Here is a 55,538-nt window from a genome sequence, read left to right as displayed (position 1 = left end):
CACACCTGCTGCTGACTACACAGCTCAGCCCTGATTTGAGCAACGTCCATCAGGAACTGATGATGATCTCGGCCTATTTCGTGCCGGGACAACAAGGTCTGACTTACCTCACCGGCCTTTCTGACAAAGGCGTGTCAGTGAGCCTGCTGACCAACGCCCTTGAAGCCACAGACGTACCGGCTGTACATGGCGGCTATGCCCCCTATCGCAAGGCGCTGCTCGCCCACGGGGTCAAACTGTTCGAACTGCGTCGCCAACCGGGCGACCCGAGCAATACCAGAGGGAGCGGGCCACGGTTCCTGCGCACCAAGACCCTCAGGGGTGGCTCCGAATCCAGCCTGCACAGCAAGGCAATGATTTTTGATCGGCAGAAAATTTTTGTCGGCTCGTTCAACTTCGACCCGCGTTCGGTGTTGTGGAACACCGAAGTAGGCGTGCTGGTGGACAGCCCCGAATTGACCGAGAAGCTGCGCGAACTGGCGCTACAAGGCATGGCGCCTGCACTCAGTTATGAGGTCAGACTGGAGAACGATCAGGTAGTCTGGGTGACCGAGGACAACGGCAAAATGCACACGCTGTACAAGGAGCCGGGCGACTGGTGGCGCCGACTGAACGCGTGGTTCAGCAGCGCCGTGGGGCTTGAGCGGATGCTCTAGACCGCAACCGGCCGCACACCGAAGGCGCGAGGACGCCGGGCCAGAATCACCAACCCCAGCGCACCCGCCGCCATCAGTAACGGCAAGGCCTGGCCGCTGATCCATTGGCTCCCGGCGCCCGCCGCCAGCGGCCCCAACAGACACCCAATCCCCCACAACTGCGCCACATGAGCGTTGGCTCGCACCAGCGCGTCGTCTCTATAGCGTTCGCCGATCAAAATCAGCGACAGGGTGAACAGTCCGCCCGCGCTGGCACCGAACAGGACCCATAACGGCCAGATCGCAAGGGTGTGAACCAGCAACGGTATTGCCAGACTCGACAGCATCAGCGCCAGTGCGCAGCCCAAAAACAGCCCTCGCCGGGAAATCTTGTCCGCCAGCGCCCCAATAGGGAGTTGCAGTAGCGCATCGCCCACCACAACCGTACTGACCATCATCAGCGCTACTTCCGGGGTGAAGCCCTGTTGCAGGCAATAAACCGGCAGCAACGTCAGAATCATCGCCTCGAAACCTGCAAACAGCGCGATCGCCCACGCAATGGCAGGCAGTTGCTGACAAAAGCTCCCCAGATCGCGAAAGGTGACATGGCCCGACTCGGCACTGGGTGCGCCGGTACGCCCCAACAGCAGGAAAGGTGAAGTGGCCAGCAGCGCAGTGCCGACCCAGAAGCCGTAATCGTGCTCAGTACCCAGAGCACCCAGCAACAACGGACCGCCTAGCTGGCTCAAGGCATAACTGCTGCCGTACAGCGCCACCAACTTGCCCCGCAGGCGCTCGACCACCAGTTGGTTGATCCAGCTTTCACCGAGGATGAAGACGATGGTCAGGATCATGCCGAGCATTAGCCGCAGCACCAGCCAGATCCAGTAGTGGGGTAGCAGGGCCAAAAGCCCCACCGAAATCGAGCCACCCCACAGACACAGGCGCATCAGGTTCGCAGTGCCGAACATCGACGCCAGACGGCTGGCCAACCCGGCGCCACACAGCACGCCGATGGCGGGCATGGCGGCCATCACGCCAATCGCAAACGCCCCATAACCCCAGGCTTCGAGGCGCAACGACACCAGCGGCATGCTCACGCCCAGCGCCAGACCGACGCTCAGCACGGACGACAGCACCGCGAAATAAGTACCCCAACGCATCACCACGCTCCTGTGGCTCAAGGAGAAGAGACAAAACAGCCGGGCTTTTGGGAAAAGCCCGGCTGATCGGCATTTGCTTTTGACTCTGCCCGAAGGGCGTAGGAGCGCAGCTTGCTACGCCTTTCGGGCAGAAGCGGGGTCAAGATGATCCAGGCTTACAACTTGATCCAGGTCGCCTTCAGTTCGGTGTACTTGTCGAACGCATGCAACGATTTGTCACGACCGTTACCCGATTGCTTGAAGCCACCGAACGGAGCTGTCATGTCGCCGCCGTCATACTGGTTCACCCACACGCTGCCTGCGCGCAGTGCACGGGCGGTAAGGTGAGCTTTGGACAGGTCCGAAGTCCACACCGCCGCCGCCAGGCCATATGGCGTGTCGTTGGCGATTTGAACGGCTTCTTCGGCGGTGTCGAAGGTGAGCACAGACAGCACAGGGCCGAAGATTTCTTCCTGAGCGATCTTCATGGCATTGGTCACGCCATCGAAAATCGTCGGTTCGACGTAGGTGCCACCCGTCTCTTGCAGAATGCGCTTGCCGCCTACGACCAGCTTGGCGCCATCGGTGTGACCCGCTTCGATGTACGACAGCACGGTGTTCATCTGCTGCGTATCCACCAACGCACCCACGGTGGTCGCCGGGTCCAGCGGGTTGCCCGGTTTCCAGGCTTTAAGCGCCTCGATCACCATCGGCAGAAATTTATCCTTGATCGAACGCTCCACGAGCAAGCGCGAACCTGCGGTGCAGACCTCGCCCTGGTTGAAGGCAATGGCGCTGGCAGCGGATTCAGCAGCGGCTTGCAGGTCCGGGGCGTCGGCAAAAACGATGTTCGGGCTCTTGCCACCGGCTTCCAGCCAGATGCGCTTCATGTTCGATTCACCTGAATACACCAGCAGTTGCTTGGCGATCTTGGTCGAGCCAGTGAATACGGCCGTATCGACATCCATGTGCAGCGCCAGCGCCTTGCCAACGGTATGACCGTAGCCAGGAAGCACGTTGAGTACGCCCGCTGGAATGCCCGCCTGAACGGCCAGTTGTGCGACACGGATGGCGGTCAGTGGCGATTTTTCGGACGGTTTGAGGATGACGGAGTTACCGCTGGACAGCGCAGGGCCAAGTTTCCAGCACGCCATCAACAGCGGGAAGTTCCACGGCACGATGGCCGCGACCACGCCGACGGGCTCGCGGGTCACCAGACCCAACTGGTCGTGAGGCGTGGCCGCTACTTCGTCGTACAGCTTGTCGATGGCCTCGCCACTCCAGCTCAAGGCATTGGCCGAGCCAGGAATGTCGATGCCGTAGGAATCGCTGATCGGTTTACCCATGTCGAGGGTTTCGAGCAACGCGAGCTCTTCTACATTTTCTTTGATCAGAGCCGCAAAACGCAGCATCGCGGCCTTGCGCTTGGCAGGCGCCAGACGAGACCACGCGCCAGAATTGAACGTGGCGCGAGCGCTGTCCACTGCGCGCTGAGCGTCAGCAGCATCGCAACTGGCCACTTTGGCGAGGAAGCGGCCGTCCACCGGGCTGATGCAATCGAACGTGGCGCCGGATGCGGCGTCGGTGTATTCACCGTTGATGAAGGCACGGCCTTCGATCTTCAAAGCCTGGGCGCGTTTTTCCCAGTCAGCATGAGTCAGGGTGGTCATGAAACGTCCTCCTCTTATGAAATATGCGCGCCCTCGCGCTCATGAACCGTGCTACAGGACATCGCCTGACGTACTGCCGGTCGGCCAAAGGCATCCGTCACCCTAAACCAGCGCCGACACAATTTCCAATATATTGGACAAAAAGACGAAAAACGACGTTTTATCGTGCATTTTATTCAACAGCGCCGTTCAATAGCGGACCGACGAGACGCGGCACTCTCCCCCGCCCTCGCTATCCAACCACCATCAGCCAGCGCGATTCAGGAGCCAGGGACATGAGCATCGAAAGCATCGTCGACTTCAGTGAAGCCAGCACAGACGCAGAGCGTTTCAAGCCTGCCGCAGAAAAGATTCTCAAAGGTGACCCCGAGCAGACGATCTACAACCACTACAACAGCCCTTGCGGCCAGATGAACGCGGGCGTCTGGGAAGGCGAAGTCGGGCAGTGGAAGGTCAACTACACCGAGCACGAATACTGCGAAATCGTTCAGGGCGTGTCGGTGATTCGGGATGAGAGTGGACAGGCAAAAACCCTGCGGGCGGGTGATCGTTTCGTGATCCCGGCAGGATTCAAGGGAACGTGGGAAGTGTTGGAGGCGTGCCGCAAGATCTACGTGGTGTTCGAGCAGAAAGCCTGACAAATTGGGGTGCGCGCCAGTCGGCACTCTGCTGTATGACGCGCCGCCTCCGCCACCAAGGCGGCTCCCTCAAAGATCGCGCCGAATCCAATTCTCGTGTTAAACGATGAACCTGTGGGAGCCGCCTTGGTGGCGACGGCGGTTGACTTGCCACCATAGAATCTCCCAAAACGCGCCTATCAGCATCCTCAAATCGCGCCCACAAAAAAGCCCGCATCGCTGCGGGCTTTTTCGTCAGTCGGAAAAATCAATTACTTGATTTTGCCTTCTTTGTAGATCACGTGCTTACGAACAACCGGATCGTATTTCTTGATCTCGATTTTGTCCGGAGTGGTGCGCTTGTTCTTGTCAGTGGTGTAGAAGTGACCAGTGCCAGCGCTCGAAATCAAACGGATCAGTTCACGCATGATGCTCTCCTTAAACCTTTGCGCCGTCGCGGCGGATTTCGGCCAGAACGACATCAATGCCGCGCTTGTCGATGATGCGCATGCCTTTGGCAGATACGCGCAGACGTACGAAGCGTTTCTCGCTCTCAACCCAGAAGCGGTGATGCTGCAGGTTTGGCAGGAAACGACGACGGGTTTTGTTGTTTGCGTGGGAAATGTTATTCCCGGTTACCGGACCCTTACCGGTAACTTGACAGACTCTCGACATGCCTCAGCCCTCTAAAACCACATGCCCAACCCGGCATGGGTTGGCCGCTTAATCTCTCAGTCATTTGGCGCCAGGCGCCGCGTTTCTTCAGGGGTCTTACCGGCCACACCGACGGTGAAGGCAGCGGGCCCCTAGAAAAGAGCGCTGCTTTATACCAGAAAGCCTTTGGAGCAACAACAGAAACGACGAATTACCTGAAAGAAAATCAGGCTTTTGCGGCTGACAGGGCCGTCGCTACAGGGCGCGAGGGGAAATATACCACTCGTCGCGCCGGATCGATTGTCCTGTGCCGACGCATGGTCTAGGGTAAGCCTCTTGCCAGACTGCACCGGCAGATGGGCCATCTTAGAAAGGAAAATCGCCATGCGCCTAGCCGCTTTACCCCTTTTGCTCGCCTCTCTGTCCATGCCGCTGATGGCTCAGGCCGCGACCAGCCTGAGCGTTTGCACCGAATCCAGCCCCGAAGGCTTTGACGTTGTGCAGTACAACTCGCTGACCACCACCAATGCGTCGGCCGACGTACTGATGAACCGCCTGGTGGATTACGACGCCCAGACCGGCAAGCTCGTCCCTAGTCTGGCAGAAAGCTGGAGCGTCTGGCCTGACGGCCTGACCTATGACTTCAAATTGCGCAGCGGGGTGAAATTCCATCACACCGACTACTTCACGCCGACCCGCGACTTCAACTCGGCGGACGTGGTGTTCAGTTTCCAGCGCATGCTCGACCCCGCCAATCCATGGAACAAGGTCGCCGTTCAGGGTTTCCCCCACGCCCAGTCAATGCAGTGGCCTTCGCTGATCAAGAAAATCGAAGCCCCGGACGCCAACACCGTACGCATCACCCTGGATCACCCTGACGCGACGTTTCTGGCCACCCTGAGCATGGGCTTCGCCTCTATTTATTCGGCGGAGTACACCGCGCAGTTGATGAAAGCGGGCACGCCCGAGAAGCTGAACGCCGAACCCATCGGCACCGGGCCGTTCATCTTCAAGCGTTTTCAGAAAGACTCCGTGGTGCGTTATACCGCCAACCCGGATTACTTCGCGGGCAAACCGGCTGTCGATACGCTGATCTACGCGATCACCCCCGACGCTAACGTGCGCCTGCAACGGATCAAACAGAACGAATGCCAGATTGCCCTCTCGCCCAAGCCGCTGGATGTCACCGAGGCCAGCAAGGATCCGAACCTCAAAGTCGAAAAGACTGACGCATTCATGACCGCATTTCTGGCGATCAATAGCCAGCATCCTCCGCTGGATAAATCGGAAGTGCGTCAGGCGATCAACCTCGCCTTCGACAAGGACACTTACCTCAAAGCGGTGTTTGAAGGCTCTGCGCGCGCCGCCAACGGACCATACCCGCCGAACACCTGGGGTTACGCCAGCGACCTGCCGGGCTACAAGCATGACGTGGTCAGAGCCAAGGAACTGTTGGCCAAGGCCGGGTTGAAGGACGGTTTCAAAACCACGATCTGGACGCGTCCGTCCGGCAGCCTGCTGAACCCGAACCCCAGCGCAGGCGCGCAGCTGCTACAGAACGATCTCGCCGCCGTGGGCATCAAGGCAGAGATCAAGGTGATTGAATGGGGCGAGCTGATTCGTCGCGCCAAAACCGGCGAGCATGACTTGCTGTTCATGGGCTGGGCGGGTGACAACGGCGATCCGGATAACTTCCTGACGCCACAATTTTCCTGCGCGGCGGTCAAATCCGGCACCAACTTCGCGCGCTATTGCGACGAGGGTCTGGACAAGCTGATCAGCCAAGGCAAGGCCGTGACCGATCAGGGACAGCGCAGCAAGCTCTACCATCAGGCTCAGGAGCAGATCCAGAAACAGGCCTTGTGGTTGCCGCTGGCGCACCCGACTGCGTTCGCGCTAACCCGCAAGAACATTCTGGATTACAACGTCAGCCCGTTTGGACGGCAGGATTTTTCGAAGGTAGTGGTGAAGTAGTGGGGTCATCCCTGTAGATGTTGTGTTGCCGGTCACACTTTCATCGTGGGAGCCGGCTTGCTGGCGAATGCGGTTTGTCTGTCGACTCATCCGTAGCTGACACCCTGTCTTCGCCAGCAAGCCGGCTCCCACAAGAGCTACGTTTAATCGGGGCATTGTCTCTGCGGCACGGGTATTTTGCCCCCTTCACATCAACCCCTGCTCCACCATCGACAACGGATCACCATCCCCGATGATGACGTGATCCAACACCCTCACATCGACAATGGCCAACGCCTCTTTCAGAATTTTGGTCAACTCGATGTCCGCTTCGCTTGGCTCGGTCACGCCTGACGGATGGTTGTGACAGAGAATGATGCCCGCCGCGTTGTGCGCCAGTGCTCGCTTGACTACCTGTCGCGGATGGACGTGAGCCACGTTGATCGAGCCGTGAAACAACGATTCGAACGCCTGGACCCTGTTCTTGCTGTCCAGAAACAGGCACCCGAACACTTCGTGTGGCTCATGTCGAAGCATGGCCTTGAGGTAACTGCGCACCTGAGCCGGGCTTTTCAATGCAGAACCGCGTCGCAGCCCCTCCCCCAAATGCCGCCGGGCCATCTCCATGACCGCCTGAAGCTGCGCATATTTGGCAGGCCCAAGCCCCAGCTCGTTGCTGAACACGGCCAGATTGGCCTCCAGCAATGCACGCAGACTCCCGAACTGATTCAACAGGTGCCGCGCCAGGTCCACTGCACTTTTCCCGGACACCCCCGTGCGCAGGAAAATCGCCAGCAACTCGGCATCGGAAAGACTCGCCGCCCCGCGCTCAAGCAGCTTTTCCCGTGGACGCTCTGCCGCTGGCCAATCGCGAATACTCATAGCACCTCCCTGTCAGTGGGCGCCGCTGTTCCCATGCGGTCGCTGTGCTATCTTAGCCATCTTTTTTACGCGTCAATCGGGGCCTGATCGGCCACAAGATTGCCGCGTGTAACTCGACCAAAAGGCAGGCCTATGCAGCGGCTGTATCGGAAACGCATCGTTCTCGGCGTCGGCGGCGGCATCGCTGCCTACAAGAGCGCCGAACTGGTCCGCCGGTTGCGCGATCACGGAGCCGAAGTACGCGTCGTCATGACCAAGGGCGGTGCCGAATTCATTACCCCTCTGACCATGCAAGCGCTGTCCGGCCACCCGGTTCATCTGGATCTTCTGGATCCCGCCGCCGAAGCGGCCATGGGTCACATTGAGCTGGCCAAATGGGCGGACATGGTGCTGATCGCCCCCGCCACCGCCGACCTGATCGCACGCCTGGCCCAAGGCATCGCCAATGACCTGCTGACCACCGTGGTGCTGGCCACCGATGCCATCGTCGCGGTCGCTCCGGCGATGAACCAGGCGATGTGGCGCGATGCGTCCGTGCAAGCCAACCTGCAAACCCTGGAGTCCCGAGACTTCCGCATGTTTGGCCCGGCCAGTGGTAGCCAGGCCTGTGGCGACGTGGGCTATGGCCGGATGCTCGAACCCAACGATCTGGCGCAATCCGCTGCCGATTGCTTCCAGCGCCTGAGCCTGACCGGCAAACACGTGCTGATTACCGCAGGGCCAACGCAGGAAAACATCGATCCGGTACGCTACATCACCAACCACAGCTCCGGGAAAATGGGCTTTGCCCTCGCCGAAGCTGCCGCCGAAGCGGGCGCACGCGTCACGCTGATCACGGGCCCCGTCAATTTGCAGACCCCGGATCGCGTGTCACGCATCGACGTGGTCAGCGCAAGAGACATGCTCGCGGCCTGCGAAGCCGCCATGCCCTGCGACCTGTTCATCGCGTCGGCAGCGGTCGCCGACTACCGCCCGGAAGTCGTTGCACCACAAAAATTGAAGAAAGACCCCACGACGGGTGATGGCCTGCTGCTGCAAATGGTCCGTAATCCGGACATTCTGGCCACCATCGCCCAACGTGAGGATCGCCCGTTCAGTGTCGGTTTCGCCGCCGAAACCGAACACCTGCTCGACTACGCCGCACGCAAGCTCAAGGACAAGAACCTTGATCTGATCATCGCCAACGATGTCGCCAACCCAAGCATTGGCTTCAACAGCGAAGAAAACGCATGCAGTGTGATCGACCGAGCGTTGCAAGAAACGCTCTTCGCCCAGACCAGCAAGGCCAAGATTGCCCGCCAGCTGGTGACTTTTATCGCCGATCGTTTGAACCAGGTTTAATCACGTATGCACGCTCTACAAGCCAAAATCCTCGACCCACGCATTGGTGGCGAATTTCCGCTCCCGGCCTACGCCACCACTGGCTCTGCCGGCTTGGACCTGCGCGCCATGCTCAAAGAGGACACGGTACTGGAACCCGGTCAGACCCTCTTGATTCCCACCGGTCTGTCGATATACATCGCAGACCCAAGCCTTGCCGCATTGATTCTGCCGCGCTCGGGACTGGGCCATAAGCACGGCATCGTGCTGGGCAATCTGGTGGGCCTGATCGACTCGGATTATCAGGGCGAATTGATGGTGTCTTGCTGGAACCGTGGCCAGACCGCGTTCAAGATTTCCGTGGGTGAGCGCGTCGCCCAGTTGGTATTGGTTCCGGTCGTTCAGGCGCACTTCGAAGTGGTGCAGGAGTTCGACGAGAGCCAGCGCGGCGCGGGCGGCTTCGGTCATTCCGGCAGCCATTGAGTCGATGAGGGTCGACTTGGCGCGCCAACTGAACCGCTCTGGCACGATGCTATAAACATAAAACGCCCCAGGCAGTACGAGAAGGGAGAGTCAAGTTTGAAAGGCATCAAGCGCACAGCCAAGGCGACCCCTCGCCCGGAAACGACTGACGCAACGGTCAAGGACTCCAATCTGAGCCTGGCAAGCCCCGGCCTTCTTCCCTCCCTCATTGGCTTGCTGGCCGCAGGCGTTCTGGTCTGGCTCGGTCTGCTTAGCCAGCCGCAGGAAAAAGATCAGTTGGCTCAGGCCTGGGGCACCGCTCAAGCGGGCGCCATCGGCAAGGCGCTGCATCAGATCAATGCAGGCACTCAGGCCGCCGCACTGGACCCCGCGCTGTCCCAAGCCTTGCAAAGCAATGATCCCGCGGCTATCGCAGCCGCTCAGAACCAGTTGAACCATCGCGACAGCGTTGTCGGTGCACGGGTGAGTCCGCTGGGCTTCAACACGCCGGACAATCAATCTGCGCTGCCGATCAGTTTCGCCACACTCGACATGCTCAGCAAAGCCGGAAAAGGCGAAACCCCAGCGCCGGAAGCCCGGAAAGTCGGCGACAACTGGTTGATCTACAGCGTCGCACCTATACGTCCGACCGCTGACGGACCGATTACTGGCACCCTGCTGCTGGCGTTCAAACTGCAACGCCTGACCAACGCGCTGCCTGACGCCCCCGCTGATGTCGGCCAGATCGTGCTCAGTCAGCAATTCGGCGATGCCACTGCACAGAGCTTTCTGACTCGGGGTCAGGCCGATGGCGGCCGTGCGGTGGATTTCCCGACGGGCTTTGCGAACTGGAAGCTGACGTTCACTCCCGGCCCTGCGCTGCAATCATCCCCGCCTTCCTTGATGCTGGCCCTGGCCGCGCTGGTGGCGCTGGGCAGTCTGCTGTTGGGACTGTATTTGAACGAGAGCACGCTCAAGCGCCGGGTGAAAGCCGACGCCCGGCAACTGGAGCAACTGCTGCAAGAACTCTCAGGCGGCAAAGCCGTCAAAGCTTTCGGCTTGAGCATGCCCGCCCTCAATGGGCTGGCCCAGAGCCTGGCGACGTTCTCGCTGCGCAATTCACCCGCATCGCCGGTCCCGACGCCCAGCAATGGCGCGGCAGCCGCAGCCCCCGGTGCCACGGGCAGCAAAGCCGTATTTTCGTCGGTCGATGACACCGAACTGACCAATCCGCTGTTTCAGGACACCGACATTCTCGACATCGACCTGCTCGATGAATCACAGGAATTCCAGAAGTCGGAGCAATTACACACAATGAGCAGTACCGTTTCCTACGCTCCCGAATTTCCAGACTCGATCTTCCGCGCCTATGACATTCGCGGCATCGTGGGCGAAACCCTGAGCGGCGAAACCGCCTACTGGATTGGCCGTGCTGTCGGCGCTCAAAGCCTGGCCCAAGGCGAGCCGAACGTCTGCGTGGGCCGCGACGGGCGTCTCTCCGGACCGGAACTGATCGCGCAACTGGTCAAGGGCCTTTACGACAGCGGCTGCAACGTCAGCGACGTCGGCCTCGTTCCTACCCCGGCCCTCTATTACGCCGCCAACGTCCTGCAGGGTCGCACTGGCGTAATGCTGACCGGCAGCCATAACCCCAAGGACTACAACGGCTTCAAGATCGTCATCGCGGGCGATACGCTCGCCAATGAGCAGATCCAAGCCCTGCACGACCGCATCAAGCGCAACCACTTGCCCGCAGGCAAGGGCAGCGTCAGCAAGGTCGACATTCTCGAACTCTACTCGGGGCAGATCACCAATGACGTGGTACTGGCCCGACGCCTGAAAGTGGTAGTCGATTGCGGCAACGGCGCGGCGGGTGTCATCGCTCCACACTTGCTGGCCGCGCTGAACTGTGAGGTCATCCCGCTGTTCTGCGAGGTGGATGGCAACTTCCCGAACCATCACCCGGACCCCGGAAAGCTGGAGAACCTTCAGGACCTGATCGCCAAGGTCAAAGAGACCGGCGCCGACGTGGGCCTGGCATTCGACGGTGATGGCGATCGCGTAGGTGTCGTCACCAACGCGGGAAGCGTCGTATACCCCGATCGGTTGCTGATGCTGTTCGCTCGCGATGTGATCAAGCGCAATCCGGGGGCCGACATTATCTTTGACGTGAAATGCACACGCCGTCTGATCCCGCTGATTCAGGAATACGGCGGGCGCCCGGTGATGTGGAAAACCGGCCATTCGCTGATCAAGAAGAAGATGAGAGAAAGCGGTGCGCTGCTGGCTGGAGAAATGAGCGGCCACATCTTCTTCAAGGAACGCTGGTTCGGCTTCGACGACGGTATTTACAGCGCTGCGCGCCTGCTGGAGATCCTCAGCCAGGAATCCCTCAGCGCTGAAGAGCTGTTCCAGACGTTCCCGAATGACCTATCGACTCCGGAGATCAACATCAAGGTCACGGAAACCAGCAAATTCAGCATCATCGAAGCGCTGGAGCGTGATGCGCAGTGGGGCAATGCCAATCTGACGAGCATCGACGGCGTGCGTGTCGATTATCCGAAGGGCTGGGGTCTGGTTCGTGCTTCCAATACCACGCCGGTGCTGGTATTACGCTTCGAAGCCGAGACCGAGGACGAGTTGCAGCGGATCAAGGACGTTTTCCATACCCAGCTGAAAAACGTAGCACCGGATCTAGAACTTCCTTTTTGATCAACCTTTTCTGAGTGGAGCCCAAATGACCCTCGAACGCGATGCCGCATCCAACGCCGCCAAAGTCCTTTCCGAAGCGCTGCCTTACATCCGACGCTTCGTCGGCAAGACGCTGGTGATCAAGTACGGCGGCAACGCCATGGAAAGCGAAGAGCTGAAAACCGGCTTCGCGCGCGACATCGTGCTGATGAAGGCAGTGGGCATCAACCCGGTCGTGGTTCATGGCGGCGGCCCGCAAATCGGCGACCTGCTCAAGCGCCTGTCCATCGAAAGCCACTTCATCGACGGCATGCGCGTGACTGACGCACAGACCATGGACGTCGTGGAAATGGTGCTGGGCGGCCAGGTCAACAAGGACATCGTCAACCTGATCAACCGTCACGGCGGCAACGCCATCGGCCTGACCGGTAAAGACGCTCAACTGATCCGCGCGAAGAAAATGAACGTCACCCGCCAGACGCCAGACATGACCAAGCCGGAAATCATCGACATCGGCCACGTAGGCGAAGTTGTGGGCATTAACACCGACCTGCTGAACATGCTGGTCAAAGGCGATTTCATTCCGGTGATCGCGCCGATTGGCGTGGGTGCTGACGGTGAGTCCTACAACATCAACGCTGATTTGGTGGCGGGCAAAGTCGCAGAAGCCCTCAAGGCCGAGAAGCTGATGCTGCTGACCAACATCGCAGGCCTGATGGACAAAGAAGGCAAGGTATTGACCGGCCTGACCACCGAGCAAGTGAACGGCCTGATCGCCGACGGCACCATCTACGGCGGCATGCTGCCGAAGATCCGTTGCGCGCTGGAAGCGGTGCAAGGCGGCGTGACCACTTCGCACATCATCGACGGTCGCGTACCGAATGCCGTGCTGCTGGAAATCTTCACCGACACCGGCGTTGGCACCCTGATCAGCAACCGCAAGCGTCACTGATCAGAGCGGTCTCGCGCTATTTCCGGTGGGAGCCGGCTTGCTGGCGAAAGCGGTCTATCCGCTACGAATGAGTTGGCTGACACGCCGCATTCGCCAGCAAGCCTGCTCCCACAGGAATGGTGTATCTGCAAGCGTTACTGCGACAACAACTGCTGCAACCGCGCACGATCCTGAGTGAAGTCGGCGTCCGCCTGCTGTCGGTTCGTCTGGTAGCGGAGGATATCGACCTTGAGGTTCTGTTGCTGGTCTTGCAGGTCGCTCATCTGATCGATCAATCCCTGCGGCACCGGATGTCCGGCGCGCTCCTGATCTGCGGCCTGGCTTTGCAGCGAAGCTTGCTGGTTCGCCAGCCCCTGAATATTGCTATGCGCGACCGAGATGAGCGCGTCGATTTCCGCCAGCTTGCGTGTTCGCGCGCGGTCGACATCGCTCACACTGCTGTACAGGTGCAATAACTGCGCGTCGGCGTCCGATTGAACCTTGGCCGCTTGGGCAGCCGCTTGCGCCTCGCGCGCCTCGCGCGCCTGATCGGCAGTCGGCGCAGGCGGGACCACTTGAATGACCCGCCCGCGCTGGTTCAGGACCTCATAACCTTTGCCCGCATACTCGGGTGGCACGCCCTGACGATCCAGCACCGTGACACCACGACTGTCGACGTAGCGATAGAACACGATGCCCGGGCCGTCATCGGCGTGAACGCCCGGGACGCACCCCATGCCCAGCGACAACCATAGACCTGCTGTGCACAGCTTTTTGAGCATAAAAACCAGACCCTCTGAAGAATCAGACGCCGTACTGAGCCCGGTACGCTTCCACAGCCGGCAAATGCTGCTTGAGTTGTGGATCGTCGGCCAGGAATTCCAGCACCTGATTCAACGACACAATGCTCACCACCGGAATACCGAAGTCGCGCTCGACTTCCTGGATCGCCGACAGCTCGCCGTTTCCGCGCTCCTGGCGGTTCAATGCGATCAACACACCGGCCGCATTCGCGCCCTGAGCCTTGATGATCTGCATGACTTCGCGAATCGCAGTGCCTGCGGTGATCACGTCATCGATGATCAAGACGTTACCGGTCAACGGCGCGCCCACCAGGCTGCCGCCTTCGCCGTGATCCTTGGCTTCCTTACGGTTGAAACACCACGGCAAATCGAGCTGGTGCTGATCGGCCAAGGCCACGGCCGTCGCGGCCGCCAGAGGAATACCCTTGTACGCAGGCCCGAACAACACGTCGAAGGACATACCGCTTTCAACGACCGCAGCCGCATAGAACTTGCCCAGTTGGGCAAGTGCCGAACCGCTGTTGAAAAGACCGGCATTGAAGAAGTAAGGGCTGGTGCGTCCCGACTTCAGAGTGAACTCACCGAAGCGCAAAACACCACGATCGATGGCAAAACGAATGAAATCACGTTGATACTGCTGCATGAAAAAAGCCCCGAATACCACGGATTTAGCTAATTAGGTAGACCTCGGGTATCATACACGCACGTGATTTTTGGGGCCATTTATGCGGATCATCAGTGTGAACGTTAATGGTATTCAGGCTGCAGTCGAGCGTGGTTTGCTCAGTTGGCTGCAAGCCCAGAATGCCGACGTCATCTGCCTTCAGGACACCCGCGCCTCCGCCTTTGAATTAGACGACCCAGCCTACCAGCTGGACGGCTACTTCCTGTATGCCTGCGATGCTGAAGTTCCTGCCCAGGGCGGCGTGGCGCTTTACTCGCGGCTGCAACCGAAGGCGGTGATCAACGGTCTGGGCTTTGAAACAGCCGACCGTTACGGGCGTTACCTGCAGGCCGATTTCGACAAAGTCAGTATTGCAACTTTGCTGCTTCCTTCCGGCATGAACGGCGATGAAGACTTGAACCAGAAGTTCAAGCTCATGGACGACTTCGGCAAGTACCTGGACAAGCAGCGTCGCAAACGTCGTGAGTACATTTATTGTGGCTCACTGTACGTTGCGCAGCAGAAACTGGACATCAAGAACTGGCGCGACAGCCAGCAATCCCCGGGTTTTCTGGCGCCAGAACGCGCCTGGATGGACGAGATTGTCGGCAACATGGGCTATGTCGACGCCCTGCGCGAAGTCAGCCGTGAAGGCGACCAGTACAGCTGGTGGCCGGATAACGAACAGGCCGAGATGCTGAATCTGGGCTGGCGCTTCGATTATCAACTGCTAACCCCGGGCCTGCGCCGCTTCGTACGCAGCGCACGCTTGCCACGCCAGCCGCGCTTCTCGCAGCACGCGCCGCTGATCGTGGACTACGACTGGACGTTGACCATCTGACGCCCTGCTCGCTCAAAAGAAAGCCGACGTGAAGTCGGCTTTTGTTTGTCTGGCGTTTGTAATGACGCCGATGATCCTTGTGGGAGCCGGCTTGCTGGCGAAAGCGGTGTGTCAGTCAGCATAGCTATTGCTGATCCACTGCCTTCGCCAGCAAGCCGGCTCCCACAGAGGATTTGCATTCTGCCAAAGAGACGCATACGCCCGCCTACTTGATCAACCGCCAGGTAAACGGATACCGGTAGGCAACCCCGTCGTTGGCCTTGATCCCGGCAATGATCGTCAGCACCAGCGCGCCCACGCCCACCAGCATCAAAAGCGGGAAGCCGATCACGATGACCATCAGCAGGAAGCAGATCATCGCCGCAATGGCGACGGTGATCTGAAAGTTGAGTGCTTCCTTGCCCTGCGCATCGATGAACGGGTCGGTTTCCTTCTTCAACTGCCAGACAATCAGGGGCCCCAACAGATTACCGAAAGGGAAGATCAACCCGAAAAACGCCGCAAAGTGGCACAACATTGCCCACTGACGGACTTCTTTGCTCGGCGTGGGTAACGGCGTCTGATCGATCATCATGCTTTCCCTGTATTGATGGCGGTGCAACGGTTCGGGCGTGCAGCGCTCAGTCGGCGAGCGCAGCTTTCTGCAGTTGGAAAATCTCGGTCATGCCTTTTTGCGCCAGTGCCAGCATGGCGTTCAGCTCTTCAGGCTGGAACGGCGCACCTTCGGCAGTGCCTTGAACTTCGATGAAGCCGCCTGCGCTGGTCATGACCACGTTCAGGTCGGTCTCGGCAGCGGAGTCTTCCAGGTAATCCAGATCCAGCACCGGCTCGCCCTGATACATGCCGACCGAAACGGCCGCGATCATTTGCTTCAGCGGATCACCGGCTTTCAGACCGCCGCGCTTTTTGATCGCTTTCAACGCATCGGCCAGCGCAACCATGGAGCCGGTAATCGACGCCGTGCGAGTACCGCCGTCGGCCTGAATCACGTCACAGTCGACGTACAGGGTGATATCGCCCAGCTTGGACATGTCCAGTGCGGCGCGCAGCGAACGGCCGATCAGACGCTGGATTTCCAGGGTGCGGCCGCCCTGCTTGCCCTTGCTCGCTTCACGCTGGTTACGCTCACCGGTCGAGCGCGGCAGCATGCCGTATTCGGCAGTAAGCCAGCCTTGACCCTGGCCTTTGAGGAAGCGAGGAACGCCATTTTCGACGCTGACGGTGCAGATCACCTTGGTGTCGCCGAACTCGACCAGCACAGAACCCTCGGCGTGCTTGGTGTAGTTGCGGGTGATGCGGATCGAGCGGAGCTGATCGGCAGCGCGACCACTTGGACGTTTCATCTGGGATACCTGTACTGAGACGGAAAACTGACCTGCATTATAGAGGTGCAAGCCTGCGCTTGGGGCATCTAATCGCCCTGCAATGATCACCTGAGCCGGTCGGACCTTAAAAACACGCACTGCCCGGCAGCAAAATCACGGTACCGAACATCTTCTGCGACAACGCCACATTTGGGCGCACACCTCGCTCTGCGCTACAATCTTGCGCCTTTATAGCCTGTCGTCTCTTCACGACCCCATCGGGCAGCGATTGCCCCTTGCAAGGCTGACTCTGACTTTTATAGAGGTACTTCCCATGGTGCACAGCATGACGGCGTTCGCCCGTGCCGAACGAGCGGGCTCACAAGGCACGCTGAGCTGGGAATTACGCTCGGTCAACCATCGTTACCTAGAACCGCACCTGCGCTTGCCCGAGTCCTTTCGCGATCTGGAAGGCGCTGTACGCGAAGCGCTGCGTCAAGGGCTGTCGCGGGGCAAAGTCGAATGCACCCTGCGGTTTACCGAAGAGAACGCAGGCAAGCCGCTTCAAATCGACCGCGAACGCGCCAGCCAACTGGTGGCCGCGGCCGAGACCGTTGCGGGCCTGATCAAACAGCCTGCTGCGCTGAATCCGCTGGAGGTGCTCGCATGGCCGGGTGTGCTGGTCGGCGACGCAACCGATCCGCAGGCGCTGAATGCCGACGCGCTGGCCCTGTTCAACGAAGCGCTGGACGAACTGAAGGCCGGCCGTGCACGCGAAGGCGAAGACCTGGCGAAACTTCTCGACGAACGGCTTTCCTCCATCAAGACCGAAGTGGCTACCCTGCGCACCCTCGTGCCGCAGATGCTGGCCGCGCAGCGTCAGAAAATCCTCGATCGCTTCACCGACATGAAAGCCGAGCTCGACCCGCAGCGACTGGAACAGGAAATGGTCCTGCTGGCGCAGAAAAGCGACGTTGCCGAAGAACTCGACCGCCTGAGCACGCACGTGACCGAGGTCCGCCGCGTGCTCAAGGCCGGTGGCCAGGCAGGACGACGTCTGGATTTTCTGATGCAGGAGCTCAACCGCGAAGCGAACACACTAGGCTCCAAAGCCTTCGATCCTCGCAGCACTCAGGCTGCGGTCAACCTGAAAGTGTTGATCGAGCAGATGCGCGAACAAGTGCAGAACATTGAGTAAGGCCAGACCCGACATGACCCATAGCACCGGCACGTTGTATATCGTTTCCGCCCCCTCGGGCGCGGGCAAGACCAGCCTGGTCAAAGCCCTGATCGATGCGCAGCCGCAAATCCGCGTCTCCATTTCCCACACCACCCGCGCCATGCGCCCCGGTGAAGTGGACGGCGTGAACTATCACTTCGTCGACCGCGCCGAATTCGTGCGAATGATCGAGCACGGCGACTTTCTCGAACAGGCCGAAGTCTTCGGCAATCTGTACGGCACCTCGCAGAGCCGTCTGCAGCAGACCCTGGATGAAGGTCACGACCTGATTCTGGAAATCGACTGGCAGGGCGCCGAGCAAGTGCGCAAGCTGATGCCCCACGCCCGCTCGATTTTCATCCTGCCGCCAACCCAGCAGGCCTTGCGTCAACGCCTGACCAACCGCGGGCAGGACAGCGACGAGATCATCGAAGGTCGCATGCGCGAAGCGGTCAGCGAAATGAGCCATTACGTCGAATACGACTACATCGTGATCAACGATGATTTCGCCACGGCGCTGGAAGACCTCAAAGCGATCTTCCGCACCAACCTGCTGAGTCAGGAACATCAGCAGCAGCGTCATGCCGAGCTGCTGGCCCGACTGCTGGCCTAACGCACACCCGTAGCAGTCCGGCTTGCCGGCGGTAGCGATTTTGAGGACGCCACCGCCGGCAAGCCGGACTGCTACAAAATCAGCGCTTCCATAAAGGCTGGTGTTTTTTTAAACTACCGAGTCCGCTCGCCCAATCCGGGCACCGCGCATACCGCATTTGCTACTGAGGAATACCCATGGCCCGCGTGACCGTTGAAGACTGCCTGGAACATGTAGATAACCGCTTTGAGCTGGTCATGCTCGCCACCAAGCGTTCGCGTCAACTGGCGACCGGCGGCAAAGAGCCAAAGCTGGCCTGGGAAAACGACAAGCCTACCGTTGTTGCCCTGCGTGAAATCGCAGCGGGCCTGATGGACTACTCCGTCATTGCAGAAGCTGAAATCGTTGAAGATGAACCACTGTTCGCTGCGTTCGAGGACGAGTCCAACGAGGCCGTCTAAGCCTATGCCCGGTCGACGTAGCAAGGCGCAGGGTCACAATCTTCGGCAAGGAGTCGCATCTTGCCGAGCATAGACGCCCTCGCCGATCGCCTCTCGACCTACCTCGGCGCCGATCAGGTCAATCTGGTTCGCCGAGCGTACTTCTACGCCGAACAAGCCCACGACGGCCAACGCCGTCGTAGCGGTGAAGCCTACGTCACGCACCCGCTGGCGGTGGCTAATATCCTTGCCGACATGCACATGGACCATCAGAGCCTGATGGCTGCGATGCTGCATGACGTGATCGAAGACACCGGCATCGCCAAAGAAGCACTCTGTGCGCAATTTGGTGAAACCGTGGCCGAACTGGTCGACGGGGTCAGCAAACTGACCCAGATGAACTTCGAGACCAAGGCCGAAGCTCAAGCCGAAAACTTCCAGAAGATGGCCATGGCCATGGCGCGCGACATTCGCGTGATCCTGGTCAAGCTCGCCGACCGCCTGCACAACATGCGCACGCTGGAAGTGCTCTCCGGCGAAAAACGCCGCCGCATCGCCAAGGAAACCCTCGAAATCTACGCCCCCATCGCCAATCGCCTTGGCATGCACAGCGTGCGTATCGAATTCGAAGACCTGGGTTTCAAGGCCATGTACCCCATGCGTTCCTCGCGCATTGGGCAGGCGGTCAAACGCGCGCGCGGCAACCGCAAGGAACTGGTCAACAAGATCGAAGAGTCGCTGGCCCACTGCCTCGCCGTCGATGGCATTGAAGGCGACGTCAGCGGACGCCAGAAGCACCTGTACGGCATCTACAAGAAGATGCGCGGCAAGCGTCGGGCCTTCAACGAGATCATGGACGTCTATGCGTTCCGGATCATCGTAGACAAGGTCGATACCTGTTACCGCGTACTCGGCGCTGTACATAATTTGTACAAACCGCTGCCCGGCCGGTTCAAGGATTACATCGCGATCCCCAAGGCCAACGGCTATCAGTCGCTGCACACGACACTGTTCGGCATGCACGGCGTGCCTATCGAAATCCAGATCCGCACTCGCGAAATGGAAGAGATGGCCAACAACGGTATCGCGGCGCACTGGTTGTACAAGTCGTCCGGCGACGAACAGCCCAAAGGCACCCACGCTCGCGCCCGTCAGTGGGTCAAAGGCGTGCTGGAAATGCAGCAACGTGCGGGTAACTCGCTGGAATTCATCGAGAGCGTGAAGATCGACCTGTTCCCGGACGAGGTCTATGTGTTCACGCCCAAAGGCCGGATCATGGAGCTGCCCAAAGGCTCCACGGCGGTCGACTTCGCTTATGCCGTACACACCGACGTGGGCAATAGCTGCATTGCCTGCCGAATCAATCGTCGCCTGGCGCCACTGTCCGAACCGCTGCAAAGTGGCTCGACAGTCGAAATCGTCAGCGCGCCGGGCGCTCGCCCGAACCCAGCCTGGCTCAACTTCGTGGTCACCGGCAAGGCACGGACCCACATCCGTCATGCCCTCAAACTGCAACGCCGCTCGGAATCCATCAGTTTGGGCGAGCGACTGCTGAACAAAGTGCTGAACGGCTTCGACAGCAGCCTGGAAAAAATCCCCCACGAGCGTCTGCAAGCGATCCTCACCGAGTACCGGGTCGAGGTCATCGAAGACCTCCTCGAAGACATCGGGCTGGGTAATCGCATGGCCTACGTTGTGGCCCGCCGTCTCCTGGCCAGCGAAACCGAAGAACTGCCGAACGCCGAAGGGCCGCTGGCGATTCGCGGGACCGAAGGCTTGGTACTCAGCTACGCCAAGTGTTGCACGCCGATTCCGGGCGACCCGATTGTCGGCCACCTTTCAGCGGGCAAAGGCATGGTCGTGCACCTGGACAACTGTCGCAACATCAGTGAAATCCGCCACAACCCGGAAAAGTGCATCCAGCTTTCCTGGGCCAAGGACGTCACCGGCGAATTCAATGTCGAGCTGCGCGTGGAACTGGAGCATCAGCGCGGGCTGATCGCACTGCTGGCCAGCAGCGTCAACGCCGCCGACGGCAACATCGAGAAAATCAGCATGGACGAGCGCGATGGTCGTATCAGCGTGGTCCAACTGGTGGTCAGCGTGCACGACCGCGTGCATCTGGCCCGCGTGATCAAGAAACTGCGCGCCCTGACCGGGGTGATCCGCATCACCCGCATGCGCGCGTAGCCAACCGCCAACAGGAGTTTTTCATGAGCAAGACCGTTATCTCCAGCGACAAAGCCCCTGCCGCCATCGGCACGTACTCCCAGGCGATCAAAGCTGGCAATACCGTCTACATGTCCGGCCAGATTCCACTGGACCCGAAAACCATGGAGCTGGTCGAAGGCTTCGAAGCCCAGACCGTTCAGGTCTTCGAAAACCTCAAGGCTGTTGCTGAGGCCGCAGGCGGTTCGTTCAAGGACATCGTCAAGCTGAACATCTTCCTGACCGACCTGAGCCACTTCGCCAAGGTCAACGAAATCATGGGCAAATACTTCGAACAGCCTTATCCGGCTCGCGCAGCCATCGGCGTAGCCGCTCTGCCACGCGGCGCGCAGGTCGAAATGGACGCCGTGCTGGTCATCGAGTAAAACCCCTCGCGGAGCGCATGTGCGCTCCGCCCCCTCAGAACAAAGGAAGGACTCCGCCATGCCCATGCGCGTCGCGTTCGCCCTCTCGCTGTTGGCCGCGCTGCTGAGCGGTTGTGCCAGCCACTCCAACAAAACGCCTGACGGCGTCTGGATCAACCAGGCAGCCATCGACGCTGCGGCTGAAGGCGGCAACTTGCGCCAGTCGCTGCTGGCGTACGGCCCAACGCTGGAGTGGAACATCAACACGGCGGCCGGGCAGGCCACGTCTTATAACGGTTTCGAGCTGACCGATGGCAAGATCGCCAAGGACCCGAATGGCGCCTGGAAGGTCAACGTTTACGGCAGCGCATCGGACGAGTTGAAACTCAAGAGCGACGAACTGGTACAAAGCGCCAGCGATTCCGGCCCCGAGCAACACTTCCGCATGCCGAAAGAACCTGCACAGGCCGGTGCGCAGCCGGGCAGCAGCTTCGAGCGCGCGCTATACACCGCGTACCTGGGCGGTAAATGGACCATCGTCAATGGCGAAGGCCAAGGCAGCGTAGTCGAGTTCGAACCCGATGGCAGCGTGAGCGGCTTGCCGGGCAACGATCGTTACGCCCTGTGTCTGGCAGGCGATTGCGCGGCCATGAGCGGCGAATACGACAGCATGTGGCTGGAAAGAAACGAGCGCGGCAACCCTTGGGTTTTTGTGCGTCAAGGCAAGCAACTGGAGATTTTCCAGGCCGTGAACAACGCACAACCGACCGAAATGCCGGACCTGCGTCCGGGCGAGCGGCATTGGGTGTTAGAGAAGAACTGACACTTGGCAAACATGCAGCCTGTGGGAGTGAGCTCGCTCACGAAAGAATTGGATCAGTCACATTGGCGGTGTCTGAAACAGCGCCTTCGTGAGCGAGCTCACTCCCACAGACATATCCCAATACGCTGATCAATCCGGGCTGCTGCCCAACATCGCCTCATACCCCTCTTTATACGTCGCATACCGTGGCACCCAGCCCAGCGCTTTCGCCCGGGTATTGCTGCAACGCTTGCTTCCCGCACGCCTGACGCTGTTCTCGTCCGACCATTGCGTCACGCCCAACCGCTGCCGCATCCAGTCGACCACCTCGGCCAGTGGCACGGGCGCGTCATCCACACCCAGATAACACTCTTCCAGCGCCACACCCTTCGCGTCCGCTTGCAGCAAAAACGCCAACAGGCCTGCCGCGTCGTCGGCGTGAATCCGGTTGCCATATAAAGGTGGCTCGACCGCAACGCTGTACCCTTGCCGCACTCGATTCATCAGATCGCTGCGCCCCGGTCCATAAATGCCCGTCAGCCTGACAATGCTGGCGGGCCAACCACTTTCGAGCGCGACCCGTTCTGCCTCGCGCATGACCTGCCCCGAGAAACCGGATCCCTCGGCGGGTGAAGTCTCGTCAATCCATTCACCCTCCTGCTGTCCGTAAACGCTGCTGCTGGACACGAAGAAAATCCGTCTGGGCCTTTGCCCGCTGCGCTCGATCCAGCCCAGTACATGGCGCAAACCTTGTACATACGCCGCGCGATATCCTGCTTCGTCACGCTCGGTCGGCGTGGCGCAATACACCAGATAGTCGATGCGCCCTTCTGGCCACTGGTCAGGCATGCGCGCATCGAACAAGTCACCACTGACGCCGCGCACCCCGCGTGGCAGCTTGGCGATATTTCTGCGCAAGCCATACACCGTCCAGCCTTGAGGCTGGATTTGTGCGGCCAGCCTCCCGCCAATGTCGCCACATCCTGCAATCAAAACGGATGGCGCTGTCATGACCAATCTCCACATGAAAAGTAGGCTCGCCCCCATGAAACAAGGGCGCCAAGCGACCATCGGGACGCGTTTATGTTAAAAAAAGATACTCTATTACTTTTGTTAACAAGAATTACTTGCAATAATGTCGGCCCTTTGTTCTTCTCCGCTCGCCTCGCGCAGCGTGACGCATTCAGAACGAAATACCTTTTTCATATCAGGTCGGGCCAGCATGACACGTACTCAATCCCCCGCTTCGTCTATCACGTCTTCAGGCCTGCCGCGTGCAGGGCGCGCTATCGCAGCGCTGCTGTTCAGCCTGATGCTGGCCCCTGTCGCGCTCGCTGACTCTTCCGCTCCAGCACAAGCGTCGGCCGTGCAGTCTGCCGCTCCGGCACCCGCCACACCAGTGGACACCAATGCCGCGCCAGCCGTTCAGGATCCCGCTGCACCCGCGCCGACTGAATCGCTGGAAGCCGCTGCCGAAGACAACAGCCTGGGCATGTCCCACGACTTGTCGCCTTGGGGCATGTACAAGAACGCAGACATTATCGTTAAAGCGGTCATGATCGGCCTCGCTGTTGCATCGATCATCACCTGGACCATCTGGATCGCCAAAGGCCTTGAGTTGCTGGGCGCCAAGCGTCGCCTGAAAGGCGAAATCGCTGCCCTTAAACGCGCTCGCACACTGGACGAGGCCGCTGCGGGTGCCAAGAAAGAAGGCACGCTGGCCAACCTGCTGGTTCACGACGCCATGGAAGAAATGCACCTGTCGGCCAACAGCCGCGAGCGCGAGGGCATCAAGGAACGCGTCAGCTTCCGACTGGAGCGTCTGGTCGCAGCCTGCGGTCGCAACATGAGCATGGGCACCGGCGTTCTCGCCACCATCGGTTCAACCGCCCCGTTCGTGGGTCTGTTCGGCACCGTGTGGGGCATCATGAACAGCTTCATCGGCATCGCCAAAACCCAGACCACCAACCTCGCTGTCGTAGCACCCGGTATCGCCGAGGCGCTGCTGGCCACGGCACTGGGCTTGGTCGCCGCGATTCCTGCGGTTGTCATCTACAACGTCTTCGCTCGCTCAATCGCGGGCTACAAGGCGCAGGTTTCCGACGCCTCGGCGCAGGTGCTGCTGCTGGTCAGCCGCGACCTGGACCACCAGCCAGCCGCTGACCGCAATCAGCAGCCGCACATGGTCAAGATGGGGTAAACCATGGGCCTGCATCTTAACGAAGGTGGCGACGACCTCGCCGAGAACCACGAAATCAACGTGACGCCGTTCATTGACGTCATGTTGGTGCTGCTGATCATCTTCATGGTGGCGGCGCCTCTAGCCACGGTGGACATCAAGGTCGACCTGCCCGCGTCTACGGCGAAACCCGCACCCCGGCCCGAGAAACCCGTCTTCCTGAGCGTCAAGGCCGACCAGAGCCTGTACCTGGGCGACGAGAAAGTCGCACGCGAGCAGATCGGCCCGGTGCTGGACGCCAAGACCAAGGGCAAGAAAGACACAACGATTTTCTTCCAGGCCGACAAGGGCGTGGATTACGGCGATCTGATGGAAGTCATGAACCTCCTGCGCGGTGCCGGTTACCTGAAAGTCGGTCTGGTGGGTCTTGAGACGGTTGGTAAGAAATGATCAATACGCGCCAAAAACTGACGCGCTATAGCGGTAGTCTGTTGTTGGTGCTGGCTGTCCATGCCGTGGCGATTTTCGTTGCGTTGCACTGGTCCGCCCCGCAGGCCATCGAGCTGCCACCGGCTGCGATGATGATCGAGCTGGCGCCCGTCCCAGAGCCCGCTCCGCCACCACCGCCCAAAGTGGTTCAGCCGCCGCAGCCTCCGGCACCGGAAGAACAACTGCCGATTCCGCCTATCGCTGAAGCGCCAAAACCGGAAATCGCGATTCCAAAACCGGTCAAGCCAAAGCCGAAACCTCAGCCACCGAAGCCGGTGAAAAAGGTCGAGCCGCCGAAGGAAGAGAAGCCTGCCGATGAAAAACCGGTAGACACTCCGCCGTCCAACGCCAAGCCTGAAAAATCGGCAGCACCTGAAGCGGCGCCGCCGTCGCCGCCGAGCACCGCACTGCCTAGCTGGCAGGGTGATCTGTTGCGCCACCTGGCCAAATTCAAGCGCTATCCGGAGGACGCACGTCGTCGCGGCATGCAAGGCATCAACCGCCTGCGCTTCGTCGTCGATGGCGAAGGCCGCGTGCTGTCCTACGAAATCGCGGGCGGCTCAGGCAGTGCGGCACTGGACCGGGCCACGCTGGAAATGATTCGTCGCGCCCAGCCGTTGCCTAAACCACCGGCCGAATTACTCAACAATGGCACGCTGGAAGTCGTCGCGCCCTTCGTTTATTCCCTGGATAAACGCTGAAACGCTGATTTTGCGACAACAGAGGGCTTGATAACGTGCGTCTATCGATTGCACCCGCTATGCTGGGGCCGCAACTTCATGGACGCACGCTATGACCCTCACAGAATTGCGCTATATCGTTACCCTCGCTCAAGAGCAGCACTTCGGCCACGCCGCCGAGCGCTGCCATGTCAGCCAGCCGACCCTGTCGGTGGGCGTGAAGAAGCTGGAAGATGAACTCGGTGTGCTGATTTTCGAGCGCAGCAAGAGTGCGGTACGTCTTACGCCGGTTGGCGAGGGCATCGTGGCTCAGGCACAGAAAGTGCTCGAACAAGCTCAAGGCATTCGTGAACTCGCCCAGACCGGCAAGAACCAACTGACGGCTCCACTCAAAGTCGGCGCGATCTACACCGTTGGCCCTTACCTCTTTCCGCACCTGATTCCGCAACTGCATCGGGTCGCCCCGCAAATGCCGTTGTACATCGAAGAAAACTTCACTCACGTATTGCGCGATAAGCTGCGCAATGGCGAGCTTGACGCGATCATTATCGCCCTGCCGTTCAACGAAGCAGACGTACTGACCATGTCGCTGTACGACGAGCCGTTCTACGTGCTGATGCCTTCCGATCATCCATGGACGCAGAAAGAAACCATCGACGCCTCGGCGCTCAATGACAAGAGCCTGCTGCTTCTGGGTGAAGGCCACTGCTTCCGCGATCAGGTGCTGGAAGCCTGTCCGACACTGGTCAAGGGCGGCGACAGCGCCAAGCACACGACGGTCGAATCCAGCTCTCTGGAAACCATTCGCCACATGGTCGCATCGGGTCTTGGGGTTTCGATCCTGCCGATGTCGGCCGTCGACAGCCACCATTACGCTCCCGGCGTGATTGAGGTCCGTCCGCTGTCTGCGCCCGTGCCGTTCCGTACCGTGGCCATCGCATGGCGCGCGAGCTTCCCGCGCCCCAAGGCCATCGAAATCCTCGCCGACTCGATCCGTCTGTGCTCCGTCGCTCGCCCTAAAGCCCAGGCCCAAGCGAGCTAAGTGGCGGTATGACAGAGCTGTCCCACGTCTCGGTCACGGCGCTCAAGGGCGTCGGTGAGGCCATGGCGGAAAAGCTGGCGAAGGTGGGTCTTGAGAACATTCAGGACGTCCTGTTTCACCTGCCCCTGCGTTATCAGGACCGCACCCGCGTCGTGCCCATCGGCGCGCTGCGGCCCGGCCAGGATGCGGTAATTGAAGGCGTGGTCAGCGGCGCCGACGTGGTGATGGGCAAACGTCGCAGTCTCCTGGTGCGCCTCGGTGACGGCACGGGTGTCTTGAGCCTGCGCTTCTACCACTTCAGCAACGCACAGAAAGAGGGCCTTAAACGAGGCACCCACGTGCGTTGCTACGGCGAAGCAAGGCCCGGCGCTTCAGGGCTTGAAATCTATCACCCCGAATATCGCTCGATTACCGGCGAGGAACACGTCGCCGTCGAGCAGACGCTCACGCCGATCTACCCGACAACAGAAGGGCTGACGCAGCAACGGCTGCGCCAGTTGTGCCAACAGAGCCTCGGCATGCTCGGCCCGCGAAGCCTGCCCGACTGGCTGCCCGAAGAACTGGCCCGCGACTACCAGCTCGCGCCACTGGCCGACGCGATTCGCTACCTGCATCACCCACCGGCTGACGCGGACGTCGAAGAACTTGCGCTGGGCCACCACTGGGCTCAACACAGGCTGGCGTTTGAAGAGCTGCTGACCCATCAACTGTCGCAACAGCGCCTGCGGGAGAGTCTGCGCTCCCAGCGCGCGCCTGCACTGCCCATTGCCAAGCGCTTGCCCAAACAGTTCCTGGCCAATCTGGGCTTTCCACCGACCGGCGCGCAGCAACGGGTCGGCAAGGAAATCGCCTACGACCTCAGCCAGCAGGAACCCATGCTGCGGCTGATTCAAGGCGATGTGGGCGCGGGCAAAACGGTGGTCGCCGCCCTTGCTGCATTGCAGGCGCTGGAAGCGGGTTATCAGGTCGCACTGATGGCTCCCACTGAAATTCTGGCTGAGCAGCACTACCTCAATTTCACCCGTTGGCTTGAGCCACTGGGCATCGAGACTGCGTGGCTGGCGGGCAAGCTCAAAGGCAAGGCCCGGGCCGCGTCTCTTGAGCAAATCGCCAATGGAGCACCGATGGTCGTCGGCACTCACGCGCTGTTTCAGGACGAAGTGCAATTCAAGAACCTCGCCCTGGTGATCATCGATGAACAACATCGCTTTGGCGTTCAGCAGCGCTTGGCCCTGCGCAAAAAGGGTGTGGGCGGCCTGATGTGCCCGCATCAGTTGATCATGACCGCAACGCCAATTCCTCGGACGCTGGCCATGAGCGCTTACGCCGATCTCGACACCTCGATCCTCGACGAATTGCCGCCGGGCCGCACGCCCGTCAACACGGTATTGGTCGCCGACAGCCGCCGCATCGAAGTCGTGGAACGGGTGCGCAATGCCTGCGCAGAAGGCCGTCAGGCGTATTGGGTCTGTACGCTGATCGAAGAATCCGAGGAGCTGACCTGCCAAGCCGCCGAGACGACCTTCGAAGAACTCACCAGTGCGTTGGGCGAACTCAAGGTTGGATTGATCCACGGGCGCATGAAGCCTGCGGAAAAAGCGGCAGTAATGGCCGAATTCAAGCTAGGCAATTTGCAGCTGCTCGTAGCTACTACCGTGATCGAAGTTGGCGTGGACGTTCCCAACGCCAGCCTGATGATCATCGAGAACCCGGAACGGCTCGGTCTGGCACAGCTTCACCAGTTGCGCGGGCGAGTCGGACGCGGCAGCGCAGTCAGTCACTGCGTGCTGCTGTATCACCCGCCGCTGTCGCAGATCGGCAAGCAGCGACTGGGGATCATGCGTGAAACTAACGATGGCTTCGTGATTGCGGAAAAGGATCTGGAGCTTCGCGGGCCGGGTGAAATGCTGGGAACCCGACAAACGGGCTTGCTGCAATTCAAGGTTGCCGATTTGATGCGCGACGCAGACTTGCTGCCCGCCGTCAGGGACGCGGCCCAGGCTTTACTGGAGCGCTGGCCCCAACACGTGAGTCCGCTGCTGGAACGCTGGCTGCGACACGGCCAGCAATACGGCCAAGTGTGAAGTGGTCAGCATTAAGAACGTGTCTCACCTATAGAACAACTAAGCTGGTTATACTTCAGCAATTGTAGGAATCTGGATACAGGCCATGACAGAAGTTGCCCAAATCGACGCAACCCAACACGCCCCGTCTGTCATCCGGCAGCTGCTTGGCAAAGCTTCCATCAGCTACCGCGAAGTCATGGACGACGAAACGCTCCCCACCGCGCAAAAGGTGCAGGCCATTCTAGTCCATGACACCGTGGGCGCGTTGCTGGTCCTGTTTCCACAAAACCAGCTGTTGGATTTGAATCGCATTACCGAATTGACCGGACGCAAGCTGACCGCTGTGTCGCAGGATCACCTCGATCAGATGCTGGGTAAACACAGCCTGCGCGTTCTGCCTGCTTTGCCTGCCCTGACCAGTTCGCCATGCCTCTACGATGAACGCCTGCTGCTGGAGCCGACCGTCCTGATCGACTCGGGTGAGCCTGGCCTGTTGCTGGAAATCAGCAGCGATGACTTCAAGGCCCTGTTGAGCAAAGCCAGCGCTGCCACCTTCGGTGAGCCAGTGACCTCGGTGCAACCGAACCTCACCCGCCCTGACGACGACCGCGACGAAATCACCAAGGCTGTGCAGAACTTCACCGCTCGCCGCATCCAGCAGCGCCTGGAAGCGACCGTGGAGATCCCGCCGCTTGCCGACACCGCGCAAAAAATCATCAAGCTGCGGGTCGACCCGGACGCCACCATCGATGACATTACCGGCGTGGTCGAGACCGATCCGGCGCTGGCCGCCCAAGTGGTGAGCTGGGCCGCATCGCCATATTACGGCTCGGCGGGCAAGATTCGCTCGGTCGAAGACGCTATCGTTCGCGTGCTGGGCTTCGATCTGGTGATCAACCTGGCCCTGGGTCTGGCGCTGGGCAAAACCCTGGCACTGCCGAAAGATCATCCTCAGCACGCCACGCCGTACTGGCAGCAGTCGATCTACACCGCTGCGGTCATCGAGGGCCTGACCCGCGCCATGCCGCGCGCCAAGCGCCCGGAGAGCGGTCTGACGTATCTGGCGGGCCTGTTGCACAACTTTGGCTACCTGTTACTGGCCCACGTGTTTCCGCCGCACTTCTCGCTGATCTGCCGTCAGATCGAGGTCAACCCGCACCTGCATCACAGTTTCGTGGAGCAGCACCTGCTGGGCATCACCCGCGAGCAAATCGGCTCCTGGCTGATGCGCAACTGGGACATGCCTGAAGAGCTGGCCACCGCGCTGCGCTTCCAGCATGACCCGCACTACGCAGGCGAGCACCACGAGTACGCCAACCTGGTGTGTCTGGCGGTACGCCTGCTGCGCAAGGAAGGCATCGGCTCAGGTCCGAAGGAGAGCATCCCGGACGAATTGTTCGAGCGCCTGGACCTGCCGCGTGAAAAAGCCGAAGACGTTGTGCAAAAGGTGCTGGAAGCCGAAGTGCTACTGCGCGAGCTGGCTTCGCAGTTTCACTGACGGCTCCGGATTGAGGCGGTCCCTGTAGGAGATTCTATGTTGGCGGGTCTATCGCATTCGCCAGCAAGCCGGCTCCCACAGAATCCGCGCCGATCATAAATCCATCGTTCGACACGTATCACAGTGGGAGCCGCCTTGGTCGCGAATGCGGCGGGACAGTTCACTCATCCATAACTGACCCACCGCCTTCACCAGCAAGCCGGCTCCTACAGATAAGGCGTAAATCCATCGGCACCTCGGATTACGCTTTCTTCTTGCGCGGCTTCAAATACTTCGTCAGCCCCTGAAACCACATCACCAGTCCCGTATTCCCGGTGACCTGGATGTCTTTGTTTTGAATCCCCTGCATGAACGCCAGTTGCTTGTTCTTCGCCTGCATCGTGTCGAAGCCGTAGGCGGCATCCTTGAACGCGATGGCAAAGGCGGGCGACGCCACAGAGCCTCCCCGGCTACTGACTCGCTGATCACGCACCACAAAATGCCGGGCAACTTTGCCGTCGCTGGTCTGTAGTTGAAAGGTCAGCTCCTTGCCCGCCAGTTGTTGCTGGAACGCGGGATTGTTGCGGCTGGCCCGGGCCATCAAAAGGCCCAGCATCCAGAGAAGAAAACGAAACTTCATGTCCAACGCCTCTACCGATCCGATGCGAATTCCGCATCCAGCGGCAGTGTAGCGAGCCTTGAGGCGAAATGAGCGAGCAGAACTCGCCGGTCGCAAAGTGGCGGGATAGACAATCGCAGCCAATAAAAATGGGCATCCCGGTCTCAGGTATGCCCATTTGCGCGCTGTCCGCCTTCCGCAAGGCGCTCAGCGGTTCGTTACGGATTGACGCTGTCTTTCAGAAACTTGCCTGGCTTGAACGCAACGGTGTTACTAGCCCTGATTTTGACCGGCTCACCGGTTTGTGGGTTTTTGCCGGTGCGTGCGCCGCGATGGCGCTGCAGGAAGGTGCCGAAGCCGACCAGAGTCACGCTGTCCTTTTTGTGCAAGGCACCTGTTATTTCTTCCAGGATGGCATTGAGGACGCGGCTGGCTTGTTCTTTGGTGAGATCTGCTTTTTCAGCGATAGCGGCTGCGAGTTCTGGTTTACGCATATGAAGCCTCTTTTACGGTTTTTGTTTTTATGTCCCGTGCAGCCGAGAAGGACTGCGAGCAGGTGCCGCGACGGCTCTACGTAGCGGCAGACCGGAATGAGGATGGCATGCCGCTGAACCCGGCGCCAGTACGAGAGCGACGTTTGTCCCCTCAAAAACGTGCCTTATCCGACAGAACGACAAGTATTTACGCCAAGAGGGGCGGCAGCACCTTGTTCAGCGCCAGTTTGTCCATCACCGCGGCCCCGGTGAGGGCATAACCCAGCAGGTTGCCGTCGGCATCGTGACACAGGGCCTTGATGTCGGCGCCCTGCCCTTCGATGCTCCAGGCACCCTCCAACCCCTTTGGCACGGGAGAGACCACCAACGGGCAAACCGGGGTTTTCACGGTGACGGGCATCGGGCCGTACTTCACCGCCGTCGGTGTTCCGGCGAGGGTTTGCGCCAATGCGCGAGCGCAACTCATCAGTGGCATGACGTACAACAAATTGAGACCGTCGACCTCGGCGCAATCGCCCAGGGCATAGATATTGGCGTGGGATGTTTTCAAATGGCGATCTACCACCACCCCTCGTCCGGTTTCGAGACCCGCCGCTGCTGCCAGATCCACGCGGGGACGTAGTCCAATCGCCGAGACCACCAGATCGCAGCGCAGCACTTCGCCATCGGACAGGTGCGCTTCAAGGCCGTCCTCAACACGCACCAACCGGGTTAGAACTGGCCCCAAATGGAAACGTGCGCCCAGCCCCTCCAGCCCCACCTGAACGGCTGCCGCAGCGGCAGGATGCAACAGGGTCGGCATGACTTGCTCACAAGGCGCCACAAGATCGACCTCATAGCCACCGAGCATCAGGTCATTGGCAAATTCGCAGCCAATCAGCCCGACGCCGAGGATCAGCACCCGACGCTTGCCCGCCGCCGCAGCACGAAAACGCGCGTAATCCTCCAGATCATTGATCGGAAAGATCGCATCGCCCGCATCACCCTCGACCGGCACACGCACGGTTTCCGCACCCCACGCCAGAATCAGATCGCGATAGGGAACCGCCTCTTCGCCGATCCACAACCGCTTGTGGCCCGGATCAATGCCGCTGACGCGCGTGTGCGTGCGCACTTCGGCCTTGAGCTGATCGGCCATCGCGCCAGGTTCGGCCATGCTCAAGCCATCCGCCTCTTTATTCTTGCCAAAGCCGGTGGAGAGCATGGGCTTGGAGTAGGAACGGCCGTCGTCAGCCGTGATCAGCAATAGCGGCGTTTCGCTGTCGAGCTTGCGAAACTCGCGGGCCAGGTTGTAGCCCGCCAGGCCAGTACCAATGATCACTACAGGCGCGTTCATTCATTCCTCCAAGGTCATTCAAAGACAGAAAATCAGGCGATTTCGATCATCTCGAAATCCATTTTGCCGACGCCACAATCCGGGCAGAGCCAGTCTTCCGGTACGTCCTCCCAGCGGGTGCCCGGAGCGATGCCGTCATCCGGCCAGCCATCGGCTTCGTTGTAAATCAGGCCACAGACAATGCATTGCCACTTTTTCATCGGTCGGTTCTCTCGGTTCTCAGGCTATACGTGCCCAACCACGTGGCTATGACTCCAGGACTGGCGCCGCACACTTTTTCGATCGGGTCTGGGCGTTTTACTGATCGACGCGTGCGGACGCAAGCTTCATTGATGCGGATGATCGGCGCCGGTCGTCGGCCAGAATCCTCAATCATGCTAAGCTCGCCGCCTCGATTGCCGCCAATATTTGCCCACCGTGATCCAGCAAAATCCTGCATGTCCGTCGCCCGAATGGCTGTTGCGCGATCAACTGATCGAATCCCCCAAGCCTGGCGTTCTTGAGTGGCTGTTCCACGAAGACTCCCTCACCCGCCGCCTCACGCGGTTGTCTCACGATGGCTTCAGCGTGAGGCCCCTGTTCGAGGGCTGGCAACGCCTGCGCGCCGATGAATGCGCTGCCTTGCAGTTGCCCGAAGGCAGCGAGGGCTGGGTGCGAGAAGTCTATCTGTTGGGTCATGGCGAAAAGTGGGTGTTCGCGCGCAGTGTCGCCGGGCGCGCCGCACTGGAACAGGACGGCCTGCACATGGATGAGTTGGGCACACGCTCGCTGGGCGAACTGCTGTTCAGTGACCGGGCGTTCGCACGCGGCCCGTTGCAAATCTGCCAATACCCCGCACGCTGGCTGCCCGACGCCGACACCACAGAAGGTTTATGGGGTCGTCGTTCCTGCTTCAGCCGAGGGCCGTTGAGCATTCTGGTGGCCGAAGTGTTTTTGTCGACCGTCTGGCGCGCCATCGATCAGACGTCCGACTCCCACAAGGAGCGCCACTGATGTACCTGTCGCTGCTCAAATCCCTCAATCGCCTGCACCCACGGGCCTGGGACTTCATCCAACTGATGCGCATCGAAAAGCCCATCGGCGTTTACCTGCTGCTGTGGCCGACGCTGTGGGCGCTGTGGATCGCGGGTAAAGGCTCGCCTTCGCTGGGCAATGTGCTGATTTTCGTGATCGGCGTGTTTCTGATGCGCGCGGCGGGTTGTGTGATCAATGACTTCGCTGATCGCAAGGTCGATGGCCACGTCAAACGCACTGAACTGCGCCCGCTGGTCAGCGGAAAGGTCACCTCGAAAGAAGCGCTGATTCTGTTTGCGGTGCTGGTGGGCCTGAGCTTTGCGCTGGTGCTGCTGACCAATGCGACGACCGTCTGGCTGTCGTTCGGCGGTCTGGCGCTGGCGGCAACGTATCCCTTTATGAAGCGTTACACCTATTACCCGCAAGTGGTGCTGGGCGCGGCGTTCTCCTGGGGCATGCCGATGGCGTTCACCGCAGAGACCGGCGATCTGCCTGCCGCAGCCTGGCTGCTGTACATCGCCAACCTGCTCTGGACAGTGGGCTACGACACCTACTACGCCATGACGGATCGCGAAGACGACCTGAAGATCGGCGTGAAATCCACCGCCGTGCTGTTCGGTGATGCCGACCGCGTGATCATCCTCACGCTGCAAGGCCTGGCGCTGTTCTGCCTGATGCTGGCCGGTTCACGCTTTGAGTTGGGGTTGTACTTCTTTCTTGGCTTGGTGGTGGCAGCGGCGTGCTTTGGCTGGGAGTTCTGGTCGACACGTTACAAAGACCCACAAGCCTGCTTCAAGGCGTTTTTGCACAACCATTGGGCGGGGCTGGCGATTTTCGTCGGAATCGTGGTGGATTACGCGCTGCGCTGACCCGAACGGGCCAGCTCAGCGCGCTACGTCGGGTCAGGGCTTGGCGACGTGCCAGACATCGCCCTTGCCGTCGCCGATCTTGTCGCCAGCGGCCTTGTCGTTTTTGAAGGTGTAGAGCGGCTTGCCTTTATAAACCCACTGCGAAGCGCCGTCGTCGCGCTTGATGATGGTCCAGTCGCCCTCGGCCTTGTCAGTCGCGTCGGCCACCAGCGGCGGCCAGTTGGTTGCGCATTGGTCGTTGCACACCGACTTCCCGGCGGAGGTGTCCTTGTCGAAGGTGTAGAGGGTCATGCCTTTCTTGTCGACGAGCACGCCATCCTTCGTTTCTGCCTGATGATGCGCGAACGCCATACCGGATGAAGCCAGCGCGGCAGCGGTCAAGAGTCCCAGGACAGCATTAGAAATTTTAGCCATAGATACATCCTCTTTTTATTAGTCGTTGTTTGGACAAACGTTGTAGGACAGGACCGATAGTCTAGCTCTAGCCCGGACATCGCGCCTCGTTCCCGCTAACCTGTCACACGACTGCAATAATTCCGTTATCTAATGCGCCCCAAGACAGTTAAATGACATGAGGTTCGAGGCATGGTTGGCAGGAGCATTCTGATCGTCGACGACGAAGCGCCGATTCGCGAGATGATCGCCGTCGCACTGGAAATGGCCGGCTATGACTGCATGGAGGCAGAGAATTCTCAGCAAGCCCACGCCGTGATCGTTGACCGCAAACCCGATTTGATCCTGCTCGACTGGATGCTGCCCGGCACGTCCGGCATCGAGCTGGCGCGCCGCCTGAAGCGCGATGAGTTGACCGGTGACATCCCGATCATCATGCTCACGGCCAAAGGCGAAGAGGACAACAAGATTCAGGGTCTGGAAGTCGGCGCCGACGACTACATCACCAAACCGTTTTCCCCTCGCGAACTGGTTGCACGCCTCAAGGCCGTGCTGCGTCGCGCAGGCCCCAACGACGGCGAGTCGCCAATCGAAGTGGGCGGCCTGTTGCTCGACCCGATCAGCCACCGCGTGACCATCGACGGCAAACCTGCCGAGATGGGTCCGACCGAATACCGCCTGTTGCAGTTCTTCATGACACACCAGGAACGCGCCTACACCCGTGGCCAGTTGCTGGATCAGGTCTGGGGCGGCAACGTGTACGTTGAAGAACGCACCGTCGACGTGCACATTCGTCGTCTGCGCAAAGCCCTCGGCGATGCTTACGAAAATCTGGTACAAACCGTCCGCGGCACTGGCTACCGTTTCTCCACCAAAAGCTGAGAACGCTTTTGGAGAAGGTCAGCATTACGCTGTAAGACAAGGACGCGTTAATTGAATCACAACTGGCATGGCACCCTGATCCGCCACTTGCTGCTTTTGGTCACAGCCTCGCTGCTGGCCGGGCTGGTCAGCGGGCATTACGGTTGGTGCCTGGCGATCGGTCTGGGCGTTTATCTGGCCTGGACCCTCAAACAACTGCTGCGCCTGCACGACTGGCTGCGCAACCACAAACCCGATGAGCCGCCGCCAGACGGCTACGGTCTGTGGGGCGACGTCTTCGACAGCATCTACCATCTGCAACGCCGCGATCAGCGCGTGCGCGGACGTCTTCAAGCGGTCATCGACCGGGTTCAGGAATCCACCGCCGCGCTGAAAGACGCCGTCATCATGCTCGACAGCGAGGGCAACCTGGAATGGTGGAACCGTGCCGCCGAAACCCTGCTGGGCCTGAAAACCCCACAGGACAGCGGCCAGCCGGTGACCAACCTGGTGCGGCATCCGCGCTTCAAAGAGTATTTCGAGCAAGGCAACTACGCCGAGCCGCTGGAAATCCCCTCGCCCGCCAATGACCGCATGCGCATTCAGATGCTGATCACGCGCTACGGCAATAACGAGCACTTGATGTTGGTGCGCGATGTGACGCGGCTTCACCAGCTCGAACAAATGCGCAAAGACTTCGTGGCCAACGTGTCCCACGAACTGCGCACACCGTTGACGGTGATTTGTGGCTATCTCGAAACGCTGCTCGATAACGTCGAAGAGGTGAACCCGCGCTGGGTCAGGGCGCTGCAACAGATGCAGCAACAGGGCGGGCGCATGCAGACGTTGCTCAGCGATCTGTTATTGCTGGCCAAGCTCGAAGCCACGGATTATCCGTCGGACAACCAGCCGGTCGCCGTGAAGCCGCTGTTGCAGAGCATCACCAACGATGCTCAGGCGCTGTCCGGCAGCAAGAATCAGCAGATCTCGCTGGAGATCGAGGACGAGGTCAGCCTCAAGGGCAGCGAAGCGGAATTGCGCAGCGCGTTTTCCAACCTGATCTTCAATGCCGTGAAATACACGCCTGCCGAGGGCAAGATCCGCATCCGCTGGTGGGCAGACGGACGCGGCGCTCACCTGAGCGTGCAGGATTCGGGCATCGGCATCGACAGCAAGCACATCCCCCGACTGACCGAGCGCTTCTACCGCGTCGACTCCAGCCGCGCGTCCAACACCGGCGGCACGGGGCTGGGTCTGGCGATCGTCAAACACGTGCTGTTGCGTCACCGTGGCGTGCTGGAAATCAACAGCGTACTGGGGAAAGGCAGTGTGTTTATCTGCAACTTCGCCCCACTACAGATGACCAAACCCTAGTAATGGCGGCAGATAGCCGCTAAATTGCGCTGCTTAGGCCCTCCATTTGTGAGGGCTTATTTCATCTCTTTTTTCAAAACGGAACCTGCAAAACTCCATCATGGACCCTTCCCCTGGTATTAGCCTGGCTTCAATTTTCGCCGACTTCGGCATGATTCTCTTTGCAATGATTCTGGTCCTGCTCAACGGCTTTTTCGTTGCGGCAGAGTTCGCCATGGTCAAACTGCGCTCCACTCGCGTGGAGGCCATCGCCGAGCAAAACGGCTGGCGAGGCCGTATTCTGCGCACGGTACACAGCCAACTCGACGCCTATCTATCGGCCTGTCAGTTGGGTATCACCCTCGCCTCACTGGGCCTGGGCTGGGTCGGCGAGCCTGCCTTCGCGCATCTGCTGGCACCGTTGCTGGAAACCGTGGGCGTCAGCTCGCCTGAAGTAGTCAAGGGCGTGTCGTTCTTCACCGCGTTCTTTGTCATCTCTTACCTGCACATCGTGGTCGGCGAACTGGCGCCCAAATCCTGGGCCATTCGCAAACCAGAGCTGCTGTCGCTGTGGACAGCGGTTCCGCTGTACCTGTTTTACTGGATCATGTACCCGGCGATTTACCTGCTCAACGCCAGCGCCAACGGCATTCTGCGCATTGCGGGCCAAGGCGAGCCGGGGCCGCACCATGAGCACCACTACAGCCGCGAAGAGCTCAAGCTTATTCTGCACTCCAGTCGTGGTCAGGACCCGAGCGATCAGGGCATGCGCGTGCTGGCATCGGCCGTGGAAATGGGCGAGCTGGAAGTGGTGGACTGGGCCAACTCCCGCGAAGACATGGTGATTCTCTACGCCGACGCGCCGCTCAAAGAGATTCTGGCGATGTTCCGCCGCCACAAATTCAGCCGCTATCCGGTGTACGACTCGGAGCGCGAGGAATTCGTCGGCCTGCTGCACATCAAGGATCTGCTGCTTGAATTGGCAGCGCTGGATCACATTCCCGAGTCGTTCAACCTGTCCGAACTGACCCGTCCGCTGGAGCGCGTCTCTAAACACATGCCGCTGTCGCGCCTATTGGAGCAGTTCCGTCAGGGCGGCGCGCATTTCGCGCTGGTTGAGGAAGCGGATGGCAAAGTGATCGGCTACTTGACCATGGAAGACGTGCTGGAAGTGCTGGTCGGCGACATTCAGGACGAACACCGCAAGGCCGAGCGCGGCATCCTCGCCTATCAGCCGGGCAAGCTGCTGGTGCGGGGCGATACGCCGCTGTTCAAGGTCGAGCGCCTGTTGGGGATCGATCTGGACCACGTCGAAGCCGAAACGCTGGCCGGCCTGATCTACGACAGCCTCAAGCGCGTGCCCGAGGAAGAGGAAGTGATGGAAGTCGAGGGTCTGCGGATCATCATCAAAAAGATGAAAGGCCCGAAAATCGTCCTGGCAAAGGTGTTGAAGCTGGATTGATGCATCAGGTGCTGCGCGATCTGTGGGAGCCGGCACCAAGCCGGCTCCCACAAATTTGATGAAACATGGTTCCGCGATTCAGTTCCCACCAATCGCAAAATTCGGCAGGCTCTGCACCGGCTGGGCGAATTCGTATGGAATCGACTCCAGCGCCAGCCCCACGTTGCGCTGCACCACGAAGTGCAGGTGGGGACCTGTGCTGTTGCCGGTGTTCCCGGAACGCCCCAGCGGTGTGCCGACGACGACACGATCACCTTCCTTGACGACCACCGATCCTTGTTTCAGGTGCAGATAAACGCCCATCGTGCCGTCATCGTGCAGAATCCTCACGAAGTTGCCCGAAGGATTGGCACCTCGCCCTGACTGATTGTTTTCCGTCTTGATCACCGTCCCGCTGCGGGCCGCGATAATGGGCGTGCCTTCCGGCATGGCAATGTCGATGGCGTAGCGGCTCTTCGCGCCCACGTGGCTGTAGGCGCCGTTGGGGCCTTGGCTGATGCGAAACGGCCCACCAATCCATGGCAACGGGTACCGATACCCCAAGCTGTTGCTGGCGATACCTCGCGTCGGATCCCCCATCATCGAACGCAGACTGGGCTTGTAGGCCATCGCCTTGCTCGGGATTTGCGGGCTGAGGGCGATCAGGCGTTCATTGCTGCGGGCCGGAATCGTGCGGCGGATGACTTGATCGGCAACGCCAACGACGTTCTTCACGCCTGACAGCTTCAGCTCGACCTCCACCGGCGCGTAGAGGTCATTGCGCACATAAAGGCTGTCTGTGCCCTTGGCCTTCTTGACACTCAGGCGCACCTGGCTGTCGATGCGCTCGACCATGCGCTCTCGAAGTTTCATCACCTGCGCGCCGGGGACGGGCTGGTCGGTAAACGAAACCACTCCGTTGGCGTCGGTAAAACGGTAGATGGTGACGGCTGCGGCCGATTGCGCAGCCAGGACCAATACACACACCACCAGCAAGCGCTCTAACATCTGGATAGGCCTGGCGTTGGGAAACAATGGAAGCCAGCCTAACAGCGATGTCGATAGAACGGGACTTATCCGTATCAATCGGTAATAGACGAAGCGTCAAGGAAATCGCGTCAGGGTCGGGCGCGAGGGGTTGTGCAAATTCTATGCAAAGGCTGTGGGAGATTCGGTGTTGTCTGGCTGGCCACATTTGCCACCCGGTTGGCTCCCACAGAATCGGCACCGATCATGAGTCCATGTCTCGACGCGCATTATTGTGGGATCCGGCTTGCTGGCGAATGCGATATATCAATCCACTCTTCTGGTGACTGACACTCCGCTTTCGCCAGCAAGTCGGCTCCCACAGGAAGGCGCAAGCCGATTAAGTGAGGCAACTACGCACCAGGAATGAAATGCTTCTGCGCCGTGCCACGAGCAATCAGCCGCGACAGGTAGTCGAGCTTCTGGGTGTCCTGGTCAACAAAGCGGAAGGTCAGTTGCAGCCAGTCGCTGTCCGGCTTTTGCTCGAACGCGGCAATGGCGTGCAGGTAGCCGTTCAGACGCGCGACTTCAGCGTTCTCGCCCTGTTCCAGATCGAGCACTGCGCCGTCCAGAATCTGCGGCAGGACCTCGCTACGACGCACGATGAGGGACGCTTCCTTGAGCGTAAGCGCCTTGATCACGCATTGCTGGGTGCCGCTGGAGAGACGCAACTGGCCCTGACCACGTCCGGCAGGTGCAGCAGCAGGCGCCGCCGGAGCGGCCTGAGGCTTGATCAGCGGCTGAGCGGGAGCGGTCGGTGTGGCGGAGACGACTTCCGGACGATTGCCGGTCAACGCGCCGAGCGAGTCGTTGGCGAACGCCGCGTTGGGCCGTGGCGCGTTGCTCATCAGCGCGTCCAGCTTGCCCACCTTGTGCAGGGCTTTTTTGACCTTGGTCAGCAGTTGCTCGTTGGTGAACGGCTTGCCGATGAAATCGGAAACACCGGCCTGAATCGCTTGAATGACGTTCTCTTTGTCGCCACGGCTGGTCACCATGATGAACGGCATGGTTTTCAGGCTTTCCTGTTGGCGGCACCAGGTCAGCAACTCAAGACCGGACATTTCAGGCATTTCCCAATCGCAGAGCACCAGGTCGTAGGCTTCTTTGGTCAGCAGGACCTGCGCCTTGCGGCCGTTGACGGCATCTTCCAGGGTGATGCCGGGAAAGGCATTTCGCAGCCCTTTCTTCACCAGATCGCGGATGAACGGCGCATCATCCACCACCAATACACTGACTTTACTCATCGACGCTCCTGATGGCGTGTTCACCGCAAATGGCGAGCATATCGCTGGCTGGTGGCCAACTGCCAAATTGTTTGACGACACCGGGACATTTTATTCGCGGGTGACAGAAAAATAGGGGCCTGAAGACGGCGGGCAGCCAAAAAAAAGCCTGGCATTCGCCAGGCATTTTTTCTCAGGCAATCTTACTTATCGTCAGGCGAGTCCGGAACATTAGGCATTTCGGCGGACAGACCTTTGACTTCTTCCTGCATGCGCTTGAGACCCAGGTGACGCACGTCAGTGCCGCGTACCAGATAGATCACCAGCTCGGAAATGTTGCGCGCATGGTCGCCGATACGCTCCAGCGAACGCAACGCCCAGATCACGTTGAGTACGCGGGAGATCGAGCGTGGGTCTTCCATCATGTAAGTGACCAGCTCACGCAGCGCGGTCTTGTACTCGCGGTCGATGTGTTTGTCGTATTGAGCGACGGACAGGGCCAGGTCGGCGTCGAAACGGGCGAACGAGTCCAGTGCGTCACGCACCATCTTGCTGACTTGATCGCTGATGTGGCGCACTTCCACGTAGCCACGCGGCGATTCGCCTTCTTCGCACAACTGAATGGCGCGGCGAGCGATCTTGGTGGACTCGTCACCAATACGTTCCAGGTCGATTACCGACTTGGAAATGCTGATGATCAGACGCAGGTCCGACGCCGCTGGCTGACGACGGGCCAGAATGCGCAGGCATTCTTCGTCGATGTTGCGTTCCATCTGGTTGATGCGATCGTCCACTTCACGAACGCGCTGAGCCAGACCCGAGTCCGCTTCGATCAGCGCCGTCACAGCGTCGTTTACTTGCTTCTCGACCAGACCACCCATTTCCAGCAGGTGGCTGCGAACATCTTCCAGTTCAGCGTTGAACTGCTGGGAGATGTGATGTGTATGGCTGTCTTTGATCATGCTGAGTGTCCGTCCGATTGATTGCGCGGTGGTTCAAGGCTGACGAAACACGTGCTAGCCGTAACGACCGGTTATGTAGTCTTCAGTCTGTTTTTTGGTCGGATTGGTGAACAACGTATCGGTGTCCCCAAACTCGACCACCTTGCCCATGTGCATGAAAGCGGTGTAATCCGATACACGCGCCGCCTGCTGCATGTTGTGGGTAACGATCACAATGGTGTATTTGGATTTCAGTTCGTAGATCAGCTCTTCGACTTTTAACGTCGAAATCGGGTCAAGCGCCGAGCACGGCTCATCCAGCAGCAGTACTTCGGGTTCGACAGCGATAGTGCGGGCGATCACCAGGCGTTGCTGCTGACCACCGGAAAGCCCGAGGGCCGACTCGTGCAGGCGGTCCTTGACCTCATCCCACAGTGCCGCGCCTCGTAATGCCCACTCGACGGCCTCGTCGAGCGGACGCTTTTTGTTGATGCCCTGAATCCGCAGGCCATAGACCACGTTTTCGTACACCGTCTTGGGAAACGGGTTCGGCTTCTGGAACACCATACCCACGCGACGGCGCAACTCAGCGACGTCCTCGCCCTTGGTATTGATGTCTCGGCCATAAAGGCGGATTTCGCCCTGCACGCGGCATCCGTCCACCAGGTCGTTCATGCGGTTGAAGGTGCGCAGCAAGGTCGACTTGCCGCAGCCCGAAGGCCCAATGAACGACGTCACGCGCTGGCGAGGGATGTTCATCTGAATATCGAACAGCGCCTGCTTGTCGCCGTAGAACAGGTTCAGGCCCCGCACTTCCAGCGCGACGTCCTCGCTGGCCAGGTCCAGCCCCTGACGCTTGCGCCCCAAAGCTGACATGTTCACACCACGCGTTTGTGGATCTTTCTGCATCTCTCTCTCACTTCATTTTTAGCTGCGCGCTTTCAGCTGCAAGCTACAAGTGGGGCAAATCGGCGCGGCATCCAGCTTGCCGCGGGAAGCTCGAAACGTGTCGCGGCCTCTAGCCGTCAAGGGCGCGGTATTTTTCGCGCAGCCGGTTCCGAATCGTCACCGCCGACAGGTTCAGCAAAGCAATCACCAGCACCAACAACAGCGCCGTGGCGTACACTAGCGGCCGCGCGGCTTCGACGTTGGGACTCTGGAAGCCCACGTCATAGATATGAAAGCCCAAGTGCATGATCTTCTGATCGAGGTGCAAATACGGGTAGTTGCCGTCCACTGGCAGCGATGGCGCGAGCTTGACTACGCCCACCAGCATCAGCGGCGCCACTTCACCGGCAGCGCGGGCAACAGCCAGAATCAAGCCGGTCATCATGGCGGGGCTGGCCATCGGCAATACGATCTTCCACAGCGTCTCGGCCTTGGTCGCGCCAAGCGCCAGCGAGCCTTCGCGCAAGGTCAGCGGTATGCGCGCCAGACCCTCTTCAGTGGCCACGATCACCACCGGGACCGCCAGGAGCGCCAGGGTCAACGAGGCCCACAGCAAGCCCGGCGTACCAAAGGTCGGCGCAGGCAATGCTTCGGGGAAGAACAGGCGGTCAAGCGATCCACCCAGCACATAAACGAAAAAGCCCAGACCGAACACGCCGTAGACGATGGCCGGAACGCCTGCGAGGTTGTTCACGGCGATGCGGATCAGTCGAGTCATCGGCCCCTGCCGGGCGTACTCACGCAAATAGACCGCCGCCAGCACCCCGAATGGCGTCACGATCACGGCCATGATCAGGGTCATCATCACGGTGCCGAAAATCGCCGGGAAGATGCCGCCTTCCGTGTTGGCCTCGCGAGGGTCGTCGCTGAGGAACTCCCACAGCTTCTTGAAGTAGAAGCCCAGCTTCGACGTCACGCTCATGGCGTTTGGCTGGTAAGCGTGAACGATCTTGCTCAGGCTGATCTCGACTTCCTTGCCGTTGGCGTCACGGGCCGTCAGGCTGTCGCGGTCGAACTCGGCATGCAGTGCAACCAGACGGGATTCGATGTCTTTGTAACGCGCATCGTATTCGGCACGCTCAGCCGCCATGTCGGCCTGCGCCTGGGCGTCGAGCTGACCATTGAGTTCCAGTTTGCGCGCCTGCAACCGCAGGCGTTCGATACCGTGGTTGATCGTGCCGATATCGCCCTTTTGAAGCCCATTGAGTTCATCGGAGATTTTCTGCGCGCGCTGAATGCGTGCCTGCAATTGCGGCCAGGCCGCTTCCCCCTCAGCCACCACCTGGCCGTTCTCTTTGACGTTGACCAGATAGCCATAGAAATTGCCCCACTCACGCCGCTCAAGGGTCATGAGTTCATCGGGCCTGCTTTGCTCCTTCAGCCATTCGCCCACGACCCAACTGAAATCACTGGGGTTGAGGTCACGATTGCCGACTTTGAACAGGTCGCGGGTCATGAATTCCGGGCCTTCGTCGGGCACGGGCAGTCCAGCACTTTTCAAGCGTGCACGAGGCACTTGCTCGGATTGCACCAACTCGCCCACCAGCACTTGCGGCGCCTGCCCCGGCACCGCGTACTGGGCGCAAACCACGTCAGCCGGCCAGAAATGCCCCAGACCACGTACCGCGATCACTGCCAGCAACCCGATGGTCATGATGACGGCGATGGACACCGCACTCGCGCTGATCCACACGCCGGGGGCGCCGCTTTTGACCCAGTTTTTCAGGGAGGCTTTTTTCATCTGTTTCTACCTGCCCTAGAGAGACGAATACTGCTTGCGCAGGCGCTGACGAATCAGCTCCGCCAAGGTGTTCATGACAAAGGTGAACATCAGCAGCACCAGCGCCGCGAGGAACAACACCCGGTAGTGGCTGCCACCGACTTCCGACTCCGGCATCTCGACGGCAACGTTGGCCGCCAGGGTGCGCATGCCTTCGAACAGGTTCATGTCCATGATCGGCGTGTTGCCCGTGGCCATGAGCACGATCATGGTCTCGCCGACGGCGCGGCCCATGCCGATCATCAGCGCCGAGAAAATGCCGGGGCTGGCGGTCAGGATCACCACACGTATCAAGGTTTGCCATGGCGTCGCACCCAGCGCCAACGAGCCATGGGTCAAACTGCGCGGCACACTGAACACGGCGTCTTCGGCTATCGAGTAGATATTGGGGATGACGGCAAAGCCCATCGCCAGACCGACCACCAATGCGTTGCGCTGGTCATAGGTGATCTTCAGGTCATTCGTTATCCAGGAGCGCATATCGCCGCCGAAGAACCAGTTCTCCATGTGCGAACTCATGCCCAGCGAGAACCAGCCCACCAACAGAATGACCGGTATCAGAATCGCACTTTCCCAACCGTCCGGCACACGCAGGCGAATCGAATCAGGCAGACGGGTCCATAGAAAGCCGACCAGCAAAATTCCGATGGGAAGGAGGATCAACAGGCTGAAAATCCCCGGCAAATGCCCCTCGATGTAGGGCGCCAGAAACAGCCCGGCGAAGAAACCCAGGATGACCGTCGGCAGCGCCTCCATCAACTCGATCACCGGCTTGACCTTGCGGCGCATACCCGGTGCCATGAAGTACGCGGTGTAAATCGCTGCCGCCACGGCCAGTGGCGCGGCCAGCAACATCGCATATAGCGCTGCCTTCAGCGTGCCGTATGTCAGCGGAGCCAGGCTGAGCTTGGGTTCGAAGTCGCTGTTGGAAGCGGTGGACTGCCAGATGTACTTGGGCTCGTCGTAGTTTTCGTACCAGACCTTGTCCCACAACGCGCTCCAGGAGACTTCCGGATGCGGGTTTTTCAGCGTCAGTGGCAGCAGCTTGCCGTTGTCTTCAACAAGGACGCGGTCCGCACGCGGAGACAGCCCCATGATGGCCGGACCACTGGCGACCGGTTCAACCAACAGCGTGCGATGGGCCGTGCTGTGGAACACGCCGAGCTTGCCGGAGGTGTCCATCGCGATGAAGCCTTTGCGGCGCTGTTCGGCAACGATCTGAGCAATCGGCGCGCCGCCCATTTTGAAGTCGCGGATGTGCTGCAAACGCATTTCGCCGTCGACGTCACGGGCCATGAACCACTGGGCGATGTTGCCTCTGGAACTGCCGATCATCAACGAAATGCCACCCACCAATTGCGCACTGGCGGTGGTCTCGGCGTTGGCGTCTTCGAGCAGCTTGTAGCGCCCGTTGAGCGTACGGTCCTGAAGGCTGAACACGTCGGCCTGAGCGCGACCATTGATCACGTACAGCCATTGCTGCCGGGGGTCGACGTAGATCGCTTTGACCATCGCCGACAACTGCGGCAGGTCGATCCGGCTTTCTGTACTGGTCGTCTCGCCCGTCATCTGGTTTTCAGCCTGCGTCAGCGACAGGACGTGCAGTTGCGAGCCGGTGGCGCCCGCGAGAATCAGCGTGGTGTCATTCGCATTGAGACTGACATGCTCCAGCGCACGGCCTTCGTCATCGAGGACGCGCGGGGTCTCGCCATAGGGGTAAGTGATGGCCGGCGTAATGGTTTTCTTGTTCTCGGGATAGCTGATCGGGTACGCATGCTTGAAGACCAGCACCTGCCCGTTGGACAGACCGACCGCCACCAGAGGCTTGCCCGGCTGATCCTGCGCCACAGACGTGACGTGCGCGCCCGCAGGAATCGGCAGGGTCACACGGGACAGCTCACTGCCATCCCTGGTGTTGAAAAACAGCGCCTCCCCTTTGTCGGAGACGCGCATGCTCACCAGATTCTGCTCTTCGATGACCAGCAACAGAGGCTTCCCGGCGTCCTGTTCCCAAGCCGGAGTTTGTGCGGTGTGAGCCGTGAGCTTCGCGCCCTGAAACAGGGGCAGCACGACGTAGGCCAGATAGAAGAAGATGAGCGTGATTGCAGCAAGAACAGCGAGGCCACCCACTAACACGTACCAGCGCGTCAGACGGTCCTTGAGCGCACGAATACGACGCTTGTGTTGCATCTCCGGCGTATTGAAATCAATGCGTTCGGGAGGGGACTTTTCGGTCATCGATGAATTGGCCAAATCATTCATGCGCACACCCTAGCGGCTATGTATGACAGATACATGACAGCATGGTGACGCAAAAAAGCCCGTCGCCTCGCAACCGTGGCAACGGACTGTTCATTGTTTTCGCAAGCCTCGTTCCATAAGGCCCTGTCTTCCAGCAGCGGGACGAACCTGTCACCCCGCATCAGGGTTATCTGGCGGTGCATGCCACCGCCGCGTTCTTATAGCCCCAGATCAGCCAATGCCTTGCTGACGACCTTGGCTGGTAGAGGAATGTACCCGTCTTTCATGACAACTTCCTGACCTTGTTTGGACAAGACCAGTTTGACGAACTCGGCTTCCAGCGGATTGAGCGGCTTGTTCGGCGCCTTGTTGACATAAACATAGAGGAAACGCGCCAGTGGATAGGTCCCATTGAGCGCATTGGTCTCGTTGTCCTCGATGAACGCATCGCCTTCTTTCTTCGCCAACGGCACCGTACGCACGCTGGACGTTTTATAACCAATGCCCGAGTAGCCGATGCCGTTTAACGAACTGCTGATCGAGCTGACGACCGATGCAGAACCTGGCTGCTCGTTGACGTTGGGTTTGAAATCGCCCTTACACAGCGAGGCTTCCTTGAAGTAGCCATAAGTGCCCGACACCGAATTGCGCCCGAACAACTGGATCGACTTGCCTGCCAGGTCTCCCGTTACGCCTACATCACCCCAGGTTTTCGCGTCTGCCTTGGCGCCACACAAACGAGTGGCCGAGAAGATCGCATCCACTTGCTGCAACGTCAGGCCCTTGATCGGGTTGTCCTTATGCACGAACACCGCCAGCGCATCCACTGCTACCGGGATCGCCGTCGGCTTGTAGCCGTATTTCTGCTCGAACGCCGACACCTCGCCATCCTTCATCTTGCGACTCATCGGCCCGAGTGTCGCGGTGCCTTCCGTCAACGCAGGCGGCGCGGTCGACGAACCGGCCGCCTGAATCTGGATGTTCACCGTAGGGTATTCACGCTTGTAGGCCTCGGCCCACATCGTCATCAGATTGGCCAGCGTGTCAGAACCGACACTGGACAGGTTGCCTGAAACGCCGGATGTCTTTGCATAGGGCTTGATCGCAGGATCCACAGCGGCCACGGCATGAACGGTTGTAATACCGGCTGCAATGAAACTGAGTGCAGTCATCAAACGCTTGAAGGTCATGCCTGGCTCCTGGCGAGGTCTGAAGGTTGGCCGGGGGTCAATGATGGCCATGTGACTACTCTATGACCGAGATATGACAATAAAATGAAAGGCCGCCATCCTTTTGGGATGGCGGCCTCAAAATAAGCCAATTCTCAATAGCAGCGGATTTATTTGATCAGGCGACTTTCTTCTTCAGCAAGTACAACCCGATCACCATCCCCAGCGCACACAGAATCGCCACATACCACGCAGGCCCCATCGGGTTGGCTTTGAGCATCAGCGTGACCACCATCGGGGTCAGGCCGCCGAAGATCGCGTAAGCCAGGTTGTAGGAAAACGACAACCCCGAGAATCGAACCACAGGCGGGAAGGCCTTCACCATTACGAACGGAACGGCGCCGATGGTGCCGACGAACAGGCCAGTCAAAGCGTACAGCGGGTACAGCCACTCTGGATGAGCGCCGACCGTGTGGTAGAAGGTCCACGATGTGATCAGCAGCCCGAGCGACCCCAACAGGAAAACCAGACCGGCACCGAAGCGATCCGCCAACGCGCCCGCGCCGATACAACCCAGGCTGAGCAGCACAATGGCCAGGCTGTTGGCTTTCAACGTCACAGCGGGCGCGAAGCCGTACATGCTCTGTAATAGCGTCGGGGTCATGAGAATGACGACCACAACACCCGCCGAGAGCAGCCAGGTCAGCGCCATCGACAGCACAACGGCGCCGCGATGATCGCGCAACACGGCCTTGAGCGGCACTTCCTCGGCCAGTTGCTTGCGCAGTTGAAGCTCGGCAAAGACCGGGGTTTCGTGCAGCCAGCGGCGCAGGTAAACCGACATCAGACCGAATACGCCGCCCAGCAGGAATGGAATACGCCAGGCGTAATCCGAAACTTCGGCCGGCGTGTAGAGGGTGTTGATCCAGGTTGCGACCAACGAACCGAGCAAAATGCCTGCGGTCAGACCGGAGGTGAGCGTGCCGCAAGCGTAACCGACGTTACGTGAGGGAACGTGTTCGGAAACGAATACCCACGCCCCTGGCACCTCGCCACCAATGGCGGCGCCCTGAATGACGCGCATCAGCAGCAACAAAAGCGGCGCCCAGATGCCAATCTGCGCATAAGTGGGCAGCAGGCCCATGATGAGCGTTGGAACCGCCATCAGGAAAATGCTCAGGGTGAACATTTTCTTGCGGCCCAGCAAATCGCCGAAGTGGGCCATGACGATGCCGCCCAGCGGGCGGGCCAGATAACCGGCGGCGAAAATGCCAAACGTTTGCATCAAACGCAGCCATTCCGGCATGTCCACGGGGAAAAACAGCTTGCCGACAACGGCAGCGAAGAACACGAAGATGATGAAATCGTAAAACTCCAGCGCGCCGCCCAAGGCGGAAAGCGACAGGGTTTTGTAATCGTTGCGGGTCAGCGGGCGCGAAGGCTGCGCAGCGCTGGAAGACACGGAGGACATGACAATGGCTTCTCTTTTGAGACTCTCTTGGGGCGAATGATCAATTGCTATGCAGCCGGGGATAACGGCCGTGCACGCGATTTATCGTCTCGAAGAGGTGATCGGGCATCAAAATTGCGTGCCAATGTCGGCGTAGTGCGCCAAATCGGTTCGGCACGATAGCAAATTGCGCGCAGATGCACATGGATTGCAACGTGCGTCGGGGAAAATGGGAACCCAACGGTCGTCTCGTGAGGCATCGACCGATATACTTGCGGGCCGCGACTCAACCGGTCTTTGAGGGAAGTTGTGCGAAGCCATTTAACCAAGTCGTCTTCGCAGAGTTTCCCTGACTAATGAATTGAAGACTTAGAGCGTTATGGGTTCGAGGCACCCTCAGTAATGAACGAACTTGAACAGGAAGATCCTATTCCGCAGGGCGATCTCGCCTTGCAAATCACCGCCCTGCCGCGCGAAACCAACGGTTTCGGCGACATTTATGGCGGCTGGCTGGTCGCGCAGATGGACTTGGCAGGCACAGCCATGGCCAGCAAGGTCGCAGGCGGACGCGTCGCGACGGTTGCCATTGATCGCATGGCGTTTCTGGTGCCCGTGGCCGTGGGCGCACAACTGTCCTTCTATACCCAGACGCTGGAAATCGGTCGCAGCTCGATCCAGATGATGGTCGAAGTCTGGAGCGACGACCCACTGTCCAGCGAATGGCGCAAGGTGACTGAAGCGGTGTTCGTGTTCGTGGCCATCGACGGCAGTGGCCGCACGCGTTCGGTTCCGGCCCGACGCTGATATACAGCGTCGGCCTCATCGCACTTGGCAGCGCGCAGTAAACTCATCAAGCTTGGCACAGTCTGATTCAGTCACTGTCCTTTGAGTGAGTACCCCTATGCCTACGCCAGAAGTCGAATCCATCCAGCTCGGCGAGCTCAATTGCTGGCGCATTCGCCACGGCCAGGCCGAACTGGTGGTCGCCCAGCAGGGCGCGCACATCGTCAGTTATCAGGTCAACGGTGACGAGCCGCTGGTCTGGTCCAATCCGAACGCGGTGTACAAACACGGCAAGGCGATTCGCGGCGGCATGCCGATTTGCTGGCCATGGTTCGGCAACTTCCAGCGCAACCCGCAGAGCGTGCAGGCTATGCGTCAGAGCAGCGAACCGGCCAACGCCCACGGTGAAGTGCGCGCGCTGGACTGGGAGCTGATCAACATCGCCGAAGACGGCGAAGCGCTGATCGTCGAGTTCATTCAGCTCAAGGCCGAAGGCCATTTGCCCGGCTGGCCGCACACGGTGGGTCTGAAGCTGAGCATTCGTCTGGATTCAGCGCTGAACGTCAGCCTGCTCAGCTTCAACGCAGGCGATCACGACGTCACCTTGAGCCAGGCGCTGCACACCTATTTCGCCGTGAGCGATGTGCATCAGATCAGCATTCAGGGCCTGGACGGCGTCAGCTACCTGAACACGCTGGAAAGCTGGGAGCAGCAAAACGTTCAAGTGGGTGACATTACGTTCACTGGCGAGACAGATCGTATCTATCAGGACACACCTGACCTGGTGTCCATCGTCGACCCGGCGTGGAAACGTCGCATCCAGATCCAGACCCAAGGCTCGAAATCGTCGGTGGTCTGGAACCCCTGGATCGAGAAAACCAAAACCTTCAGCGACATGGGCGCCGATGACTGGAAGGGTATGGTGTGTGTCGAAACCGCGAACGTCATGACCGACATCGTAACGCTCAAACCGGGCGAGATGCATGTGATGGGTGTCAGCCTCTGGGCCGAGCCGCTGACGGACGATTGATCAGCCACTGACCTTCCCCTGTGGGAGCCGGCTTGGTGCGGGCTTCCACAAGGGCAGAAGCGCTCTTACAAATCCGCCTCAGTCACCACCCGCACCTTCGTGGCATCCAGCGCATAGGCCGCATCGGCCAGATCATTGCTGACCTTCTCGATCTTCAGCGTGCCTACCACCCACAACGGCGTGTAGATGTCATCAATCTTCAATCCTTTCGGATACCGCACCAGCACCAGTTGATTCGGCGGTGGCGGTGGCACGTGAATGCAGGCGCCGGGATAAGGGACAAGGAAGAACAGCGTGCTGTGCCCTTTCGCGTCAGTCTCCAGCGGCACCGGATAGCCGCCCAGGCGAATGTTCTTGCCGTTCATGGCAGCGACGGTTTTGGTGGAATACATCACCGCAGGCAAACCCTTGCTCTGCTTCAGGCCGCCTTTGCTGTCGAACGTGCCTTGGGCTTCCGGGGAGTTGTGGTCGATTTCGGGCATGGCCTCAAGAGCCTTCTGATCCGACTTGGGCATCAGTTCGAGCCAGTCGGTCTCGGGCAAATCGGCGGCACATGCCAGCCCGCAGACCAGCAGCAGGGAAACGAAGATAAGACGACGCATTGAGTTGCTCGGCGTGGGGAATTGAATGCCGCGCATTCTAGCCCTCCGCGCGGCAATAGCGCAGAGGGCCAGACCGGATTTCATTTCTTTTTGATCATGCCGTAGATGACCAGCAGGATGATCGCTCCGACCAGCGCACCCAAAAAGCCTGCGCCCTGCCCCGCCTGGTAAATGCCCAGCGCCTGACCACCATAGGTCGCCACCAGAGAACCGGCGATACCCAGAATAATGGTCATGATCCAGCCCATGCTGTCGTCGCCCGGCTTCAGAAAACGAGCCAGCAGCCCGACGATCAGGCCGATGAAGATGGTTCCGATGATGCCCATGCCATGTCCCTCTGATTCAGTGAATAAACCAAAGCCTAGTCGGCAATTGGCAACACGCTATCAGAGGGGTGTAAGCGACGAATGGTTCAACGGGACAGTGCGGCTCCTACAGGAGAACCTGGGTGATCAGCTCTTGACCAGGGCCTGAACCAACTTGACCTGACGATCCAGCGTCGCACGGTCCTGGCTACGCACGGTGGCATGACCCACTTTGCGACCGGCCTTGAACGCTTTGCCATAGTGATGCAGATGGCAGTCATCGATAGCGAGGACTTTGTCCACAGCAGGCACTTCGCTAATGAAGTTGATCATCGCGCTCTCGCCCACTTTAGCAGTCGAACCCAGTGGCAGACCGGCAACCGCGCGCAGGTGGTTTTCGAACTGGCTGCACTCCGAACCTTCGGTGGTCCAGTGGCCGGAATTGTGAACGCGTGGGGCAATTTCGTTGGCTTTGAGGCCGCCGTCGACTTCGAAGAATTCAAAAGCCAGCACGCCCACGTAATCCAGTTGCTTGAGCACGCGACCGGCGTAGTCTTCAGCCAACGCCTGCAATGGGTGATCGGTGCTGGCGATGGACAAGCGCAGAATGCCGCTGTCGTGGGTGTTGTGCACCAGCGGGTAGAAACGGGTTTCGCCATCGCGAGCGCGCACTGCGATCAACGAGACTTCCCCCGTGAATGGCACGAAGCCTTCCAGCAGACACGGCACGCTGCCCAGCTCGGCAAAGGTGTCGACCACGTCTTCCGGCTTGCGCAGCACTTTCTGACCTTTGCCGTCATAACCCAGTGTCCGGGTTTTCAGCACGGCAGGCAGGCCGATGCTGGCAACCGCCGCGTCCAGATCCGCCTGGGACTGAATGTCGGCGAACGCAGGCGTCGGAATGCCCAGGTCCTTGAACATGCTCTTTTCGAACCAGCGATCGCGGGCGATGCGCAGGGCTTCTGCGCTCGGGTAAACCGGCACGAACTGCGACAGAAACGCCACGGTTTCGGCAGGCACGCTTTCGAATTCAAAGGTCACCAGATCCACTTCGTCTGCCAGTTGGCGCAAGTGGTCCTGATCGCCGTAATCGGCACGCAGATGCTCGCCCAGTGCAGCGGCGCAAGCGTCCGGAGCAGGGTCAAGAAACGCGAAGTTCATTCCCAGCGGAGTGCCCGCCAGCGCCAACATGCGACCCAGTTGGCCGCCACCGATTACACCGATCTTCATGAAAACCTCAGGCCTCGCGTGGGTCAGGATTGTCCAGAACGCTGTCTGTTTGCTCAGTGCGGAATTTCTTCAGCACCGCGTGGAATTGCGGGTGCTTGGCGCCCAGGATGCTGGCGGACAGCAACGCGGCGTTGATCGCGCCCGCTTTGCCAATAGCCAGCGTCGCGACCGGAATGCCCGCAGGCATTTGCACGATGGACAATAGGGAGTCGACGCCCGAGAGCATCGAGGACTGAACCGGAACGCCCAGTACCGGCAAGTGTGTCTTGGCTGCGCACATGCCCGGCAGGTGAGCAGCCCCACCAGCGCCTGCGATGATCACTTCAATGCCACGGCCTTCGGCCTCTTCGGCGTACTGGAACAGAAGGTCCGGCGTACGGTGGGCCGAAACCACTTTGACTTCGTACGGAATGCCGAGCTTTTCCAGCATGTCGGCGGTGTGGCTAAGGGTGGACCAATCGGACTTGGAGCCCATGATCACGCCAACCAGTGCGCTCATCGTCGTGCCTCTTCATCGGGCGCCCGCAGGCGCGTCTAAAAACAACAAGCCACGCGGGAAGACCGGCGTGGCTTGTCGTACGAATTATGACCAGTGCAACCGGCCAAAGGCCGCGCAGTATACCGCAAAGAGTCGCATTTGACAGAGCGGTAATGACCTCCTGTCAGCCAATGAAACCGGCCTCGCAAGCCTTGTACTTACTGACTTTCAGGTCAAGCGGCCGGCTGCGCGGCACCCCCTTCCAGCTTGCGCCACAACAGCCGCACATTGGCCTTGCGCACCAGCGCACAACGGTACAACCGGATTTCCAGCGGCACATGCCATTGAGGGCCGCCACACACCACCAGCTCGCCCCGTTCCAACTCGGCAGCGATGGAAAGGCGTGGCACCCAAGCGATGCCAAGGCCTTGCAGCGCCATGCCCTTGAGGCTGTCGGCCATGGCGGTTTCGTACACGGTGGTGAAGCGCAGGGCTCGCTGGCGCAGCAGCAAGTTCACTGAACGCCCCAGAAAAGCCCCCGCGCTGTAGGCCAGCAACGGCACACTCTGATCGCCCTCCAGATCGAACAACGGCTTGCCGTCGGCATCCACTGAGCAAACGGGGAGCATTTCGGTCATGCCCAAATGCAGCGAAGGGAAGATTTCAGCGTCCATCTGCAACGCCGCGTCCGGGTCGTAGAACGCGAGCATGAGGTCACAACCACCTTCGCGCAGGGCATGCACGGCGTCGCCAACGTTGGTCGCGACCAATCGCGTGGCGATGTTCAGGCCCTCGTTGCGCAATTGGGCGATCCAGCGCGGGAAGAAGCTCAACGCCAGGGAGTGCGCGGCAGCAATCTGCATCACCTCACCCTGCCCGCTTTCCAGATGATGCAAGTGACGCAACACTTCGCCGAGCTGATCGACGACCGTGCGCGCGGTCACCAGAAACAACTGCCCTGCTGCCGTCAGCTCGATGGGCGTGCGTGAGCGATTGACCAGCGTCAGCCCGAGCGCAGCTTCAAGGCTGCGAATACGTCGGCTGAATGCGGGCTGCGTGACGAATCGACGCTCCGCCGCCTGGGAGAAACTGCGGGTGGCCGCCAGCGCACTGAAGTCTTCCAGCCATTTGCTTTCCAGGTTCATTTTGTTCTCCAGAGCTTGGACGAATCGGGCTCTACGCCTTGTTGCGATTGAAATCGCTATCCCCTGTGGGAGCGAATTCATTCGCGATGCAATGGTGCGGGCGACACATTTGCATCGGATGTGCCGGCCAATCGTCGGATCGCCGCGGAATAAATTCGCTCCCACAGGTTTGCGCCCATTGGCGATGATCGGCCGAGCACATTCATACGCTCGTCACAATCCGAACGTCACATCTTCATTATGCCGTTCGTGCATAGGCTAGCGCTTAACAGCATTGGTTCGCAATCGCCCACAAGCCTAGTATTCAAGGCGTTCCGGCTTAGCCCGTGTCTCTCCTGAGAGTTTCTCTATCATGTCCTCCGCTGCATCATTTCGCATCGAAAAAGACCTGCTTGGCACCCTCGAAGTACCCGCTGATGCCTATTTCGGCATCCAGACCCTGCGCGCGGTGAATAACTTTCACCTCTCCGGCGTTCCACTTTCGCACTACCCGAAACTGGTTGTCGGCCTGGCCATGGTCAAACAGGCGGCTGCCGATGCGAACCATCAGTTGGGCCATCTGAGCGACGAGAAACACGCAGCGATCAGCGAAGCCTGCGCCCGCCTCATTCGCGGCGACTTCCACGAACAGTTCGTGGTTGACATGATTCAAGGTGGCGCCGGTACGTCCACCAACATG

Annotated in this window: 56 protein-coding genes (2 of these 56 cut by a window edge); 28 read left to right on the top strand and 28 right to left on the bottom strand. The window is 59.7% G+C overall.

The window, feature by feature from the left end; translation table 11 throughout:
• Positions 1-656, top strand: partial view of a phospholipase D family protein gene (locus ACI5GA_RS16865; RefSeq protein WP_421423487.1) — the end only. The gene continues 928 nt to the left of window position 1, outside the view; 656 of the gene's 1,584 nt are visible here — the last part of the coding sequence; the start codon falls outside the window, past its left edge; it ends in the stop codon at positions 654-656.
• Here the strand turns inward: ACI5GA_RS16865 and ACI5GA_RS16860 are convergent.
• A complete protein-coding gene (locus tag ACI5GA_RS16860; protein WP_421423486.1) occupies positions 653-1,798 on the bottom strand; it encodes an MFS transporter in 1,146 nt (381 codons plus the stop codon). The two genes, ACI5GA_RS16865 and ACI5GA_RS16860, sit on opposite strands and share 4 nt — an antisense overlap.
• A gap of 155 nt (positions 1,799-1,953) precedes the next feature.
• Positions 1,954-3,447, bottom strand: coding sequence for an aldehyde dehydrogenase (locus tag ACI5GA_RS16855; RefSeq protein ID WP_404635482.1), 1,494 nt, complete (start codon positions 3,445-3,447; stop codon positions 1,954-1,956).
• A 275-nt stretch (positions 3,448-3,722) separates the two neighbouring features.
• Here ACI5GA_RS16855 and ACI5GA_RS16850 point away from each other — a divergent pair, with 275 nt between their 5' ends.
• Complete coding sequence (locus ACI5GA_RS16850; RefSeq protein ID WP_404635484.1) at positions 3,723-4,085, top strand: cupin domain-containing protein; 363 nt, start codon at positions 3,723-3,725, stop codon at positions 4,083-4,085.
• Between the two features lie 251 nt (positions 4,086-4,336).
• Here ACI5GA_RS16850 and rpmG read toward each other — a convergent pair whose 3' ends face one another.
• Together rpmG and rpmB are read right to left on the bottom strand one after the other, a co-directional pair.
• Positions 4,337-4,492 (bottom strand): 50S ribosomal protein L33, encoded by a 156-nt coding sequence (rpmG, locus tag ACI5GA_RS16845; RefSeq protein WP_003177274.1) that lies wholly within the window; start codon positions 4,490-4,492, stop codon positions 4,337-4,339.
• Positions 4,493-4,502: 10 nt separating this feature from the next.
• Positions 4,503-4,739 carry a 50S ribosomal protein L28 gene (gene rpmB, locus ACI5GA_RS16840; protein WP_108236194.1) on the bottom strand — a complete coding sequence of 79 codons (237 nt, stop codon included), beginning with the start codon at positions 4,737-4,739 and terminating at the stop codon, positions 4,503-4,505.
• Between the two features lie 363 nt (positions 4,740-5,102).
• On the opposite strand from rpmB, the gene ACI5GA_RS16835 reads away from it, so the two are divergent.
• Positions 5,103-6,692 carry an ABC transporter substrate-binding protein gene (locus tag ACI5GA_RS16835; protein WP_421423484.1) on the top strand — a complete coding sequence of 530 codons (1,590 nt, stop codon included), beginning with the start codon at positions 5,103-5,105 and terminating at the stop codon, positions 6,690-6,692.
• Between the two features lie 186 nt (positions 6,693-6,878).
• Here the strand turns inward: ACI5GA_RS16835 and radC are convergent, their stop codons facing one another.
• Positions 6,879-7,553 carry a RadC family protein gene (radC, locus tag ACI5GA_RS16830; RefSeq protein WP_421423483.1) on the bottom strand — a complete coding sequence of 225 codons (675 nt, stop codon included), beginning with the start codon at positions 7,551-7,553 and terminating at the stop codon, positions 6,879-6,881.
• Positions 7,554-7,685: 132 nt separating this feature from the next.
• On the opposite strand from radC, the gene coaBC reads away from it, so the two are divergent.
• The 4 genes from coaBC (at position 7,686) to argB (ending at position 12,978) form a co-directional block, all read left to right on the top strand.
• Entirely contained in the window at positions 7,686-8,894 is a 1,209-nt protein-coding gene (gene coaBC, locus ACI5GA_RS16825; RefSeq protein WP_421423482.1) for a bifunctional phosphopantothenoylcysteine decarboxylase/phosphopantothenate--cysteine ligase CoaBC, read from the top strand.
• Between the two features lie 6 nt (positions 8,895-8,900).
• Complete coding sequence (gene dut, locus ACI5GA_RS16820) at positions 8,901-9,356, top strand: dUTP diphosphatase (protein WP_404635492.1); 456 nt, start codon at positions 8,901-8,903, stop codon at positions 9,354-9,356.
• Between the two features lie 1,293 nt (positions 9,357-10,649).
• Positions 10,650-12,047: a phosphomannomutase/phosphoglucomutase gene (locus tag ACI5GA_RS16815; RefSeq protein ID WP_404635708.1), complete on the top strand. Its 1,398-nt coding sequence runs from the start codon at positions 10,650-10,652 to the stop codon at positions 12,045-12,047.
• 25 nt (positions 12,048-12,072) lie between these two features.
• Positions 12,073-12,978 carry an acetylglutamate kinase gene (gene argB / locus ACI5GA_RS16810; protein ID WP_404635494.1) on the top strand — a complete coding sequence of 302 codons (906 nt, stop codon included), beginning with the start codon at positions 12,073-12,075 and terminating at the stop codon, positions 12,976-12,978.
• A 134-nt stretch (positions 12,979-13,112) separates the two neighbouring features.
• Here argB and ACI5GA_RS16805 read toward each other — a convergent pair whose 3' ends face one another.
• A complete protein-coding gene (locus ACI5GA_RS16805) occupies positions 13,113-13,739 on the bottom strand; it encodes a DUF4124 domain-containing protein (protein WP_421423481.1) in 627 nt (208 codons plus the stop codon).
• Between the two features lie 22 nt (positions 13,740-13,761).
• Positions 13,762-14,403: an orotate phosphoribosyltransferase gene (gene pyrE / locus ACI5GA_RS16800; protein WP_404635498.1), complete on the bottom strand. Its 642-nt coding sequence runs from the start codon at positions 14,401-14,403 to the stop codon at positions 13,762-13,764.
• An 82-nt stretch (positions 14,404-14,485) separates the two neighbouring features.
• Between pyrE and ACI5GA_RS16795 the strand changes: the two genes are divergently transcribed.
• Positions 14,486-15,265, top strand: coding sequence for an exodeoxyribonuclease III (locus ACI5GA_RS16795; protein WP_062379788.1), 780 nt, complete (start codon positions 14,486-14,488; stop codon positions 15,263-15,265).
• 205 nt (positions 15,266-15,470) lie between these two features.
• Here the strand turns inward: ACI5GA_RS16795 and ACI5GA_RS16790 are convergent, their stop codons facing one another.
• Together ACI5GA_RS16790 and rph are read right to left on the bottom strand one after the other, a co-directional pair.
• Positions 15,471-15,839 carry a DUF4870 domain-containing protein gene (locus ACI5GA_RS16790; protein ID WP_404635500.1) on the bottom strand — a complete coding sequence of 123 codons (369 nt, stop codon included), beginning with the start codon at positions 15,837-15,839 and terminating at the stop codon, positions 15,471-15,473.
• Positions 15,840-15,885: 46 nt separating this feature from the next.
• The gene (gene rph / locus ACI5GA_RS16785) at positions 15,886-16,608 is read right to left on the bottom strand and encodes a ribonuclease PH (protein WP_404635502.1); all 723 of its coding nucleotides are present in this window, start codon (positions 16,606-16,608) and stop codon (positions 15,886-15,888) included.
• A gap of 295 nt (positions 16,609-16,903) precedes the next feature.
• Here rph and ACI5GA_RS16780 point away from each other — a divergent pair, with 295 nt between their 5' ends.
• The 6 genes from ACI5GA_RS16780 to ACI5GA_RS16755 all read left to right on the top strand — a co-directional run bounded on the left by ACI5GA_RS16780 (position 16,904) and on the right by ACI5GA_RS16755 (position 22,216).
• Positions 16,904-17,767 carry a YicC/YloC family endoribonuclease gene (locus ACI5GA_RS16780; protein WP_404635504.1) on the top strand — a complete coding sequence of 288 codons (864 nt, stop codon included), beginning with the start codon at positions 16,904-16,906 and terminating at the stop codon, positions 17,765-17,767.
• A 13-nt stretch (positions 17,768-17,780) separates the two neighbouring features.
• Positions 17,781-18,401 carry a guanylate kinase gene (gmk, locus tag ACI5GA_RS16775; protein ID WP_404635506.1) on the top strand — a complete coding sequence of 207 codons (621 nt, stop codon included), beginning with the start codon at positions 17,781-17,783 and terminating at the stop codon, positions 18,399-18,401.
• Between the two features lie 176 nt (positions 18,402-18,577).
• On the top strand, positions 18,578-18,841 hold the full coding sequence (gene rpoZ, locus ACI5GA_RS16770; protein WP_108236206.1) for a DNA-directed RNA polymerase subunit omega: 264 nt from the start codon (positions 18,578-18,580) through the stop codon (positions 18,839-18,841).
• A 60-nt stretch (positions 18,842-18,901) separates the two neighbouring features.
• The gene (gene spoT, locus ACI5GA_RS16765; protein WP_404635508.1) at positions 18,902-21,010 is read left to right on the top strand and encodes a bifunctional GTP diphosphokinase/guanosine-3',5'-bis pyrophosphate 3'-pyrophosphohydrolase; all 2,109 of its coding nucleotides are present in this window, start codon (positions 18,902-18,904) and stop codon (positions 21,008-21,010) included.
• Positions 21,011-21,033: 23 nt separating this feature from the next.
• Positions 21,034-21,414, top strand: coding sequence for a RidA family protein (locus ACI5GA_RS16760; RefSeq protein ID WP_166594036.1), 381 nt, complete (start codon positions 21,034-21,036; stop codon positions 21,412-21,414).
• Positions 21,415-21,478: 64 nt separating this feature from the next.
• The gene (locus ACI5GA_RS16755) at positions 21,479-22,216 is read left to right on the top strand and encodes a hypothetical protein (RefSeq protein ID WP_404635710.1); all 738 of its coding nucleotides are present in this window, start codon (positions 21,479-21,481) and stop codon (positions 22,214-22,216) included.
• Between the two features lie 129 nt (positions 22,217-22,345).
• On the opposite strand, the gene ACI5GA_RS16750 is transcribed toward ACI5GA_RS16755, so the two are convergent.
• Positions 22,346-23,206 carry an SDR family oxidoreductase gene (locus ACI5GA_RS16750; protein WP_404635510.1) on the bottom strand — a complete coding sequence of 287 codons (861 nt, stop codon included), beginning with the start codon at positions 23,204-23,206 and terminating at the stop codon, positions 22,346-22,348.
• A 211-nt stretch (positions 23,207-23,417) separates the two neighbouring features.
• Here ACI5GA_RS16750 and exbB point away from each other — a divergent pair, with 211 nt between their 5' ends.
• The 6 genes from exbB (at position 23,418) to ACI5GA_RS16720 (ending at position 30,149) form a co-directional block, all read left to right on the top strand.
• A complete protein-coding gene (gene exbB / locus ACI5GA_RS16745) occupies positions 23,418-24,395 on the top strand; it encodes a tonB-system energizer ExbB (protein WP_404635512.1) in 978 nt (325 codons plus the stop codon).
• Positions 24,396-24,398: 3 nt separating this feature from the next.
• Positions 24,399-24,824: a TonB system transport protein ExbD gene (gene exbD / locus ACI5GA_RS16740; protein ID WP_108236211.1), complete on the top strand. Its 426-nt coding sequence runs from the start codon at positions 24,399-24,401 to the stop codon at positions 24,822-24,824.
• Positions 24,821-25,564, top strand: a complete 744-nt coding sequence (locus ACI5GA_RS16735; RefSeq protein ID WP_421423479.1) for a TonB family protein — start codon at positions 24,821-24,823, stop codon at positions 25,562-25,564. Before exbD ends, ACI5GA_RS16735 begins: the two co-directional genes overlap by 4 nt.
• A 91-nt stretch (positions 25,565-25,655) precedes the next feature.
• Positions 25,656-26,585 carry a hydrogen peroxide-inducible genes activator gene (locus tag ACI5GA_RS16730; RefSeq protein ID WP_404635516.1) on the top strand — a complete coding sequence of 310 codons (930 nt, stop codon included), beginning with the start codon at positions 25,656-25,658 and terminating at the stop codon, positions 26,583-26,585.
• 8 nt (positions 26,586-26,593) lie between these two features.
• Positions 26,594-28,669, top strand: coding sequence for an ATP-dependent DNA helicase RecG (gene recG, locus ACI5GA_RS16725; protein WP_421423478.1), 2,076 nt, complete (start codon positions 26,594-26,596; stop codon positions 28,667-28,669).
• Between the two features lie 85 nt (positions 28,670-28,754).
• Complete coding sequence (locus ACI5GA_RS16720) at positions 28,755-30,149, top strand: aminoacyl-tRNA deacylase and HDOD domain-containing protein (protein WP_404635520.1); 1,395 nt, start codon at positions 28,755-28,757, stop codon at positions 30,147-30,149.
• 241 nt (positions 30,150-30,390) lie between these two features.
• On the opposite strand, the gene ACI5GA_RS16715 is transcribed toward ACI5GA_RS16720, so the two are convergent.
• From ACI5GA_RS16715 to ACI5GA_RS16700, 4 genes are all read right to left on the bottom strand, one after another.
• Entirely contained in the window at positions 30,391-30,768 is a 378-nt protein-coding gene (locus ACI5GA_RS16715; protein WP_404635712.1) for an SCP2 sterol-binding domain-containing protein, read from the bottom strand.
• A gap of 197 nt (positions 30,769-30,965) precedes the next feature.
• Positions 30,966-31,241 carry an HU family DNA-binding protein gene (locus tag ACI5GA_RS16710; RefSeq protein WP_404635522.1) on the bottom strand — a complete coding sequence of 92 codons (276 nt, stop codon included), beginning with the start codon at positions 31,239-31,241 and terminating at the stop codon, positions 30,966-30,968.
• Positions 31,242-31,428: 187 nt separating this feature from the next.
• Positions 31,429-32,577 (bottom strand): NAD(P)/FAD-dependent oxidoreductase, encoded by a 1,149-nt coding sequence (locus ACI5GA_RS16705; protein ID WP_404635524.1) that lies wholly within the window; start codon positions 32,575-32,577, stop codon positions 31,429-31,431.
• 32 nt (positions 32,578-32,609) lie between these two features.
• Entirely contained in the window at positions 32,610-32,777 is a 168-nt protein-coding gene (locus ACI5GA_RS16700; protein WP_108236219.1) for a rubredoxin, read from the bottom strand.
• A gap of 217 nt (positions 32,778-32,994) precedes the next feature.
• Between ACI5GA_RS16700 and ACI5GA_RS16695 the strand changes: the two genes are divergently transcribed.
• Complete coding sequence (locus tag ACI5GA_RS16695) at positions 32,995-33,570, top strand: chorismate--pyruvate lyase family protein (RefSeq protein WP_404635526.1); 576 nt, start codon at positions 32,995-32,997, stop codon at positions 33,568-33,570.
• Positions 33,570-34,460, top strand: a complete 891-nt coding sequence (gene ubiA / locus ACI5GA_RS16690) for a 4-hydroxybenzoate octaprenyltransferase (protein WP_404635528.1) — start codon at positions 33,570-33,572, stop codon at positions 34,458-34,460. Before ACI5GA_RS16695 ends, ubiA begins: the two co-directional genes overlap by 1 nt.
• Before the next feature lie 33 nt (positions 34,461-34,493).
• Here the strand turns inward: ubiA and ACI5GA_RS16685 are convergent, their stop codons facing one another.
• Positions 34,494-34,874 carry a COG4315 family predicted lipoprotein gene (locus tag ACI5GA_RS16685; protein ID WP_404635530.1) on the bottom strand — a complete coding sequence of 127 codons (381 nt, stop codon included), beginning with the start codon at positions 34,872-34,874 and terminating at the stop codon, positions 34,494-34,496.
• A gap of 171 nt (positions 34,875-35,045) precedes the next feature.
• Here ACI5GA_RS16685 and phoB point away from each other — a divergent pair, with 171 nt between their 5' ends.
• The 3 genes from phoB to ACI5GA_RS16670 all read left to right on the top strand — a co-directional run bounded on the left by phoB (position 35,046) and on the right by ACI5GA_RS16670 (position 38,529).
• A complete protein-coding gene (gene phoB / locus ACI5GA_RS16680; RefSeq protein WP_062379821.1) occupies positions 35,046-35,735 on the top strand; it encodes a phosphate regulon transcriptional regulator PhoB in 690 nt (229 codons plus the stop codon).
• Between the two features lie 51 nt (positions 35,736-35,786).
• On the top strand, positions 35,787-37,088 hold the full coding sequence (phoR, locus tag ACI5GA_RS16675; RefSeq protein ID WP_404635532.1) for a phosphate regulon sensor histidine kinase PhoR: 1,302 nt from the start codon (positions 35,787-35,789) through the stop codon (positions 37,086-37,088).
• A gap of 100 nt (positions 37,089-37,188) precedes the next feature.
• Positions 37,189-38,529 carry a hemolysin family protein gene (locus tag ACI5GA_RS16670; RefSeq protein ID WP_404635534.1) on the top strand — a complete coding sequence of 447 codons (1,341 nt, stop codon included), beginning with the start codon at positions 37,189-37,191 and terminating at the stop codon, positions 38,527-38,529.
• A gap of 78 nt (positions 38,530-38,607) precedes the next feature.
• Here the strand turns inward: ACI5GA_RS16670 and ACI5GA_RS16665 are convergent, their stop codons facing one another.
• The 8 genes from ACI5GA_RS16665 to ACI5GA_RS16630 all read right to left on the bottom strand — a co-directional run bounded on the left by ACI5GA_RS16665 (position 38,608) and on the right by ACI5GA_RS16630 (position 49,307).
• Complete coding sequence (locus tag ACI5GA_RS16665) at positions 38,608-39,516, bottom strand: peptidoglycan DD-metalloendopeptidase family protein (RefSeq protein WP_404635536.1); 909 nt, start codon at positions 39,514-39,516, stop codon at positions 38,608-38,610.
• A 371-nt stretch (positions 39,517-39,887) separates the two neighbouring features.
• Complete coding sequence (locus ACI5GA_RS16660) at positions 39,888-40,778, bottom strand: response regulator (RefSeq protein WP_404635538.1); 891 nt, start codon at positions 40,776-40,778, stop codon at positions 39,888-39,890.
• A gap of 182 nt (positions 40,779-40,960) precedes the next feature.
• Positions 40,961-41,719 carry a phosphate signaling complex protein PhoU gene (phoU, locus tag ACI5GA_RS16655; RefSeq protein ID WP_404635540.1) on the bottom strand — a complete coding sequence of 253 codons (759 nt, stop codon included), beginning with the start codon at positions 41,717-41,719 and terminating at the stop codon, positions 40,961-40,963.
• 54 nt (positions 41,720-41,773) lie between these two features.
• Positions 41,774-42,607 (bottom strand): phosphate ABC transporter ATP-binding protein PstB, encoded by an 834-nt coding sequence (gene pstB, locus ACI5GA_RS16650; protein ID WP_421423475.1) that lies wholly within the window; start codon positions 42,605-42,607, stop codon positions 41,774-41,776.
• Between the two features lie 109 nt (positions 42,608-42,716).
• Positions 42,717-44,387 carry a phosphate ABC transporter permease PstA gene (gene pstA, locus ACI5GA_RS16645; protein WP_421423473.1) on the bottom strand — a complete coding sequence of 557 codons (1,671 nt, stop codon included), beginning with the start codon at positions 44,385-44,387 and terminating at the stop codon, positions 42,717-42,719.
• 15 nt (positions 44,388-44,402) lie between these two features.
• A complete protein-coding gene (locus ACI5GA_RS16640) occupies positions 44,403-46,688 on the bottom strand; it encodes an ABC transporter permease subunit (RefSeq protein WP_421423471.1) in 2,286 nt (761 codons plus the stop codon).
• Between the two features lie 197 nt (positions 46,689-46,885).
• Complete coding sequence (locus ACI5GA_RS16635) at positions 46,886-47,857, bottom strand: phosphate ABC transporter substrate-binding protein PstS family protein (RefSeq protein ID WP_404635548.1); 972 nt, start codon at positions 47,855-47,857, stop codon at positions 46,886-46,888.
• Positions 47,858-48,014: 157 nt separating this feature from the next.
• Entirely contained in the window at positions 48,015-49,307 is a 1,293-nt protein-coding gene (locus ACI5GA_RS16630) for an MFS transporter (protein ID WP_404635550.1), read from the bottom strand.
• A 381-nt stretch (positions 49,308-49,688) separates the two neighbouring features.
• On the opposite strand from ACI5GA_RS16630, the gene ACI5GA_RS16625 reads away from it, so the two are divergent.
• The gene (locus ACI5GA_RS16625; protein WP_108236231.1) at positions 49,689-50,090 is read left to right on the top strand and encodes an acyl-CoA thioesterase; all 402 of its coding nucleotides are present in this window, start codon (positions 49,689-49,691) and stop codon (positions 50,088-50,090) included.
• A gap of 97 nt (positions 50,091-50,187) precedes the next feature.
• Entirely contained in the window at positions 50,188-51,099 is a 912-nt protein-coding gene (locus ACI5GA_RS16620; protein WP_404635552.1) for a D-hexose-6-phosphate mutarotase, read from the top strand.
• Between the two features lie 65 nt (positions 51,100-51,164).
• Here ACI5GA_RS16620 and ACI5GA_RS16615 read toward each other — a convergent pair whose 3' ends face one another.
• The 5 genes from ACI5GA_RS16615 to ACI5GA_RS16595 form a co-directional block, all read right to left on the bottom strand.
• The gene (locus tag ACI5GA_RS16615; RefSeq protein WP_404635714.1) at positions 51,165-51,701 is read right to left on the bottom strand and encodes a DUF3299 domain-containing protein; all 537 of its coding nucleotides are present in this window, start codon (positions 51,699-51,701) and stop codon (positions 51,165-51,167) included.
• A gap of 80 nt (positions 51,702-51,781) precedes the next feature.
• The gene (locus tag ACI5GA_RS16610; protein ID WP_404635554.1) at positions 51,782-52,027 is read right to left on the bottom strand and encodes a GlsB/YeaQ/YmgE family stress response membrane protein; all 246 of its coding nucleotides are present in this window, start codon (positions 52,025-52,027) and stop codon (positions 51,782-51,784) included.
• 126 nt (positions 52,028-52,153) lie between these two features.
• On the bottom strand, positions 52,154-53,236 hold the full coding sequence (locus ACI5GA_RS16605) for a 5-(carboxyamino)imidazole ribonucleotide synthase (protein WP_421423467.1): 1,083 nt from the start codon (positions 53,234-53,236) through the stop codon (positions 52,154-52,156).
• Between the two features lie 7 nt (positions 53,237-53,243).
• Positions 53,244-53,735 (bottom strand): 5-(carboxyamino)imidazole ribonucleotide mutase, encoded by a 492-nt coding sequence (gene purE, locus ACI5GA_RS16600; RefSeq protein WP_074754780.1) that lies wholly within the window; start codon positions 53,733-53,735, stop codon positions 53,244-53,246.
• A gap of 212 nt (positions 53,736-53,947) precedes the next feature.
• The gene (locus ACI5GA_RS16595) at positions 53,948-54,859 is read right to left on the bottom strand and encodes a LysR substrate-binding domain-containing protein (RefSeq protein WP_421423464.1); all 912 of its coding nucleotides are present in this window, start codon (positions 54,857-54,859) and stop codon (positions 53,948-53,950) included.
• Between the two features lie 352 nt (positions 54,860-55,211).
• On the opposite strand from ACI5GA_RS16595, the gene ACI5GA_RS16590 reads away from it, so the two are divergent.
• Positions 55,212-55,538, top strand: partial view of an aspartate ammonia-lyase gene (locus tag ACI5GA_RS16590; RefSeq protein ID WP_404635560.1) — the start only. The gene runs 1,098 nt beyond the window's last position; the window shows 327 of its 1,425 coding nt (coding positions 1-327); its start codon is at positions 55,212-55,214; its stop codon lies beyond the right edge, outside the window.

The organism is Pseudomonas sp. Pseu.R1 (assembly GCF_045764065.1).
Taxonomy (GTDB): Bacteria; Pseudomonadota; Gammaproteobacteria; order Pseudomonadales; family Pseudomonadaceae; genus Aquipseudomonas.
The sequence above is the reverse complement of the archived record's forward strand: the minus strand, read 5'-3'. Positions and strand labels throughout refer to the sequence as shown.

Bases quoted from the DNA above. Each gene is read 5' to 3' on its own strand.
- ACI5GA_RS16815 (WP_404635708.1), top strand. From the start codon at position 10,650: ATGAGCAGTACCGTTTCCTACGCTCCCGAATTTCCAGACTCGATCTTC.
- ACI5GA_RS16760 (WP_166594036.1), top strand. From the start codon at position 21,034: ATGAGCAAGACCGTTATCTCCAGCGACAAAGCCCCTGCCGCCATCGGC.
- exbB (WP_404635512.1), top strand. From the start codon at position 23,418: ATGACACGTACTCAATCCCCCGCTTCGTCTATCACGTCTTCAGGCCTG.
- ACI5GA_RS16595 (WP_421423464.1), bottom strand. From the start codon at position 54,859: ATGAACCTGGAAAGCAAATGGCTGGAAGACTTCAGTGCGCTGGCGGCC.
- ACI5GA_RS16730 (WP_404635516.1), top strand. From the start codon at position 25,656: ATGACCCTCACAGAATTGCGCTATATCGTTACCCTCGCTCAAGAGCAG.
- rph (WP_404635502.1), bottom strand. From the start codon at position 16,608: ATGAAACGTCCAAGTGGTCGCGCTGCCGATCAGCTCCGCTCGATCCGC.
- gmk (WP_404635506.1), top strand. From the start codon at position 17,781: ATGACCCATAGCACCGGCACGTTGTATATCGTTTCCGCCCCCTCGGGC.
- ACI5GA_RS16705 (WP_404635524.1), bottom strand. From the start codon at position 32,577: ATGAACGCGCCTGTAGTGATCATTGGTACTGGCCTGGCGGGCTACAAC.
- rpmG (WP_003177274.1), bottom strand. From the start codon at position 4,492: ATGCGTGAACTGATCCGTTTGATTTCGAGCGCTGGCACTGGTCACTTC.
- ACI5GA_RS16835 (WP_421423484.1), top strand. From the start codon at position 5,103: ATGCGCCTAGCCGCTTTACCCCTTTTGCTCGCCTCTCTGTCCATGCCG.
- ACI5GA_RS16660 (WP_404635538.1), bottom strand. From the start codon at position 40,778: ATGAGTAAAGTCAGTGTATTGGTGGTGGATGATGCGCCGTTCATCCGC.
- ACI5GA_RS16715 (WP_404635712.1), bottom strand. From the start codon at position 30,768: ATGAAGTTTCGTTTTCTTCTCTGGATGCTGGGCCTTTTGATGGCCCGG.
- argB (WP_404635494.1), top strand. From the start codon at position 12,073: ATGACCCTCGAACGCGATGCCGCATCCAACGCCGCCAAAGTCCTTTCC.
- ACI5GA_RS16685 (WP_404635530.1), bottom strand. From the start codon at position 34,874: ATGGCTAAAATTTCTAATGCTGTCCTGGGACTCTTGACCGCTGCCGCG.
- rpmB (WP_108236194.1), bottom strand. From the start codon at position 4,739: ATGTCGAGAGTCTGTCAAGTTACCGGTAAGGGTCCGGTAACCGGGAAT.
- ACI5GA_RS16670 (WP_404635534.1), top strand. From the start codon at position 37,189: ATGGACCCTTCCCCTGGTATTAGCCTGGCTTCAATTTTCGCCGACTTC.
- rpoZ (WP_108236206.1), top strand. From the start codon at position 18,578: ATGGCCCGCGTGACCGTTGAAGACTGCCTGGAACATGTAGATAACCGC.
- pyrE (WP_404635498.1), bottom strand. From the start codon at position 14,403: ATGCAGCAGTATCAACGTGATTTCATTCGTTTTGCCATCGATCGTGGT.
- ACI5GA_RS16720 (WP_404635520.1), top strand. From the start codon at position 28,755: ATGACAGAAGTTGCCCAAATCGACGCAACCCAACACGCCCCGTCTGTC.
- ACI5GA_RS16795 (WP_062379788.1), top strand. From the start codon at position 14,486: ATGCGGATCATCAGTGTGAACGTTAATGGTATTCAGGCTGCAGTCGAG.
- ACI5GA_RS16850 (WP_404635484.1), top strand. From the start codon at position 3,723: ATGAGCATCGAAAGCATCGTCGACTTCAGTGAAGCCAGCACAGACGCA.
- ACI5GA_RS16755 (WP_404635710.1), top strand. From the start codon at position 21,479: ATGCGCGTCGCGTTCGCCCTCTCGCTGTTGGCCGCGCTGCTGAGCGGT.
- radC (WP_421423483.1), bottom strand. From the start codon at position 7,553: ATGAGTATTCGCGATTGGCCAGCGGCAGAGCGTCCACGGGAAAAGCTG.
- ACI5GA_RS16700 (WP_108236219.1), bottom strand. From the start codon at position 32,777: ATGAAAAAGTGGCAATGCATTGTCTGTGGCCTGATTTACAACGAAGCC.
- ACI5GA_RS16860 (WP_421423486.1), bottom strand. From the start codon at position 1,798: ATGCGTTGGGGTACTTATTTCGCGGTGCTGTCGTCCGTGCTGAGCGTC.
- ACI5GA_RS16615 (WP_404635714.1), bottom strand. From the start codon at position 51,701: ATGCGTCGTCTTATCTTCGTTTCCCTGCTGCTGGTCTGCGGGCTGGCA.
- purE (WP_074754780.1), bottom strand. From the start codon at position 53,735: ATGAGCGCACTGGTTGGCGTGATCATGGGCTCCAAGTCCGATTGGTCC.
- ACI5GA_RS16780 (WP_404635504.1), top strand. From the start codon at position 16,904: ATGGTGCACAGCATGACGGCGTTCGCCCGTGCCGAACGAGCGGGCTCA.
- dut (WP_404635492.1), top strand. From the start codon at position 8,901: ATGCACGCTCTACAAGCCAAAATCCTCGACCCACGCATTGGTGGCGAA.
- ACI5GA_RS16640 (WP_421423471.1), bottom strand. From the start codon at position 46,688: ATGAATGATTTGGCCAATTCATCGATGACCGAAAAGTCCCCTCCCGAA.
- ACI5GA_RS16735 (WP_421423479.1), top strand. From the start codon at position 24,821: ATGATCAATACGCGCCAAAAACTGACGCGCTATAGCGGTAGTCTGTTG.
- ACI5GA_RS16855 (WP_404635482.1), bottom strand. From the start codon at position 3,447: ATGACCACCCTGACTCATGCTGACTGGGAAAAACGCGCCCAGGCTTTG.
- recG (WP_421423478.1), top strand. From the start codon at position 26,594: ATGACAGAGCTGTCCCACGTCTCGGTCACGGCGCTCAAGGGCGTCGGT.
- ACI5GA_RS16750 (WP_404635510.1), bottom strand. From the start codon at position 23,206: ATGACAGCGCCATCCGTTTTGATTGCAGGATGTGGCGACATTGGCGGG.
- coaBC (WP_421423482.1), top strand. From the start codon at position 7,686: ATGCAGCGGCTGTATCGGAAACGCATCGTTCTCGGCGTCGGCGGCGGC.
- ACI5GA_RS16605 (WP_421423467.1), bottom strand. From the start codon at position 53,236: ATGAAGATCGGTGTAATCGGTGGCGGCCAACTGGGTCGCATGTTGGCG.
- ACI5GA_RS16790 (WP_404635500.1), bottom strand. From the start codon at position 15,839: ATGATGATCGATCAGACGCCGTTACCCACGCCGAGCAAAGAAGTCCGT.
- ACI5GA_RS16625 (WP_108236231.1), top strand. From the start codon at position 49,689: ATGAACGAACTTGAACAGGAAGATCCTATTCCGCAGGGCGATCTCGCC.
- exbD (WP_108236211.1), top strand. From the start codon at position 24,399: ATGGGCCTGCATCTTAACGAAGGTGGCGACGACCTCGCCGAGAACCAC.
- ACI5GA_RS16665 (WP_404635536.1), bottom strand. From the start codon at position 39,516: ATGTTAGAGCGCTTGCTGGTGGTGTGTGTATTGGTCCTGGCTGCGCAA.
- ACI5GA_RS16710 (WP_404635522.1), bottom strand. From the start codon at position 31,241: ATGCGTAAACCAGAACTCGCAGCCGCTATCGCTGAAAAAGCAGATCTC.
- ACI5GA_RS16630 (WP_404635550.1), bottom strand. From the start codon at position 49,307: ATGTCCTCCGTGTCTTCCAGCGCTGCGCAGCCTTCGCGCCCGCTGACC.
- ubiA (WP_404635528.1), top strand. From the start codon at position 33,570: ATGTACCTGTCGCTGCTCAAATCCCTCAATCGCCTGCACCCACGGGCC.
- ACI5GA_RS16805 (WP_421423481.1), bottom strand. From the start codon at position 13,739: ATGCTCAAAAAGCTGTGCACAGCAGGTCTATGGTTGTCGCTGGGCATG.
- phoB (WP_062379821.1), top strand. From the start codon at position 35,046: ATGGTTGGCAGGAGCATTCTGATCGTCGACGACGAAGCGCCGATTCGC.
- pstA (WP_421423473.1), bottom strand. From the start codon at position 44,387: ATGAAAAAAGCCTCCCTGAAAAACTGGGTCAAAAGCGGCGCCCCCGGC.
- phoU (WP_404635540.1), bottom strand. From the start codon at position 41,719: ATGATCAAAGACAGCCATACACATCACATCTCCCAGCAGTTCAACGCT.
- ACI5GA_RS16635 (WP_404635548.1), bottom strand. From the start codon at position 47,857: ATGACCTTCAAGCGTTTGATGACTGCACTCAGTTTCATTGCAGCCGGT.
- ACI5GA_RS16610 (WP_404635554.1), bottom strand. From the start codon at position 52,027: ATGGGCATCATCGGAACCATCTTCATCGGCCTGATCGTCGGGCTGCTG.
- pstB (WP_421423475.1), bottom strand. From the start codon at position 42,607: ATGCAGAAAGATCCACAAACGCGTGGTGTGAACATGTCAGCTTTGGGG.
- ACI5GA_RS16620 (WP_404635552.1), top strand. From the start codon at position 50,188: ATGCCTACGCCAGAAGTCGAATCCATCCAGCTCGGCGAGCTCAATTGC.